Source organism: Paenibacillus sp. USDA918EY (genome assembly GCF_009870825.1).
GTDB lineage: Bacteria > Bacillota > Bacilli > Paenibacillales > Paenibacillaceae > Paenibacillus_AQ > Paenibacillus_AQ albilobatus.
The window spans coordinates 1-57,671 of record NZ_WTWY01000015.1 but is presented as its reverse complement, the minus strand read 5'-3'; the positions used below and the strand labels follow the sequence as shown (position 1 = coordinate 57,671).

At 52.3% G+C, this 57,671-nt stretch carries 53 protein-coding genes, 1 tRNA gene and 3 pseudogenes (1 of these 57 running past the window's edge); 13 read left to right on the top strand and 44 right to left on the bottom strand.

From position 1 onward, the window contains the following. From GQY55_RS23640 to GQY55_RS23610, 7 genes are all read right to left on the bottom strand, one after another. A protein-coding gene (locus GQY55_RS23640) for a carbohydrate ABC transporter permease (protein ID WP_160044379.1) crosses the window boundary here: on the bottom strand, positions 1-772 show its 5' portion. Its footprint begins 65 nt before the window's first position; the window shows 772 of its 837 coding nt (coding positions 1-772); the start codon lies at positions 770-772; the stop codon falls past the left edge of the window. A gap of 12 nt (positions 773-784) precedes the next feature. Next, positions 785-1,720, bottom strand: coding sequence for a carbohydrate ABC transporter permease (locus GQY55_RS23635; RefSeq protein ID WP_160044378.1), 936 nt, complete (start codon positions 1,718-1,720; stop codon positions 785-787). 69 nt (positions 1,721-1,789) lie between these two features. Continuing rightward, positions 1,790-3,082: an ABC transporter substrate-binding protein gene (locus GQY55_RS23630; protein ID WP_160044377.1), complete on the bottom strand. Its 1,293-nt coding sequence runs from the start codon at positions 3,080-3,082 to the stop codon at positions 1,790-1,792. Positions 3,083-3,403: 321 nt separating this feature from the next. Next, positions 3,404-4,513, bottom strand: coding sequence for a GntR family transcriptional regulator (locus tag GQY55_RS23625; protein WP_160044376.1), 1,110 nt, complete (start codon positions 4,511-4,513; stop codon positions 3,404-3,406). Positions 4,514-4,641: 128 nt separating this feature from the next. After that, positions 4,642-5,556 (bottom strand): hypothetical protein, encoded by a 915-nt coding sequence (locus GQY55_RS32150; RefSeq protein ID WP_160044375.1) that lies wholly within the window; start codon positions 5,554-5,556, stop codon positions 4,642-4,644. Beyond that, on the bottom strand, positions 5,553-5,990 hold the full coding sequence (locus GQY55_RS23615) for an SRPBCC family protein (protein ID WP_160044374.1): 438 nt from the start codon (positions 5,988-5,990) through the stop codon (positions 5,553-5,555). Before GQY55_RS23615 ends, GQY55_RS32150 begins: the two co-directional genes overlap by 4 nt. A 278-nt stretch (positions 5,991-6,268) precedes the next feature. Continuing rightward, on the bottom strand, positions 6,269-6,823 hold the full coding sequence (locus GQY55_RS23610) for a GNAT family N-acetyltransferase (RefSeq protein WP_160044373.1): 555 nt from the start codon (positions 6,821-6,823) through the stop codon (positions 6,269-6,271). Between the two features lie 301 nt (positions 6,824-7,124). Between GQY55_RS23610 and GQY55_RS23605 the strand changes: the two genes are divergently transcribed. Next, positions 7,125-7,754 (top strand): copper amine oxidase N-terminal domain-containing protein, encoded by a 630-nt coding sequence (locus tag GQY55_RS23605; protein ID WP_160044372.1) that lies wholly within the window; start codon positions 7,125-7,127, stop codon positions 7,752-7,754. 99 nt (positions 7,755-7,853) lie between these two features. Here GQY55_RS23605 and GQY55_RS31595 read toward each other — a convergent pair whose 3' ends face one another. Both GQY55_RS31595 and GQY55_RS23600 read right to left on the bottom strand, forming a co-directional pair. Further along, complete coding sequence (locus GQY55_RS31595) at positions 7,854-8,000, bottom strand: hypothetical protein (protein ID WP_236575821.1); 147 nt, start codon at positions 7,998-8,000, stop codon at positions 7,854-7,856. Positions 8,001-8,048: 48 nt separating this feature from the next. Continuing rightward, entirely contained in the window at positions 8,049-8,546 is a 498-nt protein-coding gene (locus GQY55_RS23600; protein WP_160044371.1) for a hypothetical protein, read from the bottom strand. A 197-nt stretch (positions 8,547-8,743) separates the two neighbouring features. Between GQY55_RS23600 and GQY55_RS23595 the strand changes: the two genes are divergently transcribed. Continuing rightward, positions 8,744-9,940, top strand: coding sequence for a lyase family protein (locus GQY55_RS23595; protein ID WP_236575820.1), 1,197 nt, complete (start codon positions 8,744-8,746; stop codon positions 9,938-9,940). 412 nt (positions 9,941-10,352) lie between these two features. Here the strand turns inward: GQY55_RS23595 and rpoN are convergent, their stop codons facing one another. Further along, positions 10,353-11,660: an RNA polymerase factor sigma-54 gene (rpoN, locus tag GQY55_RS23590; RefSeq protein WP_236575819.1), complete on the bottom strand. Its 1,308-nt coding sequence runs from the start codon at positions 11,658-11,660 to the stop codon at positions 10,353-10,355. Positions 11,661-11,765: 105 nt separating this feature from the next. Next, a complete protein-coding gene (gene pruA, locus GQY55_RS23585) occupies positions 11,766-13,313 on the bottom strand; it encodes an L-glutamate gamma-semialdehyde dehydrogenase (protein ID WP_160044368.1) in 1,548 nt (515 codons plus the stop codon). Positions 13,314-13,478: 165 nt separating this feature from the next. Here pruA and GQY55_RS23580 point away from each other — a divergent pair, with 165 nt between their 5' ends. Further along, on the top strand, positions 13,479-14,399 hold the full coding sequence (locus tag GQY55_RS23580; RefSeq protein ID WP_160044367.1) for a proline dehydrogenase family protein: 921 nt from the start codon (positions 13,479-13,481) through the stop codon (positions 14,397-14,399). A 233-nt stretch (positions 14,400-14,632) separates the two neighbouring features. After that, entirely contained in the window at positions 14,633-16,375 is a 1,743-nt protein-coding gene (locus GQY55_RS23575) for a sigma-54 interaction domain-containing protein (RefSeq protein WP_160044366.1), read from the top strand. Between the two features lie 181 nt (positions 16,376-16,556). On the opposite strand, the gene trxA is transcribed toward GQY55_RS23575, so the two are convergent. Genes trxA through GQY55_RS23560 form a run of 3 tightly spaced genes read right to left on the bottom strand, consistent with a single transcriptional unit; the run spans position 16,557 to position 18,249 of the window. Then, entirely contained in the window at positions 16,557-16,874 is a 318-nt protein-coding gene (gene trxA, locus GQY55_RS23570) for a thioredoxin (RefSeq protein ID WP_160044365.1), read from the bottom strand. Positions 16,875-16,906: 32 nt separating this feature from the next. Continuing rightward, complete coding sequence (locus GQY55_RS23565) at positions 16,907-17,347, bottom strand: RrF2 family transcriptional regulator (RefSeq protein WP_160044364.1); 441 nt, start codon at positions 17,345-17,347, stop codon at positions 16,907-16,909. Continuing rightward, positions 17,344-18,249 carry an NAD(P)/FAD-dependent oxidoreductase gene (locus GQY55_RS23560; protein ID WP_160044363.1) on the bottom strand — a complete coding sequence of 302 codons (906 nt, stop codon included), beginning with the start codon at positions 18,247-18,249 and terminating at the stop codon, positions 17,344-17,346. Before GQY55_RS23560 ends, GQY55_RS23565 begins: the two co-directional genes overlap by 4 nt. 339 nt (positions 18,250-18,588) lie before the next feature. Here GQY55_RS23560 and GQY55_RS23555 point away from each other — a divergent pair, with 339 nt between their 5' ends. Beyond that, positions 18,589-19,395, top strand: a complete 807-nt coding sequence (locus GQY55_RS23555) for a lipase family protein (RefSeq protein WP_160044362.1) — start codon at positions 18,589-18,591, stop codon at positions 19,393-19,395. A gap of 248 nt (positions 19,396-19,643) precedes the next feature. Here the strand turns inward: GQY55_RS23555 and GQY55_RS23550 are convergent. Together GQY55_RS23550 and GQY55_RS23545 are read right to left on the bottom strand one after the other, a co-directional pair. Further along, positions 19,644-20,836: pseudogene (locus GQY55_RS23550) on the bottom strand (HAMP domain-containing sensor histidine kinase); the annotation flags it as partial. Between the two features lie 4 nt (positions 20,837-20,840). Further along, positions 20,841-21,725: a LysR family transcriptional regulator gene (locus tag GQY55_RS23545; RefSeq protein ID WP_160044361.1), complete on the bottom strand. Its 885-nt coding sequence runs from the start codon at positions 21,723-21,725 to the stop codon at positions 20,841-20,843. A 220-nt stretch (positions 21,726-21,945) separates the two neighbouring features. Here GQY55_RS23545 and GQY55_RS23540 point away from each other — a divergent pair, with 220 nt between their 5' ends. Beyond that, a complete protein-coding gene (locus GQY55_RS23540) occupies positions 21,946-23,157 on the top strand; it encodes an MFS transporter (protein WP_160044360.1) in 1,212 nt (403 codons plus the stop codon). A gap of 133 nt (positions 23,158-23,290) precedes the next feature. On the opposite strand, the gene GQY55_RS23535 is transcribed toward GQY55_RS23540, so the two are convergent. After that, positions 23,291-23,887: an ankyrin repeat domain-containing protein gene (locus tag GQY55_RS23535; protein ID WP_160044471.1), complete on the bottom strand. Its 597-nt coding sequence runs from the start codon at positions 23,885-23,887 to the stop codon at positions 23,291-23,293. A 418-nt stretch (positions 23,888-24,305) separates the two neighbouring features. On the opposite strand from GQY55_RS23535, the gene GQY55_RS23530 reads away from it, so the two are divergent. Further along, positions 24,306-24,884, top strand: coding sequence for a YjgB family protein (locus GQY55_RS23530; RefSeq protein WP_236575817.1), 579 nt, complete (start codon positions 24,306-24,308; stop codon positions 24,882-24,884). Between the two features lie 66 nt (positions 24,885-24,950). On the opposite strand, the gene GQY55_RS23525 is transcribed toward GQY55_RS23530, so the two are convergent. The 3 genes from GQY55_RS23525 to GQY55_RS23515 form a co-directional block, all read right to left on the bottom strand. Then, positions 24,951-25,487, bottom strand: a complete 537-nt coding sequence (locus GQY55_RS23525) for a hypothetical protein (protein WP_160044359.1) — start codon at positions 25,485-25,487, stop codon at positions 24,951-24,953. Between the two features lie 248 nt (positions 25,488-25,735). Then, a tRNA-Pro gene (locus GQY55_RS23520) sits at positions 25,736-25,809 on the bottom strand. A gap of 155 nt (positions 25,810-25,964) precedes the next feature. Continuing rightward, a complete protein-coding gene (locus GQY55_RS23515) occupies positions 25,965-27,428 on the bottom strand; it encodes a sulfatase family protein (RefSeq protein WP_160044358.1) in 1,464 nt (487 codons plus the stop codon). Positions 27,429-27,729: 301 nt separating this feature from the next. On the opposite strand from GQY55_RS23515, the gene GQY55_RS23510 reads away from it, so the two are divergent. Next, the gene (locus tag GQY55_RS23510) at positions 27,730-28,533 is read left to right on the top strand and encodes an AraC family transcriptional regulator (RefSeq protein WP_160044357.1); all 804 of its coding nucleotides are present in this window, start codon (positions 27,730-27,732) and stop codon (positions 28,531-28,533) included. A 26-nt stretch (positions 28,534-28,559) separates the two neighbouring features. Here GQY55_RS23510 and GQY55_RS23505 read toward each other — a convergent pair whose 3' ends face one another. Then, positions 28,560-28,964 (bottom strand): PH domain-containing protein, encoded by a 405-nt coding sequence (locus tag GQY55_RS23505; RefSeq protein ID WP_160044356.1) that lies wholly within the window; start codon positions 28,962-28,964, stop codon positions 28,560-28,562. 300 nt (positions 28,965-29,264) lie between these two features. On the opposite strand from GQY55_RS23505, the gene GQY55_RS23500 reads away from it, so the two are divergent. Next, complete coding sequence (locus tag GQY55_RS23500) at positions 29,265-30,113, top strand: hypothetical protein (RefSeq protein ID WP_160044355.1); 849 nt, start codon at positions 29,265-29,267, stop codon at positions 30,111-30,113. A gap of 152 nt (positions 30,114-30,265) precedes the next feature. On the opposite strand, the gene GQY55_RS23495 is transcribed toward GQY55_RS23500, so the two are convergent. Next, positions 30,266-32,542 (bottom strand): ATP-binding cassette domain-containing protein, encoded by a 2,277-nt coding sequence (locus GQY55_RS23495; RefSeq protein ID WP_160044354.1) that lies wholly within the window; start codon positions 32,540-32,542, stop codon positions 30,266-30,268. Between the two features lie 104 nt (positions 32,543-32,646). Here GQY55_RS23495 and GQY55_RS23490 point away from each other — a divergent pair, with 104 nt between their 5' ends. The 3 genes and pseudogenes from GQY55_RS23490 to GQY55_RS23480 all read left to right on the top strand — a co-directional run. Beyond that, positions 32,647-33,588 (top strand): helix-turn-helix transcriptional regulator, encoded by a 942-nt coding sequence (locus GQY55_RS23490; RefSeq protein WP_160044353.1) that lies wholly within the window; start codon positions 32,647-32,649, stop codon positions 33,586-33,588. Positions 33,589-33,898: 310 nt separating this feature from the next. Beyond that, entirely contained in the window at positions 33,899-34,096 is a 198-nt protein-coding gene (locus GQY55_RS23485; RefSeq protein WP_160044352.1) for a hypothetical protein, read from the top strand. 132 nt (positions 34,097-34,228) lie between these two features. Next, positions 34,229-34,420 (top strand): annotated as a pseudogene (locus tag GQY55_RS23480) (GrpB family protein); the annotation flags it as partial. Positions 34,421-34,525: 105 nt separating this feature from the next. Here GQY55_RS23480 and GQY55_RS23475 read toward each other — a convergent pair. The 3 genes from GQY55_RS23475 to GQY55_RS23465 form a co-directional block, all read right to left on the bottom strand. Next, on the bottom strand, positions 34,526-35,302 hold the full coding sequence (locus tag GQY55_RS23475; protein ID WP_160044351.1) for a nucleotidyltransferase domain-containing protein: 777 nt from the start codon (positions 35,300-35,302) through the stop codon (positions 34,526-34,528). Between the two features lie 53 nt (positions 35,303-35,355). Continuing rightward, positions 35,356-35,739 (bottom strand): helix-turn-helix domain-containing protein, encoded by a 384-nt coding sequence (locus GQY55_RS23470; RefSeq protein WP_160044350.1) that lies wholly within the window; start codon positions 35,737-35,739, stop codon positions 35,356-35,358. Positions 35,740-35,907: 168 nt separating this feature from the next. Next, positions 35,908-37,095 carry a GIY-YIG nuclease family protein gene (locus tag GQY55_RS23465; protein WP_160044349.1) on the bottom strand — a complete coding sequence of 396 codons (1,188 nt, stop codon included), beginning with the start codon at positions 37,093-37,095 and terminating at the stop codon, positions 35,908-35,910. A gap of 241 nt (positions 37,096-37,336) precedes the next feature. Between GQY55_RS23465 and GQY55_RS23460 the strand changes: the two genes are divergently transcribed. Continuing rightward, on the top strand, positions 37,337-38,122 hold the full coding sequence (locus tag GQY55_RS23460) for a hypothetical protein (RefSeq protein ID WP_160044348.1): 786 nt from the start codon (positions 37,337-37,339) through the stop codon (positions 38,120-38,122). 185 nt (positions 38,123-38,307) lie between these two features. Here the strand turns inward: GQY55_RS23460 and GQY55_RS23455 are convergent, their stop codons facing one another. The 19 genes and pseudogenes from GQY55_RS23455 to GQY55_RS23365 form a co-directional block, all read right to left on the bottom strand. After that, positions 38,308-40,566, bottom strand: coding sequence for a hypothetical protein (locus GQY55_RS23455; RefSeq protein WP_160044347.1), 2,259 nt, complete (start codon positions 40,564-40,566; stop codon positions 38,308-38,310). 273 nt (positions 40,567-40,839) lie between these two features. Further along, the gene (locus tag GQY55_RS23450; protein ID WP_160044346.1) at positions 40,840-41,520 is read right to left on the bottom strand and encodes a spermine/spermidine synthase; all 681 of its coding nucleotides are present in this window, start codon (positions 41,518-41,520) and stop codon (positions 40,840-40,842) included. Between the two features lie 439 nt (positions 41,521-41,959). Beyond that, a complete protein-coding gene (locus GQY55_RS23445; protein WP_160044345.1) occupies positions 41,960-42,346 on the bottom strand; it encodes a hypothetical protein in 387 nt (128 codons plus the stop codon). A 67-nt stretch (positions 42,347-42,413) separates the two neighbouring features. Further along, positions 42,414-43,454, bottom strand: coding sequence for a hypothetical protein (locus GQY55_RS23440; protein WP_160044469.1), 1,041 nt, complete (start codon positions 43,452-43,454; stop codon positions 42,414-42,416). Positions 43,455-43,563: 109 nt separating this feature from the next. Beyond that, complete coding sequence (locus GQY55_RS23435; RefSeq protein ID WP_160044344.1) at positions 43,564-44,523, bottom strand: NAD(P)H-dependent flavin oxidoreductase; 960 nt, start codon at positions 44,521-44,523, stop codon at positions 43,564-43,566. A 69-nt stretch (positions 44,524-44,592) separates the two neighbouring features. After that, entirely contained in the window at positions 44,593-45,402 is an 810-nt protein-coding gene (locus GQY55_RS23430) for an energy-coupling factor transporter transmembrane component T family protein (protein WP_160044343.1), read from the bottom strand. Next, the gene (locus GQY55_RS23425) at positions 45,403-46,251 is read right to left on the bottom strand and encodes an ATP-binding cassette domain-containing protein (protein WP_160044342.1); all 849 of its coding nucleotides are present in this window, start codon (positions 46,249-46,251) and stop codon (positions 45,403-45,405) included. Further along, positions 46,236-47,036 (bottom strand): ATP-binding cassette domain-containing protein, encoded by an 801-nt coding sequence (locus GQY55_RS23420; protein ID WP_160044341.1) that lies wholly within the window; start codon positions 47,034-47,036, stop codon positions 46,236-46,238. The genes GQY55_RS23425 and GQY55_RS23420 overlap by 16 nt, the downstream gene beginning before the upstream one ends. Beyond that, positions 47,037-47,858: an SDR family NAD(P)-dependent oxidoreductase gene (locus tag GQY55_RS23415; RefSeq protein ID WP_160044340.1), complete on the bottom strand. Its 822-nt coding sequence runs from the start codon at positions 47,856-47,858 to the stop codon at positions 47,037-47,039. Position 47,859: 1 nt separating this feature from the next. After that, positions 47,860-48,204 carry a MaoC family dehydratase gene (locus GQY55_RS23410; protein ID WP_160044339.1) on the bottom strand — a complete coding sequence of 115 codons (345 nt, stop codon included), beginning with the start codon at positions 48,202-48,204 and terminating at the stop codon, positions 47,860-47,862. Further along, a complete protein-coding gene (locus GQY55_RS23405; RefSeq protein WP_160044338.1) occupies positions 48,182-48,580 on the bottom strand; it encodes an FAS1-like dehydratase domain-containing protein in 399 nt (132 codons plus the stop codon). The genes GQY55_RS23410 and GQY55_RS23405 overlap by 23 nt, the downstream gene beginning before the upstream one ends. Continuing rightward, on the bottom strand, positions 48,577-49,728 hold the full coding sequence (locus GQY55_RS23400) for a thiolase family protein (RefSeq protein WP_160044337.1): 1,152 nt from the start codon (positions 49,726-49,728) through the stop codon (positions 48,577-48,579). Before GQY55_RS23400 ends, GQY55_RS23405 begins: the two co-directional genes overlap by 4 nt. Continuing rightward, on the bottom strand, positions 49,725-51,203 hold the full coding sequence (locus GQY55_RS23395; protein ID WP_160044336.1) for a class I adenylate-forming enzyme family protein: 1,479 nt from the start codon (positions 51,201-51,203) through the stop codon (positions 49,725-49,727). Before GQY55_RS23395 ends, GQY55_RS23400 begins: the two co-directional genes overlap by 4 nt. Positions 51,204-51,234: 31 nt before the next feature. Beyond that, positions 51,235-51,789 carry a biotin transporter BioY gene (locus tag GQY55_RS23390; RefSeq protein WP_160044335.1) on the bottom strand — a complete coding sequence of 185 codons (555 nt, stop codon included), beginning with the start codon at positions 51,787-51,789 and terminating at the stop codon, positions 51,235-51,237. 249 nt (positions 51,790-52,038) lie between these two features. Then, positions 52,039-53,289: a stalk domain-containing protein gene (locus GQY55_RS23385; RefSeq protein WP_160044334.1), complete on the bottom strand. Its 1,251-nt coding sequence runs from the start codon at positions 53,287-53,289 to the stop codon at positions 52,039-52,041. Positions 53,290-53,495: 206 nt separating this feature from the next. Continuing rightward, the gene (locus tag GQY55_RS23380; RefSeq protein ID WP_160044333.1) at positions 53,496-54,413 is read right to left on the bottom strand and encodes an N-acetylglucosamine kinase; all 918 of its coding nucleotides are present in this window, start codon (positions 54,411-54,413) and stop codon (positions 53,496-53,498) included. A gap of 47 nt (positions 54,414-54,460) precedes the next feature. Next, the gene (locus tag GQY55_RS23375; protein ID WP_160044332.1) at positions 54,461-56,014 is read right to left on the bottom strand and encodes a glycoside hydrolase family 3 protein; all 1,554 of its coding nucleotides are present in this window, start codon (positions 56,012-56,014) and stop codon (positions 54,461-54,463) included. 48 nt (positions 56,015-56,062) lie between these two features. Then, entirely contained in the window at positions 56,063-57,202 is a 1,140-nt protein-coding gene (locus GQY55_RS23370; RefSeq protein WP_160044331.1) for an exo-beta-N-acetylmuramidase NamZ family protein, read from the bottom strand. A gap of 157 nt (positions 57,203-57,359) precedes the next feature. Beyond that, positions 57,360-57,671, bottom strand: a pseudogene (locus GQY55_RS23365) (PIG-L family deacetylase); the annotation flags it as partial.

The following is a 57,671-nucleotide window of genomic DNA, read 5'->3' as shown; positions in this document are numbered from 1 at the left end:
TGATGATCGGCAATGTCATCAAGGTGGACACGGCCATCAACAAGCCCCATTCGGAGCCTTTTTGGCTTTGAAATTGCTGCAATCCGAGCGAGACGGTGTAAGAAGGTTCGTTCGTTAAATAGAGCAACGGCCCCATGAAATCAGTCCAGCTAGCCATAAATTGAAACAATGCGACGGCTAGGATCGCCGATTTGGCAAGCGGAAACATGATCTGCAAATAGATGCGAAACTCGCTGGCGCCGTCTAATCGGGCGGCTTCGCGCAGGGCGTCAGGCAGACCGAGGAAAAACTGCCGCGTCAGAAAAATGTAAATGGGCACTCCCAAAAATTGCGGAACAATAAGCGGAAGCGGCGTGCCAACCCACCCCAGCTTGGTAAACAATAGGAAAAGAGGAATCATCGTAACTTGACCGGGAATCATCATGACAGCGAGGGTAATGAAAAAAAGCAACCCCCGCCCGCGCCACTCCAGCTTGGCAAAACTGTATGCCACCAAAGGACAGGACACGATCACACCAAGCGTGCTGAAAATCGTAATGATCGCAGTATTTTTCAAATAGGTCCAGAAAGGAATATACTCGACGGCACGGGCATAATTGCTCCACATAAAAGGATGCGGAATCCATTGCGGAGGAAACGTAAATATTTGCGTGAGTGGTTTCAGAGAGGTCGAAATGAGCCAAACAAACGGCAGAATGAAAAATGCCGAAGCGATAATGAGACAAAGGTATGCTAACGTGCGGTTGATTCTTTTGATCGCGGTAGGATTCATCCGGCTTCCTCCTTATTTCCCTTGATAATGCACCCAGCGTTTCGACGTCATGAAAACGACTGCGGTTAATGCCATCACGATAATAAACAAGATCCAGGCCATGGCCGACGCATATCCCATTTTGAAATATCTGAATCCGTTTTCGTATAAATACATGACGTAAAAAGTCATGGAATTTGCAGGAGTTCCTTGCCCCTTCGTCAGCGTATAAGGAAGCGTGAATTGTTGAAAGGCACCGATCATTCCCATGACCAAGTTATAGAATATGACCGGCGTGAGCAAGGGCAACGTTACCGCTTTCGTTTTTTGGAACCAGCTGGCACCGTCAATCTCAGCGGCTTCGTAATAATCTTCAGGGATGTCCCCTAACCCCGCAAGGTAGATTACGACGGCTTGTCCAATACCCCAAAGCGACATCAGGATCAGGGAAGGTTTGGACCATGCCTCGCCGCTAAGCCAAGGGGGCCCGTCAATGCCGATGCTTGCCAACATTCCATTCACCAAACCGAAGTTGGGATGCAGCAGCCACATCCATAAAACCGCCAAAGCCACTTGCGGGACAAGGGTGGGCAAGAAAAAGATCGTTCTGAATACAGCCAAGCCTTTGACTTTCATATTCAACATCATGGCAAGCGCCACACCGATAAAAATACTTAACGGAACAAAAAATACCGTGAAATAAATCGTATTGTATATGGATTTCCAGAACAAAGGATCATGGAACAGTTCCCTATAATTATTCAATCCAACGAATTCGCCGGGCTGAAGAATGCTGTAAGTCGTAAAACTGAAGTAGATCGACGTCAACATCGGAATTGCATAAAAGCATAGCAGTCCCAGGATCCATGGGGAAGCAAACAGCCACCCCGTTACGTTTCGGCGGAACGATCGTTGTTTTCCCGCTGCCGGAAATGTTTTTACACGAGCTGCACCGGCCAGTTTTGCCATATCCATTCCCCTTCCGGTTATTATGCATCGGCAGACAAGGAAGGAACCCCCTCCCGCCTGCCGGAGATGTTATTGATTGTATTTTTCCAACGCTTTATTGACGGTCTCGGTTACGCGGTCCAAATTTTCTTTTGGCGTGCCGTTGCCGCGGGTAGCCTTTTCCGTTGCGGAAGCCAGTTCGTTCCACAGCAGCTGCCCTTCAGGAATAACCGGGCGGTTATGCGAGTGAGGCAAAATATTAACGAATTCCTTCATGATCGGATCGTCTTTGTATCCGAATTTCGCATTCACCGAATCGATCACGGAGAATCCCGAATTTGCATTCACCAATGCTTGTCCTTCTTCTTTCCCCAAAAACTCGAGGAACTTCCATGCAGCATCGACGTTTTTGGCGCCTTTAGGGATAATCGCGGAGCCGCCTCCCGACCATGTCGTAAAGTTCGTTCCTGTCGGCGTCGGTATGGGGGCAACGCCGTAATTCAGATTCGGATTGAATTTTTTGATGCCCGGCACGGTAAAGTTTCCGCTCACTTTCATGCTGATCTGTCCGGAAATGAACGGATCCATTTCTTCCGAACCGGCCGCGCTTGTAAATCCTGCAATATCTTCGACGTTATATTTTTTGCCAAAGTCGGTCATCCACTGAAGCGCTTCCACGACTTTGGGATCGTTGGCCGTAATTTTGCCGGTTGCGGGATCCTGGAATTCCCCTCCGAAGGCCCAGCCCCAGGTATACAGCCAACCTTGCGAATACCAAGGGATAAAACCGATCCGTTTGAACCGTTTCCCCTCCTTAATCGTCAGCTTTTCCGCGGCCGCTTCGAGCTCAGCAATCGTTTTTGGCGGCTTTTCGGGATCCAATCCCACTTCCTTAAAATGATCTTTATTGTAAAACAGCAGACGGGCGTCGGTATCCATCGGAATGGCATAAAGCTTTCCTTTGTAACTGGACTCGTCCCAAGCAAACGGGTAATACAGTTCTTTGCGGATTCCGGATGCCTCAGCCATCGAAGTCAGATCGGTCAACGACCCCTGCGCCGCCCAAGTGCCGACTTTAAACCGGTCGAGAAGCGCAACGTCGGGAGGATTGCCGCCGGCAACCGCCGTTAGCAGCTTCTGGTCCGATCCTTCGCTGGACTCCGTGTAAACCAAATGCATTTTGATCGTAGGATTCTTTTCCTCGAAGGCTTTCACCACTTTATTCATATTCTCCAGATCGATGGAGGTAAGGCCATGCCACATCGTAACGGTCGTAACACCCGGTTGATCGCCCGAGCCTGCATTCTTTGAGCAAGCGGTTACAATGATCAAAACAGTCAAAAGCACCAGAATCGGAAAAACGCGTCTTTTAGATTTCCCCATTCATAAATCCCCCTTAAAATTAGGTTTTGTTGGTGATTCAACTCCTTTATGCCCCCGGCCACCTCCTGTTAAGCTCATACACTCCAAAAGAAATCATATGAACCTATGAATAATCGGAAATGATATTCTAAGCAGCGCCAACGATGAGGTTATATTCGGTATGTTATTATACTTAGTATGTCATGTCAATTATTAAATTGCGATATTATACTAAAACTGCCATCATTTCCTTGTAAAAAAGAAGCCCCGAAAAGTCCAATGGACTTTCCGGAGCTTTCCGTCATGAAGCATTCTTATTGGTGAGCCGATCAGTTCATAGCGTCATTTCTTAACGATCATCCGGTGATCAACAATCGTCCGTTCAGGAACCGATGTTCCAAGAATCTGGGAGACCAGCATATTCACCGCCGCTTCTCCCATCTGCTTCTCATCTTGTTCAATGTGGGTGAATGGGGTTTGTCCCAGATAATCATCCATCGAGTCGAAGCAAACAATCTCGAATTCCTCCAATGATTTCCCCATCGAATGAATTACATTAGCCAGCATCGTGGCGATTAAAAACTCCGAAACGACAAACGCCTTCACGTTGGGGTGCTGCTCCAAAAAAACTCTAAGCGTCTCTTTATCTTTTTCCTTGGCCTCCCCGTCCATGTTTTCGGGAAGAGTTCCTCTTAAGTTTGTTATTAAATAATCTTTGTTCAATTTCATTCCTTCTTGGGTGAAAGCTAACGTATATCCGAGCAGTCTCTCCTCCAACGTTGAAGTGTTCTCCTCCGGAGGGGATAAAAACGCTATTTTTTTATGGCCTTTATGGATTAAATGGAGCGTGAGATCCATCGATGCTTTTTTATTATCGGTATACACCGAACAAACGGGAATTCCTTTCAAATATCGATCGACTAAAACGATTGGAAATTGATCAAATACGAGTCGAAGCAATTCTGAATTATAATGTTCGCCATGAATAGGTGTCATGAGTAATCCCTTGACGCCCAGGCTAATGAAAAGTTGGATGGCGCGTATTTCTTCCTCACGGTCCCCGAATGTACGTTTGATGATCAGCTGATAATGATGCTCGGCGCTTTGCTTTTCCATCGATCTCAGCAGCTTAAGGCCGAACTCATCGGAAAAATTCGGTGTGATGAACCCGAGAAGCCGCTTCTCATCGTCAGCAACCAGAGGCGGCGTTATACTCTTGGGCCCTTGCCCCGCCGTCAGATGATCCGCTACGAATGAACCTTTGCCTTGAATTCGTATGATCACTCCTGAATCGGCCAGTTTCTCCAAAGCTTTTTTAGAGGTAATGCGGCTGACCCCAAATTGTTCGGCTAATTCTTTTTCCGAGGACAAGCGATCCCCCGCTTTCAACCGGCCTTCCTTAATTTCTTGGATTATGTAAAGATATATTTGCTCGTATAGATGCAGCTCCATTTCATTCACCCTTACATCATAATATTGATATACTAAGTATACTATATAAAAATCAAATCGCAATTTCTATGCCGCTTTGAGCATGACAATATAACCGGATATGAACCCCCACCATTCGGCTTGTTTTTTTATTTCTTATTCCCGACCTTCATTTTGACTAGAATCCACCCCAAAATAAAGGCGAGAGACACCCCGATCGCAATCAGATACACGTTAAAGAACAAACTGTTGGTGTACTGGTTAACCCAGCCAAAACGGTACACGACCGATGGTTCATGACGGGTGAAACCGTTCAGCGTTTTCCGAAGGGAATGGATCTTGCCAACCTCCAGAGCAACCATGATAACGATCATGCAGACGGCCAGCAAAGGATAAACTTTGTTTAATAATTTTTCCGGATGCTTTTTATAGAAAGCTCTGGTTAGAACGGTTGTATGGAACATCAATAGAAGCAAGCATAATCCACCCACGATCAGCACGATTACCCCAGGGTTCCCGTTCCCGGATATCCCATGTCCGGGCCGATATGTAAACGTCAATACATCCACTGCTGCGGCAAGAAAAATGTTTATAAGTAAACATGCTAAAAAAAGCAAACCTGTCTTTTTCATTGCCCTTTTCATTGCCTTGCAGCTCCTTTTATTCATAGGCTCCCTCCCGATTCGCCGCAGCATGAAACAAATTTCCAAATTTTGCGTATTGTTCTGCAAAGGAGTTGAATCGCAATGCTCATGTTCGCTGGTATTATATGTATCGCGATTGGTTTGATCAATGTCATCAATCCCAATTTTGCGTGGTATTTGAAAGAAAGTTGGAAGGTCGACGGCGATTCCGAGCCAAGCGACACTTATATCGCTCTCACGAAAATAGGCGGAGTCATCGCGATTGTATTTGGCGTCATCTTTTTTTTCACGGGAATTTTTTCTTGATTCCGATTTTCCAAAACCTGGATCCCTTGAAGAAAATGAAACCCATGTCCTCAGGACATGGGTTATTGTCCGTACCGGTGTTTGTCGCCTCTTAACGACTCCTGATGACGTCAACCGAGGACCAATCCGGCCCTCAATTCATTGACGCCAAATTCAAGGTAACCCTTTAAACAGGTTAACATATAAACCCAGCCTTCCTTGTTGCCTAACATTTGGCTTAGCAGATTTTCGTCGTGCCCGTTAAAACCTTCTTCGTTAACTTCAACAATCGTGCCGCCATGATCCATTTCCGTCAGCGTCATCGTAACGACATTTCCTTCCTCGCCGTCCCCCCACCGGAAAACGATTTTTTTGTCCGCTTCCATGTCCAAAATTTGAATTGCGCCTTCCGCAGCGTATTCATCGTATTTCAATATAACCGTCTTTCCTTGCTCCCATCTTTCGGAGCTGGACGAGAACCAAAAATTTCCGATTTTTGCGGGGTCGACGAAGGCTTCAAACACTTCATGCGCAGGCTTCAAAATTTTCATTTTCGTCAGGTTGTTCATATATAACCCTTCCTTCTTTCATCCGATTGTCATCATTCCCTGAAACGACGATGGCTCCGACCTTCAACGGCTCTGCATACCGGTGATACAGCCCGCCAGCCACCAACGTTCTTTATTCATCATCAGCATTACTTTCCCGGACTATACGCACCCATGAACGCCCCTGTTTTTCTCCGTTTATTTCCCAAACAACCTGTGCATAAGCAAAAATTGGATGAGTCCCGTTGTTCACATGCTGAAAAAGACATCCGCCACGGGATGTCTGCAAAAGCTTTCACTCAAAACGTGTAATACCAATAAACGGCGATCTCATCCGTCTGCCTGTTTATTCCCTTATATATGTTCAAGTCGAATCCGCCGATTTCAAAACCGCAGCTCTCGTAAAATTTGCACGCCCTCACGTTATTATGCTGCGTTTCCAGCATGATGCCCGGCATTCCGTTTTCTTTCGCCCAACGTTTGACTTGTTCCACCAGTTTCCTTCCGATGCCGCGCCGCCTGAACCTGCGGTCCACTTTGATGTCTTCGATGCAGGCATATTCGTTCCAATTGCGCTTCACGATAACCTGCCCTGCAATGCGTTTGCCCGCAAAAGCCAAAAATACGGCCCGGTCCGGCTGATCGATATACATGGAGCAGTCCGTGTCGTCCGCTTCCTCAAACGTTTCATCTTCGTAGCTTTTTTCATAGGGGGTCACGGATTTGACCGCGTATTTAATTTGGTTGTCCTCCAGCGACAGAAGCAAAACCGAATCCACGACAAACCGATCGTCGATGTCGATTCGCTGCCCGCAGTCCTCTTTTGTCATTTTCCGTATCGTTATTTTCTCCATGGTTTGGCCTCACCTTCAATTACAGTTATTCATTCATCCTCAAAAAAGCGATTCCATTATGAAGGCGGGCCGCGGACTTATCGAAATACTTCCAATTCTCTCATGAATAGAACCTCCGAACGATTGGATTTTGTGAACGAGGAAATATCAAGCGGAAAGAAGCAAAGGATGCCTCGAGTCTCGCAATAAAGGTTATCCATGGGTTGAATGCATCATTTCTAGCATTATATCAAAATATTCCCTTATTACGCTCGTCTATGTTATATTATAGGTATATTATACCAACAGGGAGTATGTGTACATGAAAAAAAGATTGCTCACTAGTTCTTTTGCATTACTATTTCTGTTTTCGAGCACCGTCGCAACTGCACATCCGGGCAGAACCGATGCGAACGGCGGCCATACCTGCTGGACAAACTGTTCCAGATGGGGACTGGAATATGGCGAGTACCATTACCATAACGGCGGACACTCGTCATCCGGTTCAAAAAAATCCTCGAGTGGTTCTTCCTCCAAATCGAGCCGTTCGAATTCGCAAACATCCCAGCCCAAACCTGCACCGAAACCGTCTTACCAGAAATCGTCGATCAAGGTTTTCGTAAACGGGAACAGAGTCGAGTTTGCGAACGCGCCGTTAATCTATGAAAATACGAACCTCGTCCCTCTTCGGGACCTCGTGCAAGCGTTGGGAGCCGGCTTGAGTTATGATCAAAGCACCGGAACGATTGGCGTAACAAAAGGCTCCTATAAAGTGACGTTGACCGTCGGCAGCAACATCGTATTTTATAACGGAACATCCGAAACGGCCAGCGCCGCACCCAAAATCATAAACGGTGTTACCTACGTGCCATTGCAAGTCATCGTCAAAGGATTGGGAGCAGGTATGGCGATTGACTCGGCCGATCATTCATTTAAGATTACCATCAAATAAGATACGGGAGCTTTAGCCGAACAAACCTTTTGCTTGGATAAAACATCCGATAAATTCAAAGCCGCTGTCCCTTCAGCAATTTGCTGACAGGGACTTTTTTTAAATCCAATGGTCGATGCGTTCGGCTTCGGTCATCCAGGTCAGGCCTTCAATCGTTTCCGCAGGGACGCCAATACGATCTGCTTCCGGTAAAAAACGGGCCTTGTTCCAACCAACGCCACACTGCATAACGCCAAACGCCTTCACGGCAGCCGGCAATTGCGTGTGAGAACTTAGCCCGCGGCTCCGCGTGAATTATGAATCGGTTCTTTTCCCCGTTACCCTGCAGCTTTCCAGCTTGATCCAAAAGTTGCTTTCATCGGCACCGCCGACCGTCCCCTCAACCTGGTAGCCCGGATACATCCACGCCGGAGGCGTATGCATTCGCAGCACCGGATCGTTTGCAACGGCGTAAGACTCCCCGACCAACCGGATGATGACCCCTTGCGGATAAAACATTTGGATCGTCCCGGTGACGGTTGTGCCCGGCCGATATTGCCGTTTCGTTTCTTCCCATGCGTTTTTGTAAGGCTCTACCGCCGTATGCCAAACTTCCTCGAACGCCTCGGGGGTGATTTCTTCGTCCCCGTCGAAGATCTCTACTTCCGTTTCGCACAGCTGAAAATCCGGCGCGATGGATACGCGGCACCGGCCTTCCGCAAAGGAAACCTGCCGATATGCAGCCCCGCGTTCATCGATTTCGAAATAATAAAGCTCGTTGTCTTCGATGCCGTTTGCTTTTATATATTTCATTTCGTGCCCCCCTTTCCTGTAGTTCGTCTCAGCCGTCCTGCCGTTTGCATTGCCGCGCACCTATCGGTTCGCAATGTCAGCGGATGTTGAACCAGTGGTTCCATCATAACATTCCGCAATGGAGACCAACGATCAAAATTTGCAAAAAATAGTATTGATCCCCCTTTGTTTTGGAACGGATTTTGCTTATTAACATAATGACAGCAATTACGACTGATTTGTTCATAACGAAAGGGGAAGCCAAACCTATGATCAGAATCGAACAAGACGGATTGGGAGCCCGTGTGCTGCCCTCCCATGCGTATTACGGAATACGGACCCTGCGTGCCTCCGAGAAACTTCCGCATCATGGCGGCATGCCGGTTCACGATGAACTGATCGGTGCGATCGCTTGCGTAAAAAAAGCCGCTGCATTGGCCCATGCCGAATCGGGCAAGCTGCCGGTCCAAATGGGCAAGGCACTGATCAGGGCGTCGGAGGAAGTGATCGAGGGAAAACATAGACGGGAGATTATCGTGGATTGGCTTCAGGACATCTCCGGAGAGTCCCTGAATATGAACTTGAATGAAATTATCGCCAACCGGGCGCTGGAGCTCATCCTTGAAGATAAAGGCAATTATTCCGTCATCGACCCGGTCCGGCATGTGAATATGGGACAGACAACAAGCGGCGTCGTCGCGGCGGCTCTCCGGATCGCTTCGCACCGATTATCCCAAGCATTGATTGTTTCCATCGATCAAATGGTCCATCGCTTGATGGTCAAAAAAGCGGAAATCGATGCCCGATTGGGACCTGAACGCCTGCATTGGCAGCCGGGAACGCCGGCATGGATCGGCCGGCAAATGGAAGAGTACGCGCAGCAGCTTCGGCTGGATCTGGAACGGATCGCCGCCGCCGACTTCAGGCTGACCTCCGGCATAAACGCAGTCCGCATCGGCAGCGATGATGAGTTGATCGGACCCAAAATATTATTCCATTTGCGGCAATTCGCTCAACTCGGGGCGCAGCTCCCGGCAGAAGTCGAACGCTCCGAAACAAACACCGAAGGGTTTGCGCGGCTTTCCTCTGCGGTAAAACATTGCGGGCTGAATCTGTCCAACCTGTGCGGCGACCTTCGTCTCGCCTTCTCGCTGCAACCCCCCGGCCAACATCTTGAACTTTTTGGCAGCGCGGAAGCAGCCGCGGGCGAATCCCTCAGCCAAGTCGCGTTCCAGGCGATCGGCTTCGACCACAGCCTCGGTCTGGCCGCGGAAGCCGGCATGCTGGACCGGGACGCCATCCCGCCTGTGCTGGCGTATAATTTGCTTGAATCGCTGAAGCTTATGGGAAAAGGCGTGAACGCCTGGGTTGCGGCAGCCCAACACAGCCCGGAGAAGCGGGCAGCCGGCCAATAACGGCGGCCTTTCTCCGCTTCCAAAAAACCAGCCAGCAGAACAAATCCCGCAGCAACCTGTCGTTTTCGCCACGCCGAAGGGAGCTGTCTCAAAAGCAGGTTTCTTGTTTGGCAAGGCAGCTCACTTCAGTGAAAATTACGTTTATTATAAGGGCATGGTGGTGTCACAACGTTATCCCGGCACCGCCATGTCTTTATTTGGGTCTATCGCCGCTTTCTTGAGCAGTTTATGGGCGAGCGAAAGCCACCCGACCTCTACGACACGCCTCGAAGCAGAAAACGTTTGAATCCTCGGTTGTTCTTCATGGGGCCGCCCTCAAGATCTAAAATCTTTGGGGACGGCCTCTTTCGATTGTCCGCAGGCATTCAAAAAGGCTGCCCCGGAAATCGTTTTTCCGCGGGCAGCCGATGGCTTATATTTTATTTTTTCGGCCCGACGAGGACATGATTCTTAATTCTTCCCGGTATTTGGCCACGGCTCTGCGCGAAAGCCGGATTCCCTCCAGGGCAAGCAGATCGGTGATGTTCTGATCGGAATACGGGCGGCTTTTATCTTCGGCATCGATCATCTCTTTGATTCTCGCCTTGACCATGCGCGAGGAAGCCAATCCTCCATCGCCGCTCGCCACGCCCGCGGCAAAAAAATATTTGAGCGGGAACACGCCGTGCGGGGTGAGCGCAAATTTGCCGTTGACCGCGCGGCTGACCGTCGACTCATGCATATTCAGCTTTTGCGATATTTTGTTTAACGTCATCGGCCGCAAGCCTTTGACGCCATCGCTCACAAATTCCCGCTGCTCCTCCATCATGGCATGCACCACTTTAAGCAGGGTAGCCTTCCGCATCTCCACGCAGCGTACGAGCCACGCCGCCGACTTGACGCAGCGGTTTACGTAAGACATCGCTTCCGCGGAAGGATGCTTTTTTGCCCATAACCGGTATTCGTCGCTGATGGACAAACGAGGGAGGCTCGAGCGATGAAGCGAAACCGTAAAGCCTTCCGCATGGCGCTCGACCACGGCGTCGGGGACGATAAACTGCGGCTCGAAGACCCCAAGCGCCGTCCCGGGCCGCGGGTTTAAAGACCGGATATATTGCAGGGCACGCGCCGCCTGCTCTTTCGTTATCCGCAGTTCGGAGGCGATCCGGCCAACGTTCCCGCTTGCCGCGTCCTGCATATAACCTTCGACGACGTCCAGCGCAAAAGGAACAGGCTTCGGGTCCCGGACGATCTGCAGCCTCAAACATTCCCGCAGATCCCTGCCGGCGATTCCGGCGGGCTCCAAAGATTGCAGCTTCTCCAGCGCGAGTTCAAGCAGCGGTTCGCCAACGTTTAAACGCTTTCCTATTTCGGCTAATGGTACGTCCAAATACCCGTCATCGTTCAGATTGCCCGCCATATACGCGGCCGCTTTGAATACGGCGGGAGGAATCGATAGGAGGCGAAGCTGGCTGAGCAGCTTTTCCTCCATCGTGTCCTGCCTGCACGCCGCGTTCAGGAATGGATCCATTGGAGGCGAACCTCCCCCGCGTCCGATTTTGGCATCGGTTACCGGCGTTTCTCTGCGGATTTCAAGCTCCAAAACGGGGTTTTCCGTCGCCTGCTCCTGCAAATATTGCAACAACTCGTCGCCGGGCAGCGATAAAATGTGGATGGATTGCTTCAGTTCAGGAGTGATCGCCAGCTTCAAGCGTTGATCTTGCACAAGTTGATAGCCCAACAATGGCCTCTCCCCTTCCGCGCAGGTCGTTCAATGAAAAGATGGTCTTCTTTTTACAATACTCGAAAGCATGCCATAAAACTACCGCCGCCACTGTCTAAAATTTTAGAATCGATCCGATACGAGCTTCGCTTGCGTAAACAGCAGCAAATAATCCCGGCCGCCTGCTTTCGAGTCCGTTCCCGACATATTGAATCCGCCGAACGGATGCGTGCCGACAAGCGCGCCCGTACATTTGCGGTTGAAATACAGGTTGCCCACGAAAAATTCGCGTCTGGCCTTTTCCAGATGGGCCCCGTTCCGCGAAATGACGGCGCCGGTCAATCCGTAAACGGTATTGTTGGCGAATTCCAGCGCTTCGTCAAACGAAGCGGCTTTCGTAAAAGCGACGACCGGGCCAAAAATTTCCTCTTGGGAAATGCGTGCCGTCGGTTCGACGTCCGCAAAAATGGTCGGCTCGATAAAATATCCGTTTGGTTCTCCCGTCCCGCCGCCAAGCACCAGCCGCCCTTCCTGCTTGCCGATTTCAATGTATTCCAAAATTTTGGCGTATGCCTTTTCGTCGATGACCGGGCCGAGGTTTGCGGACGCTTCGGCCGGATTGCTCATGATCAGCTTGCTTGCGCGCTCCACCACTTTGTTCAGCACGGTATCGTATACTTCTTCATGGACGATCACGCGCGAGCAGGCCGAGCATTTTTGCCCGGAGAAACCAAACGCCGAGGTGGTGATCACGTCCGCCGCCAAGTCCAGATCGGCCTCCTGGTCCACGATGATGGCATCTTTTCCGCCCATTTCGGCCACGACGCGTTTGATCCATTTTTGTCCCGGCTGGGTTTTGGCTGCACGTTCGTTGATCCGCAGTCCCACGTCGCGGGAACCGGTAAAGCTGATAAACCGGGTAAGCGGATGATCCACGAGGTAATCGCCTACCTGTCCGCCCGGCCCCGGAAGAAAATTAACCACGCCCGGCGGCAGCCCCACCTCTTCGAGCAATTCCACGAATTTCGCCGCGATCACCGGCGTCGCGCTGGCCGGCTTCAGCACCACCGTATTGCCGGCCACGACCGCGGCCGTGGTCATCCCCGCCATGATTGCCAGCGGGAAGTTCCACGGAGGAATGACGACGCCGACGCCCAAAGGAATATAATACAGTTCGTTTTCTTCCTCTTCGCTGACCGTTAACGGTTGAGGCAAGCTAAGGCGCTGCATTTCCCGTCCGTAAAATTCGAGAAAATCGATCGCTTCCGCCGTTTCGACGTCGGCCTCGACTCTCGTTTTTCCCGCCTCGAACGTCATCAGGGCCGAAAATTCATGGCGGCGCCGGCGCAGCAGCGCGGCGGCCCGGAATAAGTACCGTGCGCGTTCGCCCGGATCGGTGCGCTTCCACGTCTCGAACGTCGCTGCCGCCGTTTGAATCGCTTTTTCCGCCAAAGGAATGTCGGCTTGCGATACGGTGCCGATCACCTGTGACGTATTCGCCGGATTGATCGAGTCGATTTTGCGGTCGGTCATCATTTTTTCCCCGCCGATCATGAGCGGATACACTTTGCCGAGTTCGGCTTCCACCTTTTTCAGCGCCGCGTCGTATTCCGCATTGTTGCCTTCTTCCTTGAAATTGACGAATACCTCGTTTTTAAATTCGGATCTCATCAGTCGTACCATCCTTCCTTATCGTTTTCGGAAAATTCATCCGTTCCTGCATTGGTAAGAAGCAAAAATCATGCCAACACGGGCGAAACTCCTTTTTGGCATATTTTTTGCTTGAATCATGATGTCAAGAACGATTAGCGATACATCGAAAGGGGAATGGGTCACATGGACCGTACCGAATTGTACCGGAAGGTGCTGCTCTCGGTTGCCGGCAACAAGCTGGTCGAGAAGCTGTCGCTCAAATATGGACGAAAACTGGCGAGCAAATTTATCGCGGGTGATACGCTTGCCGAAGCGCTGAACGAAATCGAGGTGCTGAACAGCAAAGGGATTATGGTGACGCTCGACCATTTGGGGGAAGGCATCAAGGCGCTATCCGAGGCTTCCGGATATAAAGAGGAATATTTAAGGCTGGTGGACGGCATCGCGGAGCGAAACGTCCTCTCGAACGTCTCCTTAAAGCCGACCCAAATGGGTTTGGCCCTCGATCCGGAAGCATGCTACTCCAACATTCGAGAGGTTGTCGGCCGGGCCAAAAAACACGGCAATTTCGTCAGGATCGATATGGAGGATTCGCCGTTTACGCAGGCTACGATCGACATCGTGCTCCGTCTGCACGGAGAAGGGCTGACCAACGTCGGCACCGTCATTCAAGCCTATTTGCGCCGCACCGAGGAAGACGTCAGGAAATTGATCGATGCGGGCGTCAATCTCCGTTTGGTCAAAGGCGCTTACAAAGAGCCGGGAACGGTCGCCTTTCAGCAAATGAGCGAAGTCATCGCCAATTATCAAAAAATCATCCGCATGCATCTGGACCGGGGCGTTTACACCGCCATCGCCTCCCATGACGACCGCATCATCCAATGGGTCAAGGAATACGCCCGTGCAAACGGCATCGGCAAAGATGCTTTTGAATTCCAGATGCTCTACGGCTTGCGGATGAACGAGCAGGAACGACTGGCAAAGGAAGGTTACCGGATTCGCTGCTATATGCCGTACGGAACGATGTGGTATCCATACTATACACGGCGGTTGGCCGAAAAACCGGCAAATCTGTGGATGGTTCTGAAAAACATGTTTAAATGAGGATTTTGCAAAAATCCAAAAAGCGACTTTCAATCAGCAATATATAGAGCGAAACGGTCTAGTTCGTCTATATACTGTACCCGGAAGCGGCAGGAATCGAATTTTGTAAAATCCTGAAATAAAAATCCTTGGAAACCGAAAGTGATTTACACCCAAAAACAGGCTGGGTATAATGGCCCTATCGATGAATTAGAACTTCACTTCATTATTCGTCTTGGTTAGGGGGCAGCAGAATGAAACATGTATTGCCCAGTCCGGAACGTCTGATCCGAACGAATTATCGAATCGTCCTTCCGGCCGATCTGGAGCTCCTTCGGAACGGTCCGGAAATGACGGAAGACGGCCCGGTTTTTCTGGAAATGCAAGCCGGCCGTTACGGTCTGGTAACCGGGCCGGCGGAAGCCGGCGGCGAACTCCATATCGCCGTTGTCCGGACGGTGCATGCGGAGGATTCTTTGCCGGGCATCTCCGCCGCTTTTGCTTCCTGTCCGTTTGCAATCGTGCTTCATGACGGCAAACCTGCCGGTTATATCGCGGCCCGGGACGTCATCGAAGCGGCTGTTCAAGCCCATCGCCATTTGGAGGCCTATTTCTCGGCCACGTTGGAAGCGCTTAATCCCGACGTCGCGATTACGATCATTGATGAAGATGGACGCGTGGCAGGTTGGACGACCGGCGCGGAGCATATGTTTTCGATCCAAAAAAACGAAATCATCGGAAAACCCGCTTCGGACTTTTTCCCCGTCGACCGGCTGCAATCGCTGAAGACGCTCGAAACCGGCGAATCGGTACAAAAAAAGCTGCACCGGCCGCGCCAGGACATGTTCGTTCTCATCAACTCCGAACCCGTAACGCTGGATGGCGGGATCATCGGCGCCGTCGCGGCAGAGTCCGATTTAAGCACGCAGATGAAACTTCACCAGGAATTGCTTCAGATGACAAGCAAGGTCCATCACCTGCAGAAGGAAGTCGCGATGTTAAGCCCTTCGCCTTCGAACGACCCTTTTCAGCATATCAAAGGAACGAGTCCCGCCATTAAAAGCAGCATCGCCACGATCAAAAAGATCAGCACGACCAAAGCAACGGTCCTGATCCAGGGCGAAAGCGGCACAGGCAAGGAATTGTTCGCCCAGGCGATCCATCGCTGCCGCGAAGCGGCCGACGCCCCGTTTATCGCCATCAACTGCGGGGCCATTCCGGGCGCGCTGTTCGAAAGCGAGCTTTTCGGTTACGAGAAAGGCGCTTTTTCCGGGGCCGACCCGAAAGGCAAAAAAGGAAAAATCGAGCTGGCGAGCGGAGGCACCCTGTTTCTGGACGAAATCGGGGAAATGCCTTTGGAGATGCAGGTCAAAATGCTGCGCGTCCTGCAGGAGAAAAATTATTTTCCCGTCGGCGGAACCAAGCTGAAACAGGCGGATTGCCGAATTATTGCCGCGACGAACCGGGATTTGAAAAAAATGATCGCGGAAGGCGCATTCCGCGAGGATTTGTATTACAGGCTGAACGTCGTCTCCATGGACATCCCTCCCCTGCGCGACCGCAAAGAGGATATTTACGAGCTGACGCAGTCGTTTTTGCATGAATTTTCCCTTGTATACGGCCGCCACATCCAATCCTTCACGCCGGACGTATTCGAGGATTTGCTGCAATACGATTGGCCGGGCAACATCCGCGAGCTTCGGAACACGATTGAACGGCTCGTCATATTCTCGACCGACGGCGAGGTGAAACGCGAATATTTGCCGGCGAACATATATACGGGCGATCAAAAAAACGGGGCTGCGGGCCAAACTCCCGATCCGCGCAACAAGGCGGACTTGGACGGCGCTCAATTTCAGGCGAGGCTCGATGAATACGAGCGCAGCCTGCTTCAGCAGCTGCTGGAAACGTACGGCGGCAACAAGCTTGCGGTCGCGAAACGGCTCGGCATCTCGAGAGCGACGTTGTACAACAAGTTAAAAAGGCTCCAATTGTAAATCATGGCATTGTTTGTTTTATTAGACAGTCGGAATTTAAATGTCTAAAAATTTAGACGTTTTATGGGGACCATTAACGTCCGGTTGAACGCAAACGCAGCACCGCGCGCAAAGATTTGCGCGCGGTGCGAAATAGATGACTTTAAAATGTTGGAATCAGGTATCCGCCATGGCTATGGTGTTACAGATATTTGGCTACCCATTTTTTTAGTCCATCTTTGGACAGAATCCCGACTTCTTTGGCGACCGGTTTCCCGTTTTTGAACAATACGGTTGCAGGAATGCTCATAATTCCGAATTGGGCCGCCGTCTCGACATTTTCATCCACGTTGACTTTCAGGACTTTGACATCGCTTTTGTTATCGGAAGCATACGCTTCGAGAATGGGAGCAAACATGCGGCAAGGCCCGCACCAAGACGCCCAGAAATTCACCAGCGTAACCCCTTCGCTCCGCAGATCTTTTTTGAATGTAGAATCGGTTGCATGATAAATGGTCATGTCGGTCTTCCTCTCTTTTTGAATGGTTTTGGTTAAGAAAATAAACCGGAACGGATGTTATCCGCCGAAATATCGGCAATCGAATATTTTGCCAAACAGTTCATGACGCAATGCCGCACCTCGACGATCACCTGATCGAGGCCGTCTGAAGCCGATTCCGCCGCCCCGGCGTTTTGATCTCCCGGCTTGTATTTTTCATCGCTGACGGCTTCAAGCGCGACGGCAAGCGAAATATGCTCGGGAGGAGCTCTGAGCGTGTACCCGCCGTCCCTCCCTTCCTTCGCTTCAATGATCCCTCTCTTCAGGAGCGGCGACATGATTTTTCTTAAGTAAACGGCATGAACGCGCAGATGGCGGGCCATTTCCCCGCTTGTCATCGTTCCCCCGTGAGCCGCCAGGAGCAAAATGACGAGAACCAATACACGAAACCTGGATGTTCCCAGCGCGCGATCGGAGTCGAAAACCGGAGTCATTCCCCAAAATCCTCATCGGTCAAATCCATATTGACGGTTATGGCGACTTTGCTGCCCGCGGCTGCGGCATAAACCAACTGCGAAGGACGAACATAGGCGGCATCGCCGGCGGCATAGATTCCCTTGACGGAACTTCTCCCCGCAGCGTCGACGGCGATGCCTCCGTCATCATTCGTTTCATATCCCAGAGCATCCTTAAATTCGGCTTTCGGCAAAAATTTGGGCGTAATAAAAGCCCCGCCCCGTTCGATCAGGCTGCCGTCCGCAAAGCGGATGGACTCCAGCTGCCCGTCATGTCCCGAAAACGCGGCGACCTGCGTCCGAATGACGCGGATGCCCCGGGATTCCAGCCTCTGCCGCTGTTCGTCCGTAAGCGGGGCACCTCCATTCGTGCATACGATCAAATCCCTGCTCCAGTTATACAGCAGCTTGGCCATGTGGAAAACCGAAGGCTCTTCCGAAATGACCGCAAGCGGTCGATCCCTCATCTCCCAACCATCGCAATACGGACAATTGAACACGCTTTTTCCGTAATATTCGTGCAAGCCCTCGATGTTTGGAAACACTTCCTTCAACCCTGAAGCAAAGATCAGTTTCCGGGCCTCGACGGCTTTTCCGGAAGCCGTCAAAACGCAAAAACCGTTTTTCGTTTTCCGAACACCGGTGACCCCGGTCTGCCAATGCCTGACGGAAGGATATTTCAAAACTTCTTCATGGGCAATCCGCCTGAAATCGGCAGGCGTTACGCCGTCCCTCGTAATAAACCCATGAGAGGCCCGCGTGACCCTGTTTCTTGGCTGGCCATCATCAAAAATCGCAACGTTTCGTCTCGCACGGCCAAGCACCAAGGCGGCATTTAACCCTGCCGGCCCTCCGCCCACGATCGCACAATCATAGATCATTTTGTGTCCACCTTTCTCACTTAAAAATAGATATTAGAGATATCTTATATCCTTAATATGTTCAAAAAAATAGCCGTTTTTTCCACAGTTATTTTTGCGCAAGCTAGCAAATCTTTTTGTTTCGCAACTGCTGCTCCATCGCTTCCTCGGCGGATATCATCACTTTCCGGATGTCGAATTTCATATCATCACCCCCTAAATAAGAGAGTTCATATATCTATAATACCTTCGATTAAAATTAAAGTCAAATCCAATCGACGGCTTTCCATGTTCTTTCGCCGCATAGGCACCTATTTCCTTCCCCTCTAATATGGTATAGAAGAGAAAGGCGGGGTGGGTATGGGCGTGAATTCGGACCAGGAAAAGCGGGCAATTTTTCTCGCTGCCGTATGCGGACAGACTTATGCGCAATTTAATCACCCGGACGGCTTTTTTGTCGTTCCGGCAAACTATACGGTCGCGGATGTGATCGAAGCCAAGTCCATTACGGGGGTATGGGAACGTTTTGGCTTCATTCTCGACGCGCCGCAGGAAATCGTCATTGCGTTTCGCGGAACCAGTTCCACCGGCAATTGGATTTCGGACGTGATCGCTTCGCAAAGAAGCTTCAAATACGTGAAGGAACCATGTCTCACGCATCGCGGGTTCACCGGCATATACGCCTCGGCCCGCAGCCAAGTGATGTCTGCGCTTTCGCGAATGTCCCCGGACAAAACGCTGTACGTTACCGGCCACAGCCTGGGTGCGGCCCTTGCGACGTTATGCGCGATCGACGTCGCGGCCAACACCCGCTTCGCTTCTCCGATCCTGTTTACATACGGCTCTCCGCGGGTAGGCGATCCGGCGTTTGCCAAAGTATTTCCCAAGTACGTTCGCAGCAGCTGGCGGACCTGCAACCTGTTCGACGTCGTCACCCACGCCCCGCCCCCCGTGTACAAACTGCCTAAACGCGATAAAAAATATTATTACAGTCACGTTCCCGCTTCTTCGCCTCTGACGTTCCAAAACGGATCGATCGGCGGAAACCACGTCATCAGCAGCTATTTCGCGGAGCTTTCCAAACTTCAGCCACAGTTCGCGGAGCTGATGTGCTTGGCAAACCCCGGCTTTTGCCCGATCGCGACCGAGCCGAAACAAGAGGAGTAGAGCATTTCAGGTTCATGGGGCTGCAAAATTAAAAGCGCCGGCGGCCGGGAATAGCATCCCGGATGAATCCGTTTCCGCGGCGCTTTTTCTGATTACATGTCGACGGCAGGATCCCTGACGCCGCTGGTTTTCAATTCCACATATTTTAAACGAATCGGGCTTTCGGCGGTCTATGCAAATTTACCGTACGGGACATCTCCTTTGGTCTCCTTGCCGTCTTCTTGAATATTTTAGAAAGTGAATTTCGGTACGGAAACGGCAATGTTTTTTTGCGGCTTATCCATAAAATGCTGGGCATTGCCGATAATATTGAACACGGTGCGCTTCAATTTTTCCAGGTCGGCCATGACCGGAATGCCGAGTTCCGGGCGCCCGTTCCATTGCAGCGCAATGCCTTTTGCCTCCATGGCATAATGCAGCTCGTCGATGCAGTCATCCAAAAAGCGAACGATGTCCACGCGATCGAAAGTGAAAGGAACCTGTTTTAAATCCAGCTTGGAATACAGGAACAGCTCATCGACGAGCTTGTCCAAATCGACGGCTTTGCTATGAATGATGTTGACGTATTTGTCCATTTTTTCCGGGGTGTCCGCAACCCCGTCGCGTATGCCCTCGATGTAGCCTTTGATATTCGTGAGGGGCGTGCGCAAATCATGCGAGATGTTGGAGATCAGCTCTTTGCGGTTCTCTTCATCCTGCAGCCTCAGTTGGACGGATTCCAGAAGCCTCTTCCGCATATTTTCAAACGCTTCGTTTAATTGTCCGATCTCGTCCCTGAAAACCGGAGGTTTCCTTCCTGGATGTGTTCGGCCGAATGGCGCAGCTTGTCCAGCGGCCTGACGACGCTGCGGGTGATCCAGCGGTATAACAGCGCGTTCGCAACCACGATCACGCCGATCAAGGCCAGGATCAATACCGGGAGGAGCCTGCGCGTCACTTCCCCGAACGGACTCCGTTCGCGGATGACGAACACGCTCCCTTTGGCCCCGTCCGCAAAGCGGAAATCGTATTTGGCATAGGCGTAAAACCGTTCGCCGATGTTAAACGTATTGCGGATCTGATTGTTGTTCAGATCGTAAGCGGGCAAATGGCGATGAAGTGCAGGATGGTTAAACGTTTGCGATTCGAACACTTGGCTGTTTTCCCTGCGCACGTAAAGCCCGGCCCTGACGGTTTTGAGCTTAAAATCATAGTCCTTCAGCTGGTTGATGTCCAGCAGCCCGTCCGGATCGTTTTTTGCCATATACTTCAACTCCAAAAAAATCGATTCCTCCTGCTCCGTCAGCGGATTCAATTGATAATGAACCTTGTAAAAATCCCTCAGGCTGTGGACATCGCCCGTTGCCGCGATGGTGAACAAGCCGGCGGTCAGGACGAACACCAGCAGGCTGACGACAAGCATGCCCGTATAAGAGAGCAATAATTTGATCCGAATCGACACGCCTTCACCCCCGTGGCTGAAAATAATCTTGGATGCGTTCCATAAAAACCTTCGCCGCTTGGCCTAAATACCGGTCCGAGCGATAGATGATCGACAGGTTGCGGCATGGCGCGCCCCCATGAATGCGTATCGTATGCAGTGCAGGATCGTTCATCTGCCGGATGAGCGGATACGGCTGCACGGTTGCGCCGAGGCCTTCCCTGACCAGGTTGATGATCGAAGTGGCCGAGCTCGTTTCCAAAATGGATTGAAGCCGGAAACCATGGGGCCGCACCGCTTCCTCCACCAACTCCCGTCCCATGAATCCTTCGGGATACATGATCATCGGCACGTCCTTCAGCTCCTCGATCCCGATGCTTGTCCGGCCGGCCAACGGATGTTTAGCCGATACGGTCAGCACGTACTCCTCGGTGCATAACGGAATGGAGACAATGTGCTCCGTTTGGGGCACGTTCGTGCCAACCCCGATATCCACTTCGCTTTCAAGCACCTGCCGTAAAATGTCGATCGATGCGATCACCGTCAGTTTCACTTGCGGAAAATCGCGATGAAAATCGACGACAAGCCTCGTGATCCGGTAATCAAGATCGGACGGCATAATCCCGACCTTGATTGTCCCGCCTTGGATATGGCGCAAATCGGCAATCGAATCTTTGACGTTTTGCAGCGTATCCATGATCGCGGCCGCATTGCGCAGCAGCAGCTCGCCTGCTTCGGTAAGCCTAATTTTTTTGCCGATCCGGTCAAACAGAGGCATCTGCAGCTCATCCTCCAGCGCCCGGATCTGCTGGCTGAGCGTCGGCTGGGATACCCCGATGTTTTCCGCAGCCTTCGTAAAATGCATCTCCTCGCAGACTGCCATAAAATAATGAAGCTGGCGAATTTCCAAACCACTTCACTCGCTTTCATTCATAATACTAATGATCATATTCAAAACGATCCTGTACAGCAATCGTTAAGATATAACGGCAGGCCGTTTGGAAAGCCGTTTCATTCGAAAAACGAATCATATTCATAGAAACAATAATATTGATCAATCAAAGCGAGCCCTATACACTGGATTAGATCTGATTCTCAACATAGAACATTTTGGATGGAGATGGTACACCATGCGTTTTGTTTATTTGATTGCCGCGCTTTTTTTGGCTTCCCTTAATTTGCGCCCTGTCATTACTTCGGTCTCCCCGCTGCTGCGAACGATCCAGGATTCCCTCGGCATGAGCGGAGCGGAAGCCAGCCTGCTGACGTCATTGCCGGTGTTGTGCATGGGCTTTTTTGCCCCGGCTGCGGTTAGGCTGAGCAACCGCTTCAGCATCGAGCGGACGATCGCGTATAGCCTCTTGCTGATCGGCGCCGCCACGGCTGCGAGGTATTACGCCCATGACGCATGGCTGATGCTGCTGACCGCTTTTCTGGCGGGTGCCGGCATTGCCGTCATCGGACCGCTTTTGTCGGGATTCATCAAAAAGAATTTTTCCAATCCGTCGGCAATCGTCGGCGTTTATTCCATGGCCATGGTCGTGGGAGCGGCTTTGGGATCCGGTTTTTCCGTACCGCTTCAAAACGCGTTGGGCCGTTCCTGGCAGGCTTCCACCGCCTCGTGGGCGGTGCTGGCCGTCGTCGCGCTGTTCATCTGGTGGAGGCCCGTCAAAAAGGCGGCCGCCGCAGCCGGTTCCGCTGCCGTCCATTCCGCAAAGTCGGCGCCGCCCCTAGGCGCAAAGCTGCCGTTAAAAAGCAAACGGGCCTGGCTGTTGACCAGCTTTTTCGGAATGATGGCCTTCATGTTTTATTCGCTCACCGCCTGGCTGCCTCCCATCGTGCAGGAACAAGGGTACGACAAACATACGGCGGGCTGGATTTTGACCTTGTTTACGCTGATCCAGATCCCGGTCAGTTTTGTGCTGCCCATTCTGGTCAGCCGGTTTCAGCATCGCGTGGTTTGGCTCGTCGGCTGTGCATCCATGGAACTTGTCGGACTGGCGCTTACCCTGCTTCACGTGACGCCTTGGGTAACCTGCGTCATTCTCGGCATCGGCGCGGGAGGGCTGTTCCCCATGGCGTTAATGCTGCCGATCGACGAATCGTCGAACATGGACGAAGCCAACGCGCTTTCGGCCATGACGCAATCCGGCGGTTATATTTTCGCTTCGCTTGGGCCTCTCTGCGTCGGTTTTATCCATGATCGCGCGGGAAATTTCCCGCCGGCGCTTTTCGGATTGATGGCCGTGGTGGCGATCATGATTTTCATTCAGCTAAAAATCGGCAACCGTAAAAACAGAACGCTCCGCCCTGCCGATCGGACGGCGGTAAACCGCGGTTAATCCGGGCTGCACGATTGGCAGCGCCCATCAATAAGAAGAAACATCCGATCCGCGTCAAGATCAAGCGAAAAAGCGAACGGGGCATCCGTTCGCTTTTTCCGAGCCGGGGTTATCTAACGCGCTCCCGTTTCCATTACCTTTCCGCCCCCGCCGCTCTTAAAATTTGTTCAATTTCCCGGTATCCGCGTCTTTGCGCATGCTGCAGCGGAGTTACGCCCTCGCCGTCGGCAAGGTGCACATCGGCTCCGTGGTCAACCAGCAGCTGAACGATCCGCTGATGTTTGTCGCCCCCGCTTCCCAAAATGATCGCTTCCAAAAGCGCGGTCCAACGTAAATTGTTGATATGGTTCACGTCGACGTCCGACCGTGTAAGCAGCTCTTTGACGACTTCGACATGGCCGCGTTCCGAAGCGGGAATCAACGCCGTCCCGCCGTACCGGTTCGTCAGCTTCGTATTCGCCTTGGCGTCGATCGCAAGTTTCAGGATGTCCAGCAGACCTTCCGCTCCGGCATACAGAAATACGTTGTTCAGGTTATGATCGCGAACGTTGATGTCCGCGCCGTGTTCGATCAGCGCTTTTACCGTATCAATCTTGTTATTGTACGTTGCCGCCATGACGGCCGTTCTGCCGCGTTCATCCGTCGCATCGATGTCCGCCCCTTCTTGGAGCAGCTTCAACACGTTGTCCGTGTCTCCGTTTTGCGCCGACAAAATCAGCTGCTGATCCATCGTGGTCACCTTCTTTTCGTTTGTTTGGATGTCGCCCGGGACGCGCTGCGTGAGCGCGGGGTCCGAAGCGCATCCGGAAAACACGGCCAAAGCAATGATCGGCACCCAATATCGATGCATCCCGGTCACTCCTTTCCTTGCATACGATGCTATCATGAATATCCCTATATGAAAAATATTCAAATCATCATATTTTCTTAGGTTTTTCGAATAAGCCGGGCCCGCAAGCATCCTTTCGTTCCTTTCCGGGTATCAAAACTGAAATTCCATTTTCATGACTTCGTAACCCAAAACCTCTCAAACTCGACTATGATTGAAACGAACCCGATGACATTCAATAGATAAAAAGAACATGCCATCAAGCATGCGATAAGGAGAGGACACAACGATGCTTAATAAGAAGATGCTTCCTAAAAAGATGAAAAGAGCCGTGCTGGCTTTTGCCGTTGCGGGTGCCGCTTGCTTCGGCGCTTTGGGCAGCAGCCATGCTTTGTTCCCTATTCCTCAGGCCCACGCCGCTTCGAAAACGACCGCGGGGGATTATGCCGCAGAAAATGCGCTCAAAACGCTAAACAGCTTTTACAAACCTGCCTTGAAAGGACAATTTCCCGGCGCCGTAAGCGGGCTGACGATCGGAAAAAGCACCAAGCAAAACGTCATCCAAAAAATCGGCGAACCTACCGTTCCCGGCAAAAGTTCGGGCGCTTTCGACGTATACGGCGCAGATATGGGCAACCCCGGTTACGCCTTCTCGTATCAACAAAATAAAATCCGCGAAATGCGTTATTTCGGAACCAATGTGGAACGCCAAACCAACATCGGCGGCATCACGATCAGCATGCTGAAGCAGAACTGGTATGCGCCGAATGCCGTCTCCACGTTCAAAAACGGCAAAAAGACACAAACCAAACTTACCTATATCCGTGGAGATTATAAGCTGGAATTCATTTTCAACAGCAGCAAAGACCTCGACCATATTAACCTGACGGCCAAATAACAAAAAAATCCTCTTCGTCCTGTTGACGATAGAGGATTTTTGTTTCAGAAATGGAACCGGCTTCGGTTACCGCACGGATTTCAGATCCCTGATGATGATATCGAATCTGTCGTTTATGTATTTCAAACCGTCTTGAACCTTTTTATTGAATTCCTCGCTGCTCATCCGGTCCTTTCCGGCCAAGTGCGTTTTGATCATCGCGATCATGTTCCGCTTGTATTGATCCACTTCTTTTAACTGGTTGTTGCTTGTTTTTTTGGCGTCGTTCACTTTTTTCGTGCAGGACATTTTAGCGCTCAACAGCGTTTTCCGATCCTGGTCCCGTACCGCTTTCGCTTGGGCAATCGAATCCTTCGAAGCTTTGCTCTTGACCAGGCTGTTGTATTGCGCGATGGAAGCTTTGGATTTGGCGGTCAGCGATGGCAATTCCGTGCAAAGGGCTGCATAAAGCGCTTTTTGCGCTTCCCTCACTTCCTTGACCCTGCCTTTGTAATCTTCGAAATACTGCTTCTCCACGGATGTGGTCGACACGCTAGCCGCAAACGCGCCTTGGCACGGCAGCATGATGAGCAGCAAAATCAATAATGCGATCGTTTTTTTCATTTCCTCTATTAATCCTCCCATGCAGTGTTACTAACATCATAGGACAGCTAGCAAAATATTACAATGGCTCCATTGCGATTTTTACACGTTTTTTGTCGAAAGGACGCTCAACTTCATAAAAACAAGAAAAAATCGATCGGCGCACCCTCTAAGAAGCCGGACCGCTCGACAGGTTACACTTTCGGATATTATGAAAAAAGACAACTTCCATCAGGGTTTATCCCCAACGGTTGTTGTCTTTGCCGTGATCGAGACGACAGGATTTGAACCTGCGACCTCTTGCTCCCGAAGCAAGCGCTCTACCAAGCTGAGCCACGTCTCGTTAACGTAAAGCTTATACTATAATTTTTACTCGGATTTTACATTTTGTAAAGGGGCTATGTGAAAAATTCACAAATCGAACACAGTAAAAAAACAGCGAGCGAACAACAAGCCGCTTGTCCATGTTCCATGATCAAACGGCTTGTTGTTCCATGTTTATTTCGAAAATTCCCGCGGATGCCTTCTCATCAGCTCTTCCACCGCATCGCCGCGGCCTGTCTTCTTAAGCCGTTCGATATACATAGGCAAATGCCCTTTGGCATGATACGGTCCGCCTTCTTTCATGACCGTCCACAGCGGATCCACGTCGAACTTCATCGTCTCCATCATATGGTCATGCCACTCGTTCAGACGATAAACCGCCTCCATGCAGAGATCCCGGCGCTGCTGCGCCAAATTATGCTGCTCATGCGGATCTTCCGCAACGTTATACAGCATCTCCTTATCGAATAAATGATAGCCGTCATGATAGGTTCGGATGTACAGCCAATCCCCGAAACGTACGCTTCGCTGGCACACATGGGCGCACTGCGATACGACCAGATAGTCGCGGCCCGACGGTTCGCCCCGCATAAGCGTGTTTGCGTAACTGACGCCATCCCAGCTCGGCGCCGGCGATACGTTCAGCAGTTCGGCTATTGTCGGAGGCAGGTCCAGATGATAGTGAAGCGCCGTGTCCACAACGCCGCTTTGCATGCCCGGCCAACGGATGATCATCGGGATGCGGCAGGTCCCCTGGTCCGCCGTTCCATGTTCACCGTAAATGCCGAGCTCGCCCATGTTTTCGCCATGGTCGGCCGTAATGATGATCACCGTATCTTCCATCATTCCTTTTTCCTCCATGAGCCGGAAGATCGAGCCGATATGCTCATCCATATGACGGACGCCGCAGTCATAACCGTCGATCATTTTCCTCAAATCCTGCATCGATCGGATCTCGCCGGGATGGCGGGGAAACCGGGGCGTCGTATCGCTGTTGTACATATTGATTTCGTTTGCGCCATGCGGACCTACTTTTTTCTTGTGGGCCTCAAGCACTTCCTCGGTGATCCATCCGGGCAGCGGATCGTGTTCGAACGGATTGCCGAACGAGTCCGGTGCGCGGTACGGGGTGTGCGGATCCCAATAGTTTACGTACAGCATCCATTGGTCCTGATCCGCATTGCGCTCGAGCCAATCCAGCACGGTCGGCGTTACCTCTTCGGCGGATTCCATCCCGGATTTGCCCGTGTTGTAGATTTCGTTGAATCCCGCGTAAAACGTCCAGGCCGAATGCCGCTCGCCGAACGGACTGACTAGCGCGGTCCTCATCCCCGCCCTGCGGAACAGCGCCGGAAAGCTTTCCGTCGTCAGCCTGTCATGAAAATCCCGGTCGATCCCCTCATGCCTTACGTCGGCAGCGGTTCCGCCATGGCCCACGACGCCGTTGTGAATGCCGAATCTGCCCGTCATGAGCGCCGTCCGCGACGGAAAACAAGGCGCATCGGAAGTATAATATTGATCGAACCGGACCCCTTCCGCAGCGATTTTGTCGATGTTCGGCGAGGTATTCCGGTGGTATCCGTAACATCCCAGATGATCCGGTCTCGTTGAATCCAAGTCAAGCAGCAATACTCTCATACAACCCATCCTTTCCCCGTTTTTAGATGAATTATAGGCTACGGGCAGTCCGGTCGTCATGTACATTTCTCCACCGTTTTTTTCGCCGAATCCGCGGTTTCCCGTCAAACAACTTTCGAAGTGCTCTTTTACCCTTGAACTATAAAACTTTAAAAAGGCTTGCTCTGGATTTTGCCGTATCCGGAAGTTAATAATTGTACTTTTCTACGATTTTTGTGGATCAAAATACGAAAAAAGGCCGTTTACCGGCCCGTTTGATTATGTTAGGGTTTGATCAGGAAGGTTAAAGGAGGCGGGATTTATGTTCGAATTGACCAGCGTAAACTTCGATAACCATATTCCCCATTGGCATACGCAGCTTGAAGCGATCGGATACAACGTGCTTTCGATCGTTCAAGAGGGAAAAGTCCGCTACGACATTAACGGGGAAGAAGCGATCGGGGAAAAAAATGACGTGTTGTTCATACCGATGTCCACCCGCAGATCCGGCGGCAATTGGATGGGTACCACCCACCAAAAATATACGATTTTGTTTACGTACGACCCATCCCTGAAAACGGGAATCCCGTTTCTGGATCAGCGGAAGTTCGCGAAATTTCGCATGAAGGAAGCCCGCCATATTTTCAGCCGTTGCGACAAGCTGCTTGAGGAAATGAGGGGCGGCAAAAGCTACCGCTCCATCATCTGTTTGGGCATTTTCCAGGAGCTGCTCGGCATGCTTGCCCGCGAATCGGATAAGCCCGGGGAGCTGACGCCAAGCAAGCTGAAATATGCCGAAACGATAAAAAAGCATCTGCTTGCGCATTACCGCGAACCGGTCGAAGTCGGTCATTTGGCAACCCTTGTCGGCCGTTCCCCCAATTATGTGACGACTCTCTTCAAGGAAGTCTGCGGCCATTCCCCCATCCGGTACATGCATCAGCTGCGCATCCTCGAAGCCTGCAGCCTGCTGTTGAGCTCAACGATGACGGTCGCCGACATCTCGCAATATTTGGGATATTACGATACTTCCTATTTTTGCAGGATATTCAAACAGCTGGCCGGGATGTCCCCTACCGAATATGCAAAACGCGGCAATCTCGCCGATATGCCCAAGTTTTTTTAAGCTCCGACATCTCGCGCCCCGCAAACTCAGTTGAAAAACTCACCTTGATCGACAGAGCTCAAAATGTTGGCCGCCGTCCGCACCGGGCTCAAGTTTCCGGTCAAATCCGTGACGATTTTGTCGATTTGCGCATATACCTTCCGCGGTTGCTTGACCGAAACGAGAACTTTGACCGGCGTATCCACGTCGGCCACGTTCAAATGGATGGAACCGCAGCCGAAAATCCGCTGCCAAAAGGGCAGCACCAAACTTTTATCCAATACTTTGTAAAAATCCAGCTCGTCTTCGACGAGCGAGAAAAATCCCCGCCGGGTTACCAGCCTCTTTTCATATACGAAATATTTGGTGAACGAAAGCGGCAGCCCGAATATGGTGCATTTCCGCCCAGACCAGATCAAGGCTCCGCGCGTTGCCGACTCCTGTCCCGTCATACCATCCTCTCCTATCCGCTGCAATTTGGATCATAACGCATATTACGTGCGGCATCCGATCCCGTTTCATCATGATAACAGCTTTTTGATGATTAGGCACCTCCATGCGCCAATTCTGCGGTTGCACAAGCGCTCCTTGTCCGCAGAAACGGACCATCTTGAGCTAGAGCCTCCTTCCTTTTTGTTCAACAGCCGCCTATATTCCCGCCTTTTTCCCTTTCGTCTTGAAGTGAAAATAATTGACCACCATGCAATTTATCTATACACTCAACCTATGGAATATAAAGGGAGGAGACACATATGGGAGTAGAGGCATCAGCAACGAATACCAACGTAGACACGTTAGTGACTATGCTTCGTATGGCTTTTTCTTTTGAAAATTGGGATAATCTCATCATTTTGGCGGATGAGCTGCTGGATAAAGTGTACGGCCCATACAGGGATCCTTCGGATCAACCTAAACCTGTCATGGAAAAACCGTTGGTTTATTATTTGGGATATTGCAATCTTATGAAAGGCGTAGCCTATCAAAAAAAGAAACTTTATAAAGAAGCGATGGAATGTATCGATCAATATAGAGATTTAAGCCTGTTTTCGGACGGAAGCGAAAGCAACCAAAACATCATCGAGGATTTCAGCTTTTTCGCCAAAGCCAACTCGTATACCGTGGAAATTTTGTCCGGCAACACCGCCAGCATCGAAGAGTATGCGTTGTTCATCCAACAATATCCCTCCGAAACGCTTCCGGGTTTGGTTACGATTTTGGAATGCGCCAACAAGCATGACCTCGATGTGGACGGCATCGTGAGCCCTTTGCTCGTATACATCAAAAAGTTGAACCATGCGGACATGAATCCGACCGAACGCTCCTATTATCTTGCGATTTTGTACCTGTTTTCGATCTACCATTTCAAAAAAAATAACTATAAAGAAGCCATTGATTTTACTATACAATCTTTAATATTTTCTGATAAAATTGATGATGACCAGCATTTCAAGAAATCCGTAGCATTATTTGAAGTTTATAGGTCACACGCTACGAAGCATCAAAGAGATACATACGCTGCTGTGTTAAAAAATTATCTAATGGGAGTGATCGAACATGAAGAAGGCTTTTCTTTCAACAATGATCGTAATGGGTCTGCTTAGCTTGAGCTTGACAACGTTGGCGCCAACGTCCTCCGGCACCGGTATCCAGCCATTGAACCACGGTGTGGATTACGACGGCCGATAATACCATCCACTTCGGGACATGGCTCTCACGGGCGGAACTTTCGTGCCCATGAGAGCCTTCCGCGTTTTTATCCATCCTCCAGATGTTTTTTCAAATACCTTCCCGTGATCGACGCTTCGCAATGGATGATATCTTCCGGTTTCCCGGCAAATACCACCTCTCCCCCTTCCTGTCCCGCTCCCGGACCCAGATCGATCACCCAGTCGGCCTGACGGATCAAATCGAGTTGATGCTCGATAACGACAAGCGTGCTTCCTTGATCGGTCAATCGGTTCAGCGTCCGCATCAGATGCCGGATATCGGCCAAATGAAGTCCCGTCGTCGGCTCGTCCAAAACGTACATGTCTCCACGATGTTCCATTTCCCTTGCGAGCTTGACGCGCTGTAGCTCTCCTCCGGACAACGTGCCGAGCGGCTGGCCCAGCGTCAAATAGGCTGCTCCCGCATCGCGCAAACGGGCAAGGACCGCCGATATTTCAGGTTCCGCAAAAAAACCGCTCGCTTCTTCCACGGTCATGTTGAGCACGCCGCTAATGTTTTTGCCGCTCAGCGTATACGACAGCACCTCTTTCTTGAACCTTCGTCCCCCGCATGCTTCGCACACCGTTTCAATGGCATCCATAAAGGCCAAATCGGTCGTCACCGTGCCGGTCCCTTTGCATTCCGGACATGCTCCCTGGGAGTTGAAGCTGAACAGGGAAACATCCGTTTGATTTTGTTTGGCGAAAAGGCTCCGGATCGGATCGAACATGCCGGTAAACGTCGCGATATTCGACCGGCTTGAAGCATGAACGGCATCCTGGTTGATGAAAATCGCATCGGGCGCATATCGCGGGAGAACCTGATGAATGAGCGTGCTTTTTCCCGATCCCGCCACCCCGGTGACAACGGTCATCACGCCTTTGGGGATTTGAACGCTGACGTTTTTCAGATTATGCAGGTTCGCGTCCCGGATGGATAACCATCCGGTCGGCTGCCGGGGTTCCTTTTTTAAGGCCGGTTTCTCTCTTAGGCATCGTCCCGTCAATGTATTCGACGCCAATAACCCTTTATACTCGCCTTCGTAAACCACGTTCCCGCCATGGATACCCGCATAAGGGCCCATATCGATGATGTGGTCGGCAATGCGGATGACATCCGGATCATGCTCGACGATGATTACGGTGTTTCCTTTGTCCCGTAATTGCTTGAGCAGCTCGTTGATTCGATGAACGTCATGCGGATGCAGGCCGGTGCTCGGCTCGTCGAAAACGTAGGCAAGATCGGTCAGGCTGCTTCCGAGTTGGCGGACCATCTTGATGCGTTGGGATTCCCCGCCCGACAACGTGGCCGTCTCACGGTTTAATGACAAGTATCCCATTCCGATCGAAAGCATCTGCTGCAGGCGCTGTTTGACAGCCTCCGTGATGGTGGATGCCCGCGGATCATCGATCCCGCCCACGAAACCGATCAAATCGCTGACGGGCATGGCTGCGCAGTCGGCGATGTTTTTTCCGTTGATCCGGCATTTCCGCACATCGGCGTTTAGTCGGGCTCCGCCGCATTCCGGGCACACCCCGTATCTGACCACATGGTCGATCGCTTCCTTGTACAGGTCGGAATCCCTTGATTCCTTGCTCAGAAAGCTGCGAATGATTCTGGGAACGATCCCCTCGTACTTCGCGGTAGGCGGCCAACCTTCCGTCGGATGGGGAGGTTTGAAGCCGGACTTGTACAGCAGCGCGTCCCACTCTTCCTCCGTGAAATCCTTCAGCTTTTTGTCATTGTCGAACAGTCCCGAGCAGACGTAACGCTTCCAGCGGAAATCCCCGGGCCGGAACGTCGGAAAGAGGATCGCCCCTTCGTTTAATGACTTCTCCCGGTCGATCAGCCGGTCGACGTCGATTTCCTTGGCGACCCCCAGCCCTTCGCATTTCGGGCACATGCCCTTTGGATTGTTGAACGAAAAGGTGTCGGCTTCCCCGACGAAAGGCTGCCCGATCCGGGAAAACAACAGGCGCAGCAAAGCGTAAATATCGGTGATCGTGCCGACGGTCGACCGCGAATTCCCTCCGATTCGCTTCTGGTTTATCACGATGGCTGCGGGCAGTTGACGGATGGCGTCCACGTTCGGCTGCCCGTAATGGGGCAAACGGTGGCGGACAAAGCTCGAATATGTCTCGTTCAGCTGGCGCTGGGATTCCGCCGCAATCGTATCGAATACGACCGCCGATTTGCCGGAACCCGAAACACCGGTAAAGACCGTGATTTGCCTCTTCGGTACGGATAAGCTGATGCCCTTTAAGTTTTTTTGGCGCGCTCCGACAATCCGGATGTATTCTTGTTCTCCTTTTTGCCGCTTCATTGGCTGTACACCTCTCTCGTCCTTTGACGGTTTGTCACCCCTAGCATATACTTTAAACATGACAGTAACTGTCAAGTTTTATCAAAAAACCGGTGGAGGAGCACATGTCAAAAACGAAGCTGTTGTTCGACCTCATCATGTACGCCAATTCCAAACGGAATTTCACGGCGCAGGACGTCGCCGATGAATTCGGAGTTTCTGTCCGGACGGCGCATCGCTATTTAATGGAAATTGAGGCATTGGGGGTGCCGATCTATACCGAGCAGGGACGAAACGGCGGTTACCGCACGTTGAAAAACCGGGTGCTGCCGCCGGTATCGTTTGACGAAAACGAAGCGCTCGCCATTTTTTTCGCTTTCCGTTCGCTCCGGCATTACGAATCGCTTCCCTTTGATGCGGACATCGACTCCGCTTCGCGAAAGCTGTTTGCCCTCCTCCCGGAGGACGTCAAGCCCAAAATAAGCCGCCTAGAGCACGTGCTGTCTTTTTGGAATCCGAAACGAAGCGTTAAAGCCCCCTTTTTAAAAGATCTGATCGACGCGGCCGTCGAAAGACGGATCGTAACCATAACGTACCTGTCCAAATCCGGAAGCAAGGCAAGGGATGTCGTGCCGATCGGTGCATACGCCAATGACGGCTTGTGGTACTTGCCCGCCTTCGATATGGGCAGACGCATGGTTCAGCTGTTCCGCGTTGACCGTATAGAGTCGCTTCAAGTCACGGAGGAGACCTATGAAGTTCAAACGGAGCTTGCGGAATGGCTCGAACATTATACGGTAACTTCCCCTGTGAGGCTTTGGGTGGAATTGACCCGGGAAGGCTTGCGCCAATGCCAAAGCAGCCCCTGGTTCGATCCCGTGCCGCTCGAGGAAGAGGACGAGAACGGAACGGCAGGCATAATCGATACGATGATCGACCGCAACGATATTGGGTTTACGGCCGCATTTTTCGCCGGTTTGGGGAAAGAAGCCAAAGTCATTGAACCGCGGGAAATCATTGACCGCATCCGAAGCTCCGCCCAAACGCTCATTCAACATTATTCATGACGCGTTGCACGGACCGTAAACAGGCAAAGTCTCGCATGGGGGCTTACAATATACCAATAAAAGCGGGTGGGGATTTCCGTAAACCTTCCTGTGCTTAAATGTTTATTTGCTTTTGATAGCGTTTCTTATACATAGAGGAGTTGGTTGATTTGGGTATCGCTTTTTGGCTTGTTTTGATTATAGGCATTGTTGTATTTGGCGGACTTTTGGGTGTTAAAAAACGTAAGTGACATGGAGGCTTGTCCCCTCCAGTGTTAAATTGTAACTATTTGCATATCGCTGCGTTATATATTAAAAGGAGTTGATTCGCATGGCTTTGACACTGTTTGGTATTTTTGTATTTGCTTATGGTCTATTTGCGATCTTAAGACCAAATGCAAGGTGGTTTGGCGGATTTGGCGATCCGTATGCGACAACTAAACGTTTAAAGTTCACTCGGATTCGCGGTATTTTGTCCCTAATTCTGGGTGCGCTACTTATCTGGGCAGTTATCCTGAACAGGCATTAAACAGCACCTTGGATATAAATCCCTCCCAACCACAACATTAGTCAAAATATCCGTATCCAAATGGATCTTCATACTTGATAACTCTGACCTGTATAACATCCTTTATCGGGCTGCAACAGCTCGGTCACGAACAACTTAATGGAACTGGGTTATGAAGGATTCGGGGAAATTGGTGTGGGGAGACTCTATTTTCGGAAGCGGCGGGAATTTTCCTTTAATCTTGCTGTCGTTATTTGGAACGGAGAGCAATGGGCAAATAACCTTCTCATAAGAAATTATTTAAGAGATCATCCGGATGCAGCCTGCAGCCAAACAGTACTCTGAAAAAAGCTCGACTCCATAAAGAAAGGATATACTGCATTACTTTCTTATTCGGATGAAAAAGCCGATCTCCCGATCGGCCTTCCAAAAACCGGCTATGCGTTTGTTCTATCCGAAATTCCAAACGATTTTCAAATACTTCCGGTACAGCTCGTCCAGCCGCTCCGTCGGGTCTTCCAAATCGGATTGCGCCGACTTCGCGAATTCGGTCAAACGCTCCATTTCCCGCTCGACGAAATCGTTGATGACATCCACCCGCTTCTCGAGATGTAATTCTTCGCCGGCCATTTTCCGGCGTAACAGGTCTTCGATGGCCGTTTTTAGCGAAGGCTCCGTTACGAGATCGCAAACGAGATCCTGGAACGAAATCGGCGGATTCGCATTGTATTTTTCGATCCATTTGCAGGCAAGGAGCGGCCTGAGGACGTAAAAATACTTTTTGATCCTGACCTCTTCTCCCTGCAAATATTGCCGAAAGTTCCCTTGCGCCATGTGCAGATAGTGATGTACCGACGCTTTAGGAGAAAACACGCGGTTTCTTAAAGCAAGCATCTCCTCTTTGAAACCGTAAGCCTCATAATACGAAATATCCGAAACAAGCCATTCCAGCAGCGGCGGGTTCGATTTCCGAAACAGCTTCAGCGCTTTCCGGATATCCCAGCCGCTCATGTCCAATTGGTCGTTGATCGGCATTTCGATGACGTCCCGCTTTTCGTCGATGGACAAATACCATTCCGGACGATGGACATAGACAAACCGCACATCGTAATCGCTGTCCTGTGACGGAAACCCCCAGGCCCGGCTGCCGGATTCGACGGCGAACAATATTTTTACCTCATGTTGACGTTCGATGTCTAGGATTTTTTCTGCAATTATTTGTTTCAAGCGATGTACTCTCCTATCCGTGTTAAACCCGTTGATCGCCCGCAAACGCCTTTTTAGCGCCAAGGCCAGGTTCCCGTTTTCTTATTGTCGATTCGTTTCCGGGGATCCCTCCGTTTACCGTTTCCCGGATCGTTCCGATGATGCGCGACTGCTCCCGTACGATGCGCTGCAGCCGCTTCATCTCCCGCTTCGGCCTGCATCAGCCTGCTTTTCGAATGGAACTCGAATCCCGTAATGAGCCAATCCAGCGAAACCCGGTATGCATCTGAAAGCTTGGCAAGCGATAGCAGGTCCGGCTCCGTTTGGGCCGTCTCGTATAAGCCGAGGGTATCCGGCTGGATTTGCGTTCGCCAATAGACTTCATTTTTCGTCAGTTTGCGGTTGATTCTGGCCGTTTTTAATCGTTCTCCCATATCTTCGAGCTGCGTTTTTGCCATAAAGCCAACCCCCACATTTCTTTATGAGATGATAGACTTCTTCCGCCGACACGCGTCACGCGTCTTTTCCTGTTCTCTTGCTTTTTACGGCATGCTTTTCCGATTGCCGGCATCATAATATATAACCCCGGAAACGGGGCCGAGGTTATGATGTTTGAGTAAATTCACTTATATCTTATGCTGTTCATCTTCTGTCTGGTTGTCCAAAAATAATGCACGCAACGCATCGCTTAGTTCTGCGGACGATCGCGAATCAAGCCAGGCATCCGGAATGAGCGCCGTTTGGCCGGGATGGCTTTGCACATAGCTGTAAATAATCTGGGCTTCATCGATTTCATCCCTGCTTATTTCGGAAGCGTACGCGCTTGCGTCCTGCTTAAAACAAGCCCGAGCGAGCACCTCCGCCTCCGTTATTAACTGTTCCTTCTCCCGATCGCTTCCAATCGGATAGACGCGGCTGAAGAGGACGGTATGCCTTTTGACGAAAAACAGCTTGATCGTATTCATGTCTAACTGTTCGTATAAGACCACATTGGGGTTGTTTCCGGCAAATCCGATGACTTTCTCTTTTTGTTCCAGGAAGCGGATGGATTGCAGCACATCCCTGTACTTGGCGGCCGATTCAAAATCGAACCGTTCCGCCGCTTCCGCCATGTTCCCTTCCAATTCTTCGCACAAGCTTCGGTCGGTCCCTTTCAGCAGTCCGATCAAACGGTTCATCTGCCAGTGGTATTTCTTCAGTTGATCCCCTCCCATGCACATCCCCAAGCATAAGCCGATCGAATGGTTCAAACAGGGAGCGTTTGCCGCGGCCGCAGGACTGCAGCCGATTTTCAAGCATTCAAGAATGGTTTGCACCGCTTTTTCAACCGCCGTTTGACTTGCGGGATAAGGTCCAAAAACGTCGTCTCCCGGGGCCGGCTGCGGATGGGGGGACGTTTCGAAATGGCGCAGCCCCGCAGACGCCGGGATGATGATGTACGAATACGAGGCGGGATTTTTCATTTTGCGGTTATACATAGGTTTGAACTTGTGAATGAGGCTGCATTCCAGCAAAAAGGCTTCGAATTCGGTATCCGTGCGGATGATTTCCAATTCCTTGACATGCCGGACGAGCTTTTGGATTTTCGGCGCGTGGGACTTGGATTGGTGGAAATACGAATTTACCCGGTTTTTTAGATGTTTGGACTTTCCGACGTACAGAATTCCGCCCCCGGCGTCTTTCATGATGTACACGCCGGGAGCGCCGGGAAGGCTCCGAAGCTTGTCTTTCATCTCCGCGCTAAGGGCGTGTCCAGGCTGAAGATTTCCGTACGTCCGGCGGCCGACTGAAGCGTTTGTGTAGCGTTCATTCATACTCATCCCCCCTTCGTAACGTAAACCTTAATATTTGATTTCTTCGAACATCGCTAGAGTTGGACGGCATTTGACGTAACCATGTTTCATTCCTTCCTAATCTTTCTTTTCCGCCATCATTTTTCTTCCTTTTTTTCCATATATTTATTGACCCTTCATCAAACATTTAGTATGATATATACAATTCCTGTAAGTAATAGGAGGTGAAGTCAAAATAGACGAAGTTATCGAAATCGATAAGATGGACCTGGACGTAGTCACGAAAATGCTGAAAATGACTTATTCCTTCGAATTATGGGACAAGCTGTTGGAGTTATCGGATTCGCTCTACAAGCGGGTTCAAGACATCTATGAATACCGCCGCGACATCTCCGATCAATACACAAAGCCCTCCCGGCATCTGGTTTACTATTATGGATATAGTTTACTGATGAAAGGCCTTGCTTACAAGGAGCTTGAACATTACGGGGAAGCTTTGAGATGTATCGATCAATATTCCGATCTAAGCTGGTTTAAGCCGCTGGACGAGGAAGCATTGCGGGAGGTTCGCTATTACAAGTACATCTCGGAACCTAATCGGCTGGAAGTGCTGCTGCTTTCGGGCGAAACCGACATCCTCCGCCACTACGTTGAATTTTTGCGCGAAAATCCCAAAGAAGTATTGCCAGGCTTAATGTCGATCATTAAAACGGCCAACAAGTTCAACCTCAACATCGATCACGAGCTCACGCTGTTCTCCCAGCATATTTCCGACCTGTTGAACAACAGTTCGCAAGGCGTGATCGATACATCGTATCTTCATAATTTCCTGCTAGGCATCATCAAGTACAAAATCGCCCACTCCGATTACAAGGCTGCCATCGATTACACGTTAAGGCTGCTCACCTCTACCGACAAGCTTGAAAACGACAAATTCTACAAGCAGGCTGTTGTTTATTTTGAATCCCTTCGACAATTTGCTAGCGCGGAACAAGTTGACCATTTTCATTTGCATATTACCAATATTATGGAAAGGGTTGTGATTTAAATGAAAAAATTCATTCTGTCCGCAGTTCTCGTATTGTCTGTCGCTATCGCCATTCCGGTCTCCGCCGCTCCCGGCACAGGCACCATCGCTCCGCTGGATCACGGCGCAGAACATTAATCTGTCATAAGTTAACGCTAAGACAAGAAAAATCATCTGCAGAGCGGTTTTCTGCAGATGATTTTTTGTTACCCATTCACCGCATACTGAACGATGACAGCTTCATGAGACCGTTCGTCATAAGCGATCCATAGTTCGTCCCCGACGACTACCCCATACGACGGCTCGATCGACTGCTCGATCGCATACTCCTCTCCGTTTCGCAATGCGGTTATGCGGGCGTACGGCCGATCGCCGGTCGTTCCCGCAAACGAAACGGCCGTTACTTTGGCGCTTCCCTGTTTGCCCCGCAGCAGCCGGATTTCTTTTTCAAACTCATCCTTTTTGACGGATGCCGGCAGGATCGCTCCCACATGAACATCAAGCCCCAGGGGAACGAATTGGCTGTTCACTTTGCGCAGCCGCTCCTCGCCATAACTTATCAGCGTCTCGAACACCATCAGCCGCCGGTCGCCGATCGTCACGTCGCAAGGCCGGATCCGGGTAATCTCCCCTTGCACGGAAAGCCTCTCCGAATCGTTCGGACGGAGCCCGCTTCCATAACCGTACAAACGGATCATCCCCCCGATATGAATAAGCGACGCCGTTTCCCCTGTTTGATATTCAAAACCCGGCGCCTGCACGACGGGAATCGTATAGATGTTAGCTCCGGCTTCAAAATGAAGCAGCAGCGCGTTTCCCCGCAGCGCATTTCCGTGAACGTCGATCCGTTTCAAAACGGCATGTTCGATCATCTCGGGCTCCGCATTTTCCGGAACATCGGCGGAGGTCAGAAACATCGCTTTGTTTTTGCTGCGGTTGTAGCTAATCATGACCGGATCACCCACGCCGACGGGATGCAAATAAGAGACGACTTTTTTGATCGTGGCTTCCTTCATCCGGCCTTCATCTTGAAAACGAACCGTAAATCGGACCAAAGGCTGGTTATTGACAAACGTGCCCGTTTCGGTCACGGACGCAATGGTCCCTGAAATGGCGATGCCTTGCTCCAGCTTTCGTTTGCGGGACGCGTTCAGCAGCGGCGGCAGGACAGCCAATGAACCGAACATAAACACCGGAATGATAACCCAGATCGCCCAATTGACAACGAGCGCATCTCCCTGTTTGAGGTAATCGACAAAGCTGTGAAAAGATTTGCGGTATTCTTCCTTGCCAAGCACCCAAGATCGAAACGTCTCGCCGCTTAATACGTTAAAAGCCCCCTCACGGATGTTCATCCATCCTGCGGAGTCCTGCGAATTTGAATAAAATAACCGGTCGTCTCCCGCTTCCTTGTAGAAATAAAGTTCGTCGCTGTTCAGCTCATCGTATGGAATCAAAGAAACGAGCGCCGAAACGTCCGTAAAGCTCTTCTTTTTTTCATCGTACACATATCCCAGAACATGGCCTTCAGCTTCATCTTTGGTTGTGGAACCGGCAATCAGCGTCTCATCGTCGTTCAGAGAGAACAGATGCGCCTGGTATACCGGCATGGGCGTCGGAAGCACATTTCCCGGCTTTTTTGCCGCCGCGTCATAAGTTCGAACCTGCTTGGGATCATCGGAGTCCACTTGGAGCAGGTTGGTGTCGTTTAGGCCGAACCGGGCGGCGAATTGGCGGGCGGCATGTTCTTCCGCTTCGAAGGAGGTTTCGTTTTCTTTTTGGATATACGCAAGGGGGAGCTGCTGCGGGTTGAATATTCCGCTGACGTATGCCGTCCGGCCGTCATGCAGATCCACCTCGAACATGGGCACGGCCGCATCGCTTTTAAAGCTCCCCGTCACATCCCGGATGTAAGTCGCTCTGGATGGCAGCAGATTTTTTTGGTTCAGATCGGCCTTTTGCAGCTTCCCTCGATCCATCCGGGCAATAAACGGGACGTTGCCGGGGGTTTGGCCGGAAATGATGACTTTCCCCTTCCATAAATGCACGCTGCTGTCCAGAAATCCCGACAGTTCCATCGTTCCTTGCGCCAGCTCCTTTACGCCGCCCTCGGCATCGACCACGTTGACGTTTACCCGGCTGACATCATCTAAAGTAATAAAAATCAAACGCCCGTCCTGGTAAAAAGAGGCGAACTGTCTATGTATGTTGGACTGGAGCGGTACTTCCTTCAGCAGTTTCTTGGTTTTGACGTCATACAATTCCCCTTTTAATCCTGTATCGTCGTCTTCTTCAATGGACATCACCCTGCTGCCGCGGTCCAAAAAAAACAGGCTGCGGCCGGACGACGCCGCGTTTGTCGCGCTCGCCTCCATCCGGCTGGAGTAATCGTTCCATACCATAAAGCTCAACACGATCGCCGGAATAAAAAACACCAAATTAAACAGAGCTATAGCTCTCTTCACTCAATCCTCTCCTTTATTTCTCCCATGAAGAACGCAAAATGACGAGCCCCCTCCATTCTCGTTAAACTAACGCGTGGCCTTCTTCGACATGAAGCACTGTCCCCGTAACAAACCCGTATTGGACGAGGTGTAAGAACTGCATCAAACGGTACCCAGCATACGGTTTCTCCTCTCTCTGGACGCATTCTTTTTCTATCGATATTGATATGAAATGGCGAATCATCTTGAAATCCCGGGCCCGGCGGGCGATGCCGATGTGCTTTCCGCTGACGTTTACAACGAAAAGGAGTCCTGTTTGCGTTTTGGCGATGCCGCCAAATAAACATAATCGGGTTCTCCCCGCAGCTGGGGAATGGACAAAACCTCAACTTCATCGAAAAAAAGCTTCAGATAATCAACAAAAGCGGGCGAGGCGGTAGCGCTCCAATAGGAAACCACTCCGTGCGGGCGCAGCAGCCTGATGACCGCATTAATGCCTTGATCCGAATACAGGCCTGTATTCGATTCCGACACGGTCCAATCCGGTCCGTTATCGATATCGAGGCAAATGGCGTCATAGGAAGCATCCGTTTCGCTCATCCATGGGACCAGGTCGGCATGAATCACATTCGTGCGCGGGTTATCCAGCGCATATCCGGAATAGGGCGCAAGCTGCTCCCGGTTCCAACGAATGATCGCTTCCTCGATCTCGACGACGTCCACGCGCCCGACTTCGGGATCCGATAATGCTTCTTCCAGCGAAAAACCGACGCCCAGGCCGCCGATCAGCACGCGCTGCGGATGTTTGCATTTTTTTAGCGCGCTTCTGACCAACAGCCGTTCCGATTCCCCGTTATACGTTGCCATCAGAAACGTGCCGTTATAAATGATCTCAAAGTGATCTTCCCTCTTTTGAAGCTGAATATCCCCCCGATCCGTGCGACTGCGTTCTATGATTTCAGGTGCTTGATTCATGGTATCTACCTCCTGCCCTAGAAAATGATCTTAAATTCTATCAATCTCCATTATACCCCTAAGAGAGCGCGGGAAGTCCAATCTTGGCAAAAAGCGTCCGCCATGCCCTGGCGGCCGAAATACGATGCCGGACCGGCAGTTATTCACCCTGCAAAATAAATCATACCTCATCGTTACGGTCATCCCTACGCTCCAAAGACCCAATGAAGACTCCTATTTCTTGAGCAAAAAAAACAGGCGAAATCCCGGCATTTGCAGCCGAATTCAGCCTGTTTTCGTCAATTTACCGATAAAATATGCACAACTATGAAAATAGTTGCGGCAGGATGATGCCGTCTTGAGGCCATGCCGCCTTCTCCTTTCGGCCTTGATGTTTTTCCTGCATGACCCGCGTTTATTGCAGTTAAAACCGGGGATTGCTTGGATCTTTTTAGCGGAGTTACCGTTGCTCCGTACGATCCTTAGCGGTATTGATCATCTTCAAGTAACCGCCGTTTGCTTCGACTGCGATGGCATCCTCGGTGCGGACGTTCGGAATCGAATACAGTTTCGTGCCTTCCGCAAATGTGTTGGAATAGACGCCGTGACCCACGATGTTTTCATCGTCGATGAAAGATTCCACCGCTCCGATTTCCCGGTCGATCGGCGTGATGTCCTCGTCCGTCAGCCTGTAGAGTGAATCATTCCAACGCACAAACTCGAATGCCCATGAATTCGACGCCCCCGTCATTGTAACCGGAGTTTCCGTTCCGCCTTTTGCAGAACAGGCCGGTAACAGGATCGCAAACAACACCAGCGCGATACAGACGCCCAGCCTTTTGGACATGCCGCATGATCATCCCCTTTACTTTCGAAAACGCGTTTAGCCAAAATTTAGCGAGCAAGGTCATCCTTTATTTTACAATATCCGGGTTGGCAAACATCATCCGTTCGGCCGTTTCCCGCAGCTTCGGCAAAAAATGCAAACCGGCTTCGGCGCGGCGGAATAAATCTTCGCTTGAGCGAATGCCCAAGTCGGCCAAAAAACCGGCGAAACCGGGTTCAAACGACCGGCGCACAGCCTCGTCCGCATCGGCTGCCATCACAAGATGGCACCGGGCAAACGTTGCCGCGATCCAAAACACCGCTTCGCGGTGATCCCCTCGGCGAATCAGTTCCCGGCTTCCGTCAATGGCGATCGTTTTCGCTTCAGGCGTAATGTCCGAACGGAAAGGAAACGGCGTCTTTGCGACGGCGGCCGCCGCGTCGAAGGTTCCTTCGAGCGTGTTCAAATGATGTTCCGCTTGGGAGGATGTCCAGTCGGCGCAACCCAGCAATTCGAGCATCTCCGGGTATAACGCTTGGTGCCCATATTGCCCGAGAACTTCGCGGGCCGCCAAATATCTCAGCCTTACGGTCGGATTGCGGAGCGCCGCAACGAGAATGACGTGCGCCATCACGCCCGTCGGAAACAGCCAAGGGATGACCTGTTCGAAGAAGGGGGCGTCCTTGTTCACGGAACGCAGTCCCCGGTCCACCTTGTTCCAGGCTTCCTCCGCGCGGAGCTTCACCCATTTTTGCTCAGCAAAATGGGCGGATACCTGCCGCTGCAGCGAATGCAGGCTGCCGTTCGGATCGTCGATTATCGTATCGGTGCGAAAGCTGCCCGCCAGATGATAGGAGCCCAGCACTTGTTCGGCGGAAGCAAGCTGGTTCGAAGGCATATACGTCATTTCGATCAGCGTGTCGCGATACCGCATTTTTCCCGGCTTCGGCGGGACTTCCCCGCCTTCAAGCACCACGACGACGTCGATATCCGACCCGATCGGCAGCGTTTCCTCCCCCGGCCGCCCGACGGTCGAGCCGCTAAAATAAGCTCCCGAATATCCCGCAAGGCCGCGGGCTTGTTCCCGTACCCATTCCGCAGCATGTTTTCGCGCCGTTGCGATCGTCACCAACGGAAGCCACCTCCCCTTTAATTCATTAATATACTTTATGACGCAAAACGCCGGATTTTGTTTCAAAATAATACGGCATCGTCCTGCCGGCCGCGCATCCATCCCTTCAACGTCCCCATGCGATGCGGATGCGTTCCGCCTCTGCAACCATGCCGGAAATGAGCTCGGCCACCGTCGGAATATCGCGGATCATCCCCGCCACTTGACCCGCAAATCCGAACCCTTCTTCCGCGTTCCCGTCATGGATCCACCGCCTATTGGCGTCGCCGCTGATATATTCCTTTAAAGCTTCGAAGGTCGGAGATGCCTGCTCGATGTCAAGAAGTTTGTCGACGTATTTGCTTCTTAATACTCTGGCCGGGGCCCCGATGGAACGTTTGATGACGGCGGTATCGGACTCGGTGCTGTCGAGCAGCGCTTGTTTGTAGGAAACCGAAGCGTCAACGCATTCGCGGGTGGCGATAAAACGCGTTCCCATTTCGATCCCCTCCGCGCCAAGCGCGTGGGCGGCCATCCAGCCGCGGCCGTCGCCGATCCCGCCTGAAGCGACGACGGGAATGCCGACCGCGTCCGCGACCTGGGGGACAAGCACCATCGTTCCGACGTCTTCGCGCCCGATGTGGCCGCCTCCTTCCTGCCCGACGACGATCACGGCGGAAGCGCCGAGCTGCTCGGCTTTTTGGGCCTGCCTGCGCGAAGCGACAAGCACCAGTATTTTCATGTCCGCCTGCTGCAGCATTTTCATGATCGGAGCCGGATTTCCGCCCGTTACGGTGACCACGGGCACCTGCTCTTCGATGGCGGCTTGTACCCGTTCCTCGTATCGGGCTCCGTGCATGCCGATGGCGAAATTGACGCCAAACGGTTTGTCCGACAACGCCCGAAACCGGCGGATCTCCCGGCGCAAGGCATCCGCGTCCGGAAGGCTCATCGCCGTAATCTGGCCCAGCCCGCCGGCATTCGAAACCGCGGCGGCCAGGTCCGCATAAGCCAAATACGCCAATCCTCCTTGAATGATCGGGTATTTGATGCGCAGCAATTCGGTCAATCGCGTATCCCATTGCATGAACGTCTATCCCCCTTCATATGAACGATCTCATGTTCATAACAAACTGTATGCGCTGTTGCGTCGCATTCATGATATGCCGCCCATACTGATGGCAAGGATGGCGACCGCAAACAAAACGGCCGTTCCCCCTGCCCAGGCATCCAATGGCCCGAATTTCAGCTGCCGGTACGAAGTTCTCCCTTTGCCGTTCCCGTAAGCCCGCGCTTCAATCGCATAGGCGAGCTGTTCGGCTCGTCCAATCGTCGTAAAAAGCAGCGGAACGAGGATCGGTACATAGGCAAAAATCCGTTTCGGAAGCTTTAAAGCGGCCATGTCGAAACCCCGGGCCTTTTGCGCCAGCAATATGCGGTCAAGCTCCTGCAAAATCGTCGGAATAAACCGGATCGCGATGACGATCATTAACGATATTTGTTCTACCGGGACATGCAGCCTGGACAGCGGCGCGAGCAGCTTTTGAAATCCGTAAGCCAATTCCAGCGGCTTCGTCGCGAATGTCAAAACCGACGCCATCAAGATCAGCAGCACGATCCTCCCGACGAACGCCGCCCCTTTTGCCAGCCCTTCAGCCGTCAACCCGATATAGGACCACGTCCAAATCACGGTCGTCCCTTTGGTAAACAAGGCATGGTACAAGAAGGTGAACATCAACACGAACAACACCGGCTTCAAGCCTTTCCAATACGCGCGAAAAGAGACTTTGGACAACGTCAGCACCCCTAAAGCAAAAACGGCTGCAACCGCGTAGCCGATGCCCGGCTTCAGCATCAGCAGGCCGATCATGACAACGACAAGGCTTAAAAGCTTCGTGCGCGGGTCCAGCCGGTGAAGGACGGAATCCGTCTCCATATATTGACCGATGATTACGTTATCCCTCATTCAGAACCCCCTTTTGTCCCAGATCGGCATTATTTTTTCGAAAATGTCCTCTTCCCTGCAGCCGGCGGTTTCAATCTTGCGACCGGACATGTCCTCCAGCAGTTTTAATAGCTGTACGGGCTCCGGCAAAGGCAATCCAAGCTCCTCGAGCCATTGCGAATGTTCCAGAAATAAAACGTTCGCGTCGAAATGCCCCATCAGCCTCCCGGCATGGAAAACCATCACCTCGTCCGAATATTCGGCAACGTCCTCCATTTGATGGGAAATGAAGATCACCGTACGGTCGTTTTGCCGCTGCCACCGCTTCAGCATTGTTAAAACGGCTCGGCTGCCGAGCGGGTCAAGGCCTGCCGTAGGTTCATCCACGATCAGGAGCTTCGGATTCGATATCAACGCCGATGCGATCGCCACCCGGCGCTTATACCCGCCGCTTAACTGAAGCGGGACGAGCGGAAGGATGTCCGGATCCAAACCGACCTCAGGCAAAATCCCGTCAATGGCTTCCCGGATCTCCCGGACAGAAGCTCCCTGATGTTTCAGCGTAAAAGATAGCTCCTTATATACGCTCGTCTCGAACAGCTGATGTTCGGGATATTGAAAAACGAAGCCGATTTCGGGGATCGCTTTGAGCCTGCCTTTCGCATCCCGCTGCACCGGCTGTCGACGAATGAAATACTCCCCGTCGATGGAGGGGACCAGTCCTTTCAGCACTTTTGCAAACGTGGATTTTCCCGCGCCCGTATGGCCGATGACGGAAATCCATTTCCCCTCTTCCATCGTGCAGCTAACCGATCGCAATGCCGTTTTTCCCGCGTAATGCACGCTGACGTCGTTTAACTGATAGGCCATTGCGTGCGGACCGCCTCCTTCCAATCCGCATGGAACGGCGCTTCCAGCCGGAGTTTTTGATGCACCCGCACCGAAAACGGCAGCTCCAAATGATAGTCGGCAACAGGCAGCTCATCAAAAAACCGAAACGGATCGCCGTCATAGGCAAGCCGGCCTTCATGCAAAAGCAAAATCCGCTTCGCTTCCAGCGCTTCCTCCATATGATGGGTGATGTGGATGATGGTCATGCCTGCTCGATGCAGGCTGCGCATGATGTCCAGCACCTGCTTTCTCCCTAGCGGATCAAGCATCGAAGTCGCCTCGTCGAAAATGATGATTTCGGGACGCATCGCGAGGATCGCCGCAATCGCAACGCGCTGTTTCTGGCCGCCGGACAGTTGATGCGGCATCGCCTCCGCATGTTCCTCCATTTGAACGGCGCGCAAAGCCTCCAGCGCACGGCCTGCCATTTCCTCCCTTGGAACCCGAATATTCTCCAATCCGAAAAGGACCTCGTCCATGACCGTCGTCGTGATGAACTGGTCCTCCGGATTTTGAAACACAAATCCGATGCGCCCGCGAATCTGCGCCAGTTCGGCGGGACGGGACGTATCCAAATGTTCCAGGCGCACATGCCCTTCCTTGGGCAATAGCAGGCCGTCCATAAGCTTCGCAAGCGTCGACTTTCCGCAGCCGTTCGGGCCGACGATCGCCGCGTATTCACCGGCCTGAACGGTAAAGCTCAAATTTTCGAGGACAGGCTCCCCTTTTTTATAATAAAAGCAAACCCGATCCAATGTAAGCATTCATGACTTCCCCTTCCGTTCGTGCCATGCCGCAAAAAACGATTCCGGACCGCTTTCGGAAAAAGCGGGCGCAGGTTTTTGCCAGCTCGTGATCCGGGAACCGTTAACCCCGAATATCTCTCCCGTTAAATCATCGTCAGGCTGCGCCAGCAGCTCGACCGCAAAACGGGCGATATCATCGGGCTCACCCACGTTCCAGAACGCCGGAAATGGCTCCTTGCGGCTGGCGCACTTTTCCTTGATGCGCTCGATGACGGGCCTGGTCATGTCCGTCAAGGCGGCCGGCGACAAGGCATTCACGCGGATTCGGTCCCGCCGAAGCTCTTCGGCGAGCGTCCATACCATACCGAGCATCCCGGCTTTGGCCGCGCTGTAATTCAGCTGGCCGACCGAACCCGTCAATCCGGCGGTCGACGTCATCAATAAAATGTCGCCGCCGTTTTTTTGCAGATGCGGCAGCGCCCGCCGGATCACGTAAAAAGCGCCGTTCAAATGCACGTTCAGCACGGCATGCCATTGTTCGTCGGTCATGCGCGCGCATCTCTGATCATGCAAATTGCCGGCGTTATGGATCAGCACATCGATGCGCCCGTATGCGGCAGCGACCGCCTCCACCATCCCGGTGACGGCGTCCGGATCGGCTACATCCGCAGGACACCCGATGGCCTCTCCGCCTGCTTCCCGGATTTCCTTTACGACTTCGTCGATTAGCATCAGCTTCGTTCCGTTGACGGCAACCCGGTAACCGGATCGGCCGAGCCGGATGGCTATGCTCCGCCCAATGCCTCTTGTCGCTCCGGTAATGAAGGCGACTTTCTTCATGTCATGGCCTCCCTTTTACCGAAAAATGGCCCATGGCTACGATTTCGCCGCTTTCCGCCGTAACGGTCACCCGAACTTCGCCTCCATCATAAGCCTTAAAATCGAAGGCTGCAACGGAGTCGGCGAAAAGCGGTTTAAGAAATTTCATCGCGCAAGATGTAATCCACATCTCGCGATGATCGGCCAGATATAAAGATTGCGCAAGTCCCATAAGGTACATGCCATGAACGACGGGCCGCTCATACCCGGCTTTTGCCGCAGCCTCGCGGCTGAGATGAATGTCGGCCACGTCTTTGGAGGCAAGGGCGTATTGCCGGACTGCTTCAGCCGTGATCCGGATGTTCATGCCGCTCACCTGCCCTGATCAATACAGTCTCTGCGGTGACGATGAGATCGCCTCCGCTGCAGCATGCCAGCGTATGCGTGTATAACGTAAGCATGCCTAGCCTTCCTTCCTTGGTTTCCACTTTGGTTAAGGATAACTCGCAGTCCAAAACCATGCCGGCGGTTATCGGAGCCGAATACGCAAACCGCTGGGAGCCGTGAATCCAGGGACCGTCCGCTTTCAGCCACGGAATATCGAACTCCTGCCAGAAAATGACCGGCATGGTCGCAGGCGCCATCCACTTGCCGTCCAATGTTTGCAAAGGCGCCGAAATGCTGTCGGCATAACGGGAAATCCACTCTTCCGTGACGGCGATCCGCTGCCGAACCTTGTTCATTCGGCTGCCTCCACGAGGGTGGCCAAGCCCATGCTTCCGCCGATTCCAAGCGCGGCAATCCCTCTTTTGTAGGGTTGGTGCAGCATCTCGGCGCATAAGCGCGTGATCAAAACGGCTCCCGACGCGCCGTAAGGATGGCCAAGGGCCAGCGCGCCGCCTGCGAGATTCACCTTTTCGTACGGAATCCCGAGCTGCTGAAGCGAAGCCAGCACTTGCGAAGCAAACGCTTCGTTAAACTCCACGACGTCTGCATCGCCGACCGTCATGCGGCGGCGGTCCAGCAGCTTTTGAACGGCCGGCACGGGGCCGATGCCTAAATATTTCGGATCCACGCCCGCGGCCTGCGCATCCGCTATGCGTAAAACCGGCGTTAACCCGAGCTCCCTGCATGTTTCGCGCGACATGACGAGGGCCAAAGCCGCCCCGTCGTTGATCGGACAAGCGTTGCCCGCCGTGACGGTGCCGTTCTCCAGAAAAACCGGCGAAAGTTTCTGCAGCTTTTCAAAACTGGTGTCGCCTCTCGGGCATTCGTCGGCGTCAATCCATTCCCCTTGAACCTGAACGGGCACGATTTCTTGCCGAAACCGGCCCGTCCGCTGGGCATGCACGGCTTTTTGGTGGCTTTTTAAGGCGTAAAGGTCCTGCTCTTCCCTTGAAATCCCGTACATGCTGGCAACGTTCTCCGCCGCGATGCCCATATCCGGGTCGCCGTAAACATCGGGAGTGAAACGGGCGCGGGAATAAAGGCGCGGAAGTCCCGTAAGGGTTTGGGGCTTGGCCATTTTCCAAGGCGCCCGGCTTGCGCTTTCGACGCCTCCCGCCAAGTAAATTTCGCCGGCGCCGCTCTGGACCAGCCTGGCCGCCAGGTTGACGGCCTCCAATCCGGAGCCGCATTGCCGGTCTACGGTGACGCCGGGAACCGTGACCGGAAGCCCCGCTTCAAGCGCGGATACCCGCGCTATATTGCCTCCCGGCCCGACGACGTTGCCGATGATCACGTCATCGATCCGCTCTACGGGCAAACCCGTTTCCGATACGATATGCCGGATCAGCGGCGCTAACAGTTCTTCCGGTTCAAGCGTGCTCAAGGCTCCGCCCGTTTTGCCTATTGGCGTTCGTTTCGCCATGACAATGACGGCTTCCTTCATGACATCACCCTTTTCGCGTAATCTTTCATCGCTTGACGGGCTATTTTCCCGCTGCCGGTATACAGGAATCGCTCCACCGTGATGAGCTGCTTCGGCGCTTTGTAAGCGGCCAAATGCCGCCGGCAAAAGCTTTTGATCTCGTCGATCGACATCCGCTGCCGCCCGCTCCATTTCACGAGCACCGTCACCCGCTCTCCCCAATATTCATCCGGAAGGCCGAGCACCATCGCTTCCTCGACCGCCGGCAACTGCAGCAGCACGGACTCGATCTCCTCCGGAAAAATGTTGAGTCCGCCGGATACGATCATGTTTTTGGCACGGCCCGCCAAATAAAGATATCCCTCTTGATCCACATAAGCGTAATCTCCAAGCTTGAGCCACCCGTCGCGAAAAACGGCGGCCGTTTCTTCAGGAAGTTGATGATAACCCAAAAAAGCCATTTCGCTGCGAACGTACAGCTGCCCGATTTGACCGGGCGGCAGCTCCTGGAAGCGCTCGTCCCGAATCGATATGTCCACGCCCGAAAACGGTTTTCCTACGGAATTCGGTTTTTGGTCCGCAAGCACGTCCAAATAACTGATATAACTCGCTTCGGACGAACCGTAATATTCGTACAGCCTCGCTTCGCCGAAAATTTCCCTGCTTCGTTTTTTCGACGCTTCCGGCCATTTTCCGCCCGAGCTGATCAGCGCTTGGATCCGCGGCCGGCCGCAAACCGGCTCCCGCATCATCGCTTCGATCATCGTAGGCACGACGAACAAAATGACATCGGGAATCCGTGCGCATAACTCCCAAACCTCCCCCGCATCAAATGAAGGGACGAGATGAAACGTCGCGCCGCTGCAAAGGCTTTGCACCAACGCGAACAATGATAAAGAGTGAACGAGCGGACCCGGCGCCGAAATATGCCGCATGTCGAGTTGAAAGGCTTCTTCCGTCGCTTCCAAGCTTTTGATCCACGATTGGTGCGTGCGCATATATCCTTTGGGCGTTCCGGTTGTACCGGAAGTAAAAGCAAGGAACAACACCTCGTTCGTGTCGTCCATGGCTGCCCGAGGCTCCAGCCCATCGATCCAGGCAGCGTACGATTCCCCGGGCTTACCCGAAAAAACGATAAGCCGGGCATCGTGTTCCTCCGGGCACGGCATTGCCGGGAAGCCGTTTTCCGCAAAGATCATTTTCGGCCTGCACTGCCGCATCACGGCGGTGATTTCATGAGCGCTCCATTTGGGATCCATGGGGACGGGAACACACCCGGCATAAACGGCTCCCAAAAAAACTTCCACGAATTCCAGCCGATTTCCGGACAATATGGCGACCATGTCATGCTTAAGACCGTCTTGCCGCAAACCCCATGCGACTTTTTTTATCCGCTCCGCCAATTCGCCGTACGTCAGGCTCTGCCTGCCGTACGACAAAGCGATTTTGTCGGGGGTTCGCGCAACATGCCGCAATATAGACTCTACCAAATTCATTTCTGACCACACCTGCTTTAAGGATGATGTCTTACCGACGATGCAACTTGTCTTCGATCGGGCTGATGGCTTTCAACTGCAGCGCGATGACGGCGGCAACGACCGCTTTGATGCAATCCCCGGGCAAAAATGCGGTAGCGCCCACAAGACCCGTCCACACCGGGGTATGCGTGATGAGCGCCATCACGGGAGCGCCGATCAAGCTGATGAGCAGCACGCCGAAAACGACGTTGATGGCGATTAGTTTCCATGCTTTCAGTTTGGGCCAAGCTTTCTCCGTGAAATATCCGATGCAAAAAACGGCAACCGGCCAGCTAAGCAAATATCCGGCGGTCGGCTGCATCAAAACGGAAAGCCCTCCGCGTCCGCCGGATAACATCGGTATCCCCAACACGGTCAAAACGATAAATAACGCCACGCTGATGGTGCCTGTTTTCTTTCCCAAAAAACATCCGGCCAGCATTACCCCAAGCGTCTGGGCGGTGACGGGAACCGGAATGAATCCGAGCGGTATAGGCGGAATAAGTCCCAACACTCCGATAAGTGCCGCAAATAGAGCAGCGTAAACCATTTCTTTCGTTGTCATTTGACTGACCTCCGTTACGATGGAAAATTTCTTTTTAAATGCTGGAATAATGTACCGTAGCTAATCATAGCTTGATCGGCTCGAATTGTAAACCATAAATTTGAATCCAAGGTTTACAATTGGCGAAATAAGCTTGTACTGCGCGCTGCAGCCGATTTTTCATGAACACGCAAAAAGACAGCGGCTGCCGAAGCAGCGCTGCCTTTTCGTTTCATGAATTGGATTTGTTATTGTTTCCGGTCCATCGGGTTAATCGTTATCCACATAAAAATTGCGGTCGCCGATTTGGATGTCCTGCGGGTTCGGTTTTCCGTCTTTTCCGGGATGGACGAAAAACACGAACCGCTCCGTTTTGCCGTCCGAAAATTTGAGGGTAATCGTGTTTCCGGTGATCGCGTACGTCCCCGTGCCGCTTGCGCCCGCAGAGGAATTCGTCGAGCCCGATCCCGTATCCGCCGATCCCAGCGTGAGATTGTCGCTTTTAAACGTGCCGTCCGTTTGGAAGGTAATCCATTCTTCCCAAGCCGAGGACGCCGAATTGGCGCCGGCCATTCCCGAATACCCTCGGTACACGTAGCTGCCGCTTAGCTTGAAATTCGCCGTGACAGGCTTCACCGGCGCCAGCTGCACGTCTTCGATGAACAGGTTGCCTTTCGCCGACACCCGGATGGAATAGGATTTGCCGTTGCTTAAAGAAAGACGGTTATTATTGATGCTGTATGCGGTACAGGCCTGTTTCGAGCAATCGATGGTTTCCGGCCCGCCGGAGACGGGCTCGCCCACGACGATTTTTTGACCCGGCAGGAAAGTGTAGTAATCCCAGCACGCACCGCCGCATTCGTATCCGCCCGGATCGAGCCGCATGCCGACGTACATGCCCTGAAGCTTGTCGAGTTTGACGGGCTCGGCCGGAGCCGTTTCTTCATCTCCTCCCGTTTGTCCCGTCCCCGTTGGGTCCTTCGGCGGGTTCGAGGTCGTCATGGTCCCGTTTTTGTTAAGGATCTCCGCAGCCTGTTCTTTCGTCAATCCGAGCTGGCTCAGCATCTGCTCCGAAAATATCGTAATTTCCCGGTTTTTCGGGTCCCAAGCCACCAAACCGCCGGTAGCTTCGCCCACAAACCGCAGCGGAACCAGCGTGTTGCCCTGGATGACTCGGGCCGGCTTATCCAGCGCAATTTCTTTCCCGTTCAGAACCGCCTTCGGGCTGTCGACCTTCAAGGTGAACGACATCGAGCCCTTTTGCCCCGAAATCGTCCGGGTTTTTTGATCCCATTTCAACGAGATGCCCATCGATTCAAACAAAGGGCGCATTTGCACCAACGTCGTTCCGCCGTCCAGCAGCGGATCCACCGAAAAGGACACCCATTTCGTATCCACGGCCACTTTAATCGGCGCAGGCGCGTCCGCATGGGCCTGCTTTAATCCCCAAAAACCGGTGGCCAGCAGCAACGCGAAAAACAAAAGCAATCCGGCGCAGGTTTTCGTTTTAAAAGCTTGCATGGCTTTCCTTCACTCCTTTTTCCTTCATTCGTCCATGGCGGCTCACGGCCGCATCAACCATGTGTATGCGGGAATATGCGGGTTCATCACGACTATTTTCCAATTATATCCTAAACCTGCCGGAGAAGGTCTGGGCTTGAGCCGCATTTTTCCCAAAAAAATAATTAGGCCGGAAGTCATCGGACTTCCAGCCTATGCATGCTGATTTATTCGGCACGCAATCGGTTTAAGGCGATCAATGCCGCCCCCATGGAAGCGTCGCTTTTTGGGGTGATGCACTCCATTTTCGGGTATCGCGAACAAAGCTTTTCTTGGAATATCGACCGGATGAAGCCGTTCTTGAGCAAAACGCTGCCGGCCATGGCCAGGCTGCCCTCCTGCAGGGAGAGCGTTTCCGCGACCGGGATGACGAGCTGCAGCAGGGATTCCGCGCTTTTTTCCGCGATGCGCATTGCCGCTTTGTCGCCCGCCGCGCAGGCTTCCGTAAGAAGCGGCGCCAGCGCCGCGATGTCCTTTTTGTTTCGGTGCTTGTCGTAGACAAAGCCGACGATGTCCTGTACCGAACCGATTCCCAGCTGTCCGTAGACGAGTTCTTTAATGACCGTGTCCGGAATCCGGCCGTCATGCGCCTGCACGACGGCGGCCAGCAGATCGCGCCCGATCGCGTAGCCGCTGCCTTCGTCGTCGATCAGGTGTCCGAAGCCGCCTGTCCGGTGCGATTGCCCGGCCTCGTTTTTGCCGAGCCCGATGGAGCCGGTACCCGCGATCAGAATCATTCCGTACGCTTTCAGGTGAGCTCCGTACAAAGCCGTTTCATGATCGCCGATAATGTGCAAGCCGCCATCATAACCAAATCCGCGGACATGGCCTGTCAGCCTGCTTGCGACGCTCGGATTGCTCACACCTGCGGCGCCGATGCAAATTTCGGCGCAGTTTTCGATCCCGCCGCAGGCCAAAGCGATGGATTCCATGATCTCCTGCAAGGAAGCGCCGACGCTTTCCTCGTCCTGTCCGTTATAATTGATGGCGCCGGAGGCAGACGTTTTTACCGTCTTGCCCGTCTCGTCCACGATGGTGACGGCGGTTTTCGTACCGCCGCCGTCCAAACCTGCCGCATATTTCATGGTTGTCTTCACATCCTTATGTTTCTATGTTCCGATCCCGGCGTATGTCAGCTGCGCAAACTTAATTGGCCTGTCGGAGGCGTTTCGCCGGCAAGAATCCGAATGACCGACCGGATGGACATCCGGGTGTACTCGAAGGCGGCCAATCCGCAAACCCCTTCTTCCAGCAGCTCCAGATCGTACGGTTTTCCGAGCGCAACCGCCGTTACTTGATGACCGGCACGAGCAAGCCGGTTCGCAAGCTCGATCTGCCCCTGGTGGTCGCAGCCGTTATAAAGGCCGATGATGATGTTCGGAACATTTTGGACCTCGTCTGCAATCCGGCGTTGCTCCGTTTCGTCCGGGTTGATATCCGTCAACAGATATGCCGTCCCAAGGGCAGCGGCGGCTTCCGCCGGAAAGGACAGCCCGGCTCCGATCCGGCTTGAAGCCTGATCCGGGCGATAAGGCAGGCTGCCAATGACGATCGTATCCGAAACATCCTTTTGCACAGGCACAAGCTTTCCACTGACGTGGCATATGCTTTCCAGGCTGATCGCTTCCGCCGCCCGCCGATTCGCTTCGCGCCGTGCTTCAGTCATATCCCCGTCTTCCACCAGGCCGTATTTGGCTTTGTAAAAGAGCACCTTTTCCACGGCTTCGTCGATGACCGCAATCGGCAGTTCCCCGGCTTCCACCGCTTGCTCGATTTGATGAACCGCATCCTTTACGAGCCGCGCGGAATGGCTTATAAAAAGCAGGTGAACACCGGCTTTAAGCGCGCCGACGGCCCCTTCCGCGGTTCCGTAATATTTCTGGATCGCGTCCATTTCAAGGCAATCGGAAATGACGAGTCCTTCATAACCCATCTTATGTTTGAGCAGGCCGGTAATGATCGCTTTCGACATCGTGGCGGGAACCTGATTTTTCTCGATGGCGGGAAACAAAATATGCGCGCTGGTCAAACATTCCGCGCCGCTGTCGATCGCCGCCCGAAACGGCTTTAGTTCAAGCTCCTCCAGCGATTCAAGCGGCTTGTCGATCGAAGGCAGCCCCAAATGGGAATCGACCGCCGTGTCGCCATGTCCGGGAAAATGCTTGATCGCCGCCAGCACCCCGCCGTCTTTGAGCCCGCGCAGCATCTGCAGCCCGTATTCGGTCACGACCTCGGCCGTATCGCCATAGGAGCGCACGTTGATGACCGGGTTTTGCTTATTGTTGTTAATGTCCAGCACCGGCGCGAGATTAAAGTTGATTCCGAGCGCGCGCATTTCGCGGGCGGTAATCCGGCCCGCCGCATAGGCGTTTTCGGGGCGGCCCGTCGAAGCGATCGCCATCGCCCCCGGCACGTTGACCGCATCCTGCGGCAAGCGCGTGACCCGTCCCCCCTCCTGGTCGATCGAGATGAGCGCAGGATGGCCCGTATGCGCGGCGATGCTCCGCTGCAGCCCGGCGCATAAGCTTTTTAGCTGCTCCCGGTTTTGAACGTTATGCGCAAACAAAATGACATTGCCGATTTTATAATCCGCAAACAGACGCCGCGTTTCTTCATCGACGTCCAGTCCGGGAAATCCCGCCACGATCAGCTGGCCGATTTTTTCCCTTAACGTAAGTTGTCTCATTGTGATACCGGCTCCTTTTTTCATTCGGGATTTGCTCGTCTCATCCAATCAATACAGATGGTATTCCGCTTTCAGCTTTTCGAACCGGCGGCTTTCCTCACGGAATTGCCCAAGCAGCGCAGGAACATCCACGTTCTCGCCACGGAAGATGTCGTCGCCTCCCAGCAGGTCGATAAACGGTCTCGAATTTTCTTTGAGCGGCGGCAGGAACGAAAACTCCCCATAGTTGTTTTTGATCGTAAAGAGCAAGTGCACGCCGGTCTCCAGCGGACGAACCGCCCTCGCATCCGTGATATGGATCTGAACTCCGCCGCATTGCTCCCCCTGGAATTTCGAAAATGACGGCTTAAAATAGACCGGCCGGAAAATGACGCCCGGATGCTTCTGGGCGTTCATCTCCTCGGCCAACCGTTCCGCCCGGATAAACGGCGCTCCAACGATTTCGAACGGCGCGGTCGTGCCGCGGCCCTCCGACATATTCGTCCCTTCAAACAGGCATGTGCCCGGATAAATCAGAGCCGATTCAAACCGCGGCAGCCCCAGGGACGGCATCACCCAAATGCGCCCGGTCTCGGGGAAAAGCATGCGTCGGTCCCAGCCCTGGCAGCGGATCACGTGCAATTTGGCGTTCCAGCCCTTCTGGTCGTTGGCCATCATCGCCACCTCGCCTGCAGTCAGCCCGTAGCGGACGGCAAGCGGATAATTGCCGACAAACGATTCATATCCCGGTTTCAATATATTCCCTTCGACCGTCACGCCGTCCAGCGGGTTGATCCGGTCCAATACGACGATTTCCTTGCCCGCCTTCGCGCAGTCTTCCAACGCGTACAACATCGTGTAAATAAACGTATAATAACGCGTCCCCACATCCTGAATGTCGTAAACGACCACATCCACTTCATCCAGCATTTCTTGGCTTAAACGTTTGGAGTCCTTGCGGTACAAGCTGTATACCGGCACGCCCGTGATCGGGTCCGAATACGTTTCGACCATCGCCCCCGCAGCCTGATCGCCGCGCACGCCGTGTTCAGGCGAAAACATCGCCGCCAGATGAAAATGTTCATGCAAAATTTGAATCGTGGAAACAAACTCTTTGTTCAAACCGGTCGGAGACGTGATCAAACCGAGTTTTTTCCCTTTAAACAAATGGGCGGCTTCCATGATCGTGTCGATTCCGTTCAGAATCATCCCTGTTTTCCCTCCTATAGGCATGTTTGAAAAAAATGACTGCCGCGCCGCCGCACCCCGTCCCGTTTCGGGCGGAATGCGGCTTTGCAGAATCCAATCAAGCGTCCGCTTGTCGAATCCTGCCCTGCAGGCAGTCATTGTGCAATTTTTCCTTTTCCTACAGCAGATCGCTTTTCAGCACGCGTTTCGTTTCTTCGGGAACCATAAACGTTTCGGCATATTCCTTGCGCGCTTCGATCCCGCGAACTCTTGCCAAATGTTTATAGTATTCCAGATAAGGGAAGGATTTGCTGTTCGTCACGAACCAATGCTGCTCCGTCGCTTTTACCCATAGATCGAAGGCTTCCTTGGAAAAGTCCACGTAAACATACGGCTTGTAGTCGACGGCGTCCTCCCAGTTTTCCGCATAATACAGTCTGGAAGCAAAATGCGCCGGCAGCTCTCTTTCGAAGGAAGCGAGTCCCGCAAA

What these genes read in the sequence shown, in the direction of transcription:
- GQY55_RS23555 (WP_160044362.1), top strand. Translation starts at nt 18,589, where the DNA reads ATGGGCGTGAATTCGGACCAGGAAAAGCGGGCAATTTTTCTCGCTGCC.
- GQY55_RS23390 (WP_160044335.1), bottom strand. Translation starts at nt 51,789, where the DNA reads ATGACAACGAAAGAAATGGTTTACGCTGCTCTATTTGCGGCACTTATC.
- GQY55_RS23525 (WP_160044359.1), bottom strand. Translation starts at nt 25,487, where the DNA reads ATGAAAAAAACGATCGCATTATTGATTTTGCTGCTCATCATGCTGCCG.
- GQY55_RS23565 (WP_160044364.1), bottom strand. Translation starts at nt 17,347, where the DNA reads ATGACTCCGGTTTTCGACTCCGATCGCGCGCTGGGAACATCCAGGTTT.
- GQY55_RS23425 (WP_160044342.1), bottom strand. Translation starts at nt 46,251, where the DNA reads ATGGCCTATCAGTTAAACGACGTCAGCGTGCATTACGCGGGAAAAACG.
- GQY55_RS23420 (WP_160044341.1), bottom strand. Translation starts at nt 47,036, where the DNA reads ATGCTTACATTGGATCGGGTTTGCTTTTATTATAAAAAAGGGGAGCCT.
- GQY55_RS23430 (WP_160044343.1), bottom strand. Translation starts at nt 45,402, where the DNA reads ATGAGGGATAACGTAATCATCGGTCAATATATGGAGACGGATTCCGTC.
- GQY55_RS23490 (WP_160044353.1), top strand. Translation starts at nt 32,647, where the DNA reads ATGTCAAAAACGAAGCTGTTGTTCGACCTCATCATGTACGCCAATTCC.
- GQY55_RS23510 (WP_160044357.1), top strand. Translation starts at nt 27,730, where the DNA reads ATGTTCGAATTGACCAGCGTAAACTTCGATAACCATATTCCCCATTGG.
- GQY55_RS23535 (WP_160044471.1), bottom strand. Translation starts at nt 23,887, where the DNA reads ATGGATCAGCAGCTGATTTTGTCGGCGCAAAACGGAGACACGGACAAC.
- GQY55_RS23485 (WP_160044352.1), top strand. Translation starts at nt 33,899, where the DNA reads ATGGCTTTGACACTGTTTGGTATTTTTGTATTTGCTTATGGTCTATTT.
- GQY55_RS23580 (WP_160044367.1), top strand. Translation starts at nt 13,479, where the DNA reads ATGGACCGTACCGAATTGTACCGGAAGGTGCTGCTCTCGGTTGCCGGC.
- GQY55_RS23435 (WP_160044344.1), bottom strand. Translation starts at nt 44,523, where the DNA reads ATGCAATGGGATACGCGATTGACCGAATTGCTGCGCATCAAATACCCG.
- GQY55_RS23600 (WP_160044371.1), bottom strand. Translation starts at nt 8,546, where the DNA reads ATGAAATATATAAAAGCAAACGGCATCGAAGACAACGAGCTTTATTAT.
- GQY55_RS23445 (WP_160044345.1), bottom strand. Translation starts at nt 42,346, where the DNA reads ATGTCCAAAAGGCTGGGCGTCTGTATCGCGCTGGTGTTGTTTGCGATC.
- GQY55_RS23450 (WP_160044346.1), bottom strand. Translation starts at nt 41,520, where the DNA reads ATGAATCAAGCACCTGAAATCATAGAACGCAGTCGCACGGATCGGGGG.
- GQY55_RS23375 (WP_160044332.1), bottom strand. Translation starts at nt 56,014, where the DNA reads ATGAGACAACTTACGTTAAGGGAAAAAATCGGCCAGCTGATCGTGGCG.
- GQY55_RS23400 (WP_160044337.1), bottom strand. Translation starts at nt 49,728, where the DNA reads ATGAAGGAAGCCGTCATTGTCATGGCGAAACGAACGCCAATAGGCAAA.
- GQY55_RS23370 (WP_160044331.1), bottom strand. Translation starts at nt 57,202, where the DNA reads ATGATTCTGAACGGAATCGACACGATCATGGAAGCCGCCCATTTGTTT.
- GQY55_RS23635 (WP_160044378.1), bottom strand. Translation starts at nt 1,720, where the DNA reads ATGGCAAAACTGGCCGGTGCAGCTCGTGTAAAAACATTTCCGGCAGCG.
- pruA (WP_160044368.1), bottom strand. Translation starts at nt 13,313, where the DNA reads ATGAGATCCGAATTTAAAAACGAGGTATTCGTCAATTTCAAGGAAGAA.
- GQY55_RS23460 (WP_160044348.1), top strand. Translation starts at nt 37,337, where the DNA reads ATGGACCTGGACGTAGTCACGAAAATGCTGAAAATGACTTATTCCTTC.
- GQY55_RS23610 (WP_160044373.1), bottom strand. Translation starts at nt 6,823, where the DNA reads ATGGAGAAAATAACGATACGGAAAATGACAAAAGAGGACTGCGGGCAG.
- GQY55_RS23395 (WP_160044336.1), bottom strand. Translation starts at nt 51,203, where the DNA reads ATGAATTTGGTAGAGTCTATATTGCGGCATGTTGCGCGAACCCCCGAC.
- GQY55_RS23625 (WP_160044376.1), bottom strand. Translation starts at nt 4,513, where the DNA reads ATGGAGCTGCATCTATACGAGCAAATATATCTTTACATAATCCAAGAA.
- GQY55_RS23575 (WP_160044366.1), top strand. Translation starts at nt 14,633, where the DNA reads ATGAAACATGTATTGCCCAGTCCGGAACGTCTGATCCGAACGAATTAT.
- GQY55_RS23540 (WP_160044360.1), top strand. Translation starts at nt 21,946, where the DNA reads ATGCGTTTTGTTTATTTGATTGCCGCGCTTTTTTTGGCTTCCCTTAAT.
- GQY55_RS23380 (WP_160044333.1), bottom strand. Translation starts at nt 54,413, where the DNA reads ATGAAATATGCGGCAGGTTTGGACGGCGGCGGTACGAAAACCGCCGTC.
- GQY55_RS23405 (WP_160044338.1), bottom strand. Translation starts at nt 48,580, where the DNA reads ATGAACAAGGTTCGGCAGCGGATCGCCGTCACGGAAGAGTGGATTTCC.
- GQY55_RS23495 (WP_160044354.1), bottom strand. Translation starts at nt 32,542, where the DNA reads ATGAAGCGGCAAAAAGGAGAACAAGAATACATCCGGATTGTCGGAGCG.
- GQY55_RS23615 (WP_160044374.1), bottom strand. Translation starts at nt 5,990, where the DNA reads ATGAACAACCTGACGAAAATGAAAATTTTGAAGCCTGCGCATGAAGTG.
- GQY55_RS23470 (WP_160044350.1), bottom strand. Translation starts at nt 35,739, where the DNA reads ATGGCAAAAACGCAGCTCGAAGATATGGGAGAACGATTAAAAACGGCC.
- GQY55_RS23560 (WP_160044363.1), bottom strand. Translation starts at nt 18,249, where the DNA reads ATGATCTATGATTGTGCGATCGTGGGCGGAGGGCCGGCAGGGTTAAAT.
- GQY55_RS23500 (WP_160044355.1), top strand. Translation starts at nt 29,265, where the DNA reads ATGGGAGTAGAGGCATCAGCAACGAATACCAACGTAGACACGTTAGTG.
- GQY55_RS23530 (WP_236575817.1), top strand. Translation starts at nt 24,306, where the DNA reads ATGAAAAGAGCCGTGCTGGCTTTTGCCGTTGCGGGTGCCGCTTGCTTC.
- GQY55_RS23505 (WP_160044356.1), bottom strand. Translation starts at nt 28,964, where the DNA reads ATGACGGGACAGGAGTCGGCAACGCGCGGAGCCTTGATCTGGTCTGGG.
- GQY55_RS23515 (WP_160044358.1), bottom strand. Translation starts at nt 27,428, where the DNA reads ATGAGAGTATTGCTGCTTGACTTGGATTCAACGAGACCGGATCATCTG.
- GQY55_RS23630 (WP_160044377.1), bottom strand. Translation starts at nt 3,082, where the DNA reads ATGGGGAAATCTAAAAGACGCGTTTTTCCGATTCTGGTGCTTTTGACT.
- GQY55_RS23410 (WP_160044339.1), bottom strand. Translation starts at nt 48,204, where the DNA reads ATGAACATCCGGATCACGGCTGAAGCAGTCCGGCAATACGCCCTTGCC.
- GQY55_RS23465 (WP_160044349.1), bottom strand. Translation starts at nt 37,095, where the DNA reads ATGAATGAACGCTACACAAACGCTTCAGTCGGCCGCCGGACGTACGGA.
- GQY55_RS23385 (WP_160044334.1), bottom strand. Translation starts at nt 53,289, where the DNA reads ATGCAAGCTTTTAAAACGAAAACCTGCGCCGGATTGCTTTTGTTTTTC.
- GQY55_RS23595 (WP_236575820.1), top strand. Translation starts at nt 8,744, where the DNA reads ATGACAGCAATTACGACTGATTTGTTCATAACGAAAGGGGAAGCCAAA.
- trxA (WP_160044365.1), bottom strand. Translation starts at nt 16,874, where the DNA reads ATGACCATTTATCATGCAACCGATTCTACATTCAAAAAAGATCTGCGG.
- GQY55_RS23605 (WP_160044372.1), top strand. Translation starts at nt 7,125, where the DNA reads ATGAAAAAAAGATTGCTCACTAGTTCTTTTGCATTACTATTTCTGTTT.
- GQY55_RS23415 (WP_160044340.1), bottom strand. Translation starts at nt 47,858, where the DNA reads ATGAAGAAAGTCGCCTTCATTACCGGAGCGACAAGAGGCATTGGGCGG.